The 57,671-nt window shown below is 32.6% G+C and carries 49 protein-coding genes and 1 riboswitch (2 of these 50 cut by a window edge); of the genes, 32 read left to right on the top strand and 17 right to left on the bottom strand.

The window, feature by feature from the left end; translation table 11 throughout:
• Window positions 1-72, bottom strand: a riboswitch (TPP riboswitch); it reaches 38 nt to the left of the window's first position.
• 347 nt (window positions 73-419) lie between these two features.
• The 14 genes from HMPREF2578_RS09330 (at window position 420) to HMPREF2578_RS09265 (ending at window position 16,332) form a co-directional block, all read left to right on the top strand.
• Window positions 420-1,700 (top strand): pyruvate MFS transporter, encoded by a 1,281-nt coding sequence (locus HMPREF2578_RS09330; RefSeq protein ID WP_048679550.1) that lies wholly within the window; start codon window positions 420-422, stop codon window positions 1,698-1,700.
• Between the two features lie 177 nt (window positions 1,701-1,877).
• The gene (locus tag HMPREF2578_RS09325; RefSeq protein ID WP_002448351.1) at window positions 1,878-2,162 is read left to right on the top strand and encodes a putative quinol monooxygenase; all 285 of its coding nucleotides are present in this window, start codon (window positions 1,878-1,880) and stop codon (window positions 2,160-2,162) included.
• Window positions 2,163-2,257: 95 nt separating this feature from the next.
• The gene (locus HMPREF2578_RS09320) at window positions 2,258-4,195 is read left to right on the top strand and encodes an FUSC family protein (protein WP_176743761.1); all 1,938 of its coding nucleotides are present in this window, start codon (window positions 2,258-2,260) and stop codon (window positions 4,193-4,195) included.
• Between the two features lie 72 nt (window positions 4,196-4,267).
• Window positions 4,268-4,681: a DUF2188 domain-containing protein gene (locus HMPREF2578_RS09315; RefSeq protein WP_048683330.1), complete on the top strand. Its 414-nt coding sequence runs from the start codon at window positions 4,268-4,270 to the stop codon at window positions 4,679-4,681.
• 155 nt (window positions 4,682-4,836) lie between these two features.
• On the top strand, window positions 4,837-5,538 hold the full coding sequence (locus HMPREF2578_RS09310; RefSeq protein ID WP_070508418.1) for a GTP pyrophosphokinase: 702 nt from the start codon (window positions 4,837-4,839) through the stop codon (window positions 5,536-5,538).
• Between the two features lie 124 nt (window positions 5,539-5,662).
• Entirely contained in the window at window positions 5,663-6,538 is an 876-nt protein-coding gene (locus tag HMPREF2578_RS09305; protein WP_048680193.1) for an alpha/beta fold hydrolase, read from the top strand.
• 93 nt (window positions 6,539-6,631) lie between these two features.
• The gene (locus HMPREF2578_RS09300; RefSeq protein WP_019834980.1) at window positions 6,632-7,354 is read left to right on the top strand and encodes a MerR family transcriptional regulator; all 723 of its coding nucleotides are present in this window, start codon (window positions 6,632-6,634) and stop codon (window positions 7,352-7,354) included.
• A 117-nt stretch (window positions 7,355-7,471) separates the two neighbouring features.
• Window positions 7,472-8,152, top strand: a complete 681-nt coding sequence (locus HMPREF2578_RS09295) for a GntR family transcriptional regulator (protein ID WP_061544296.1) — start codon at window positions 7,472-7,474, stop codon at window positions 8,150-8,152.
• A 22-nt stretch (window positions 8,153-8,174) separates the two neighbouring features.
• Window positions 8,175-9,713 carry a gluconokinase gene (gntK, locus tag HMPREF2578_RS09290; RefSeq protein ID WP_054105871.1) on the top strand — a complete coding sequence of 513 codons (1,539 nt, stop codon included), beginning with the start codon at window positions 8,175-8,177 and terminating at the stop codon, window positions 9,711-9,713.
• Between the two features lie 43 nt (window positions 9,714-9,756).
• Window positions 9,757-11,112 carry a gluconate:H+ symporter gene (locus HMPREF2578_RS09285; RefSeq protein WP_054105870.1) on the top strand — a complete coding sequence of 452 codons (1,356 nt, stop codon included), beginning with the start codon at window positions 9,757-9,759 and terminating at the stop codon, window positions 11,110-11,112.
• Window positions 11,113-11,269: 157 nt separating this feature from the next.
• Window positions 11,270-12,136, top strand: a complete 867-nt coding sequence (gene galU / locus HMPREF2578_RS09280) for a UTP--glucose-1-phosphate uridylyltransferase GalU (protein WP_048680479.1) — start codon at window positions 11,270-11,272, stop codon at window positions 12,134-12,136.
• 443 nt (window positions 12,137-12,579) lie between these two features.
• Complete coding sequence (locus HMPREF2578_RS09275) at window positions 12,580-12,975, top strand: (deoxy)nucleoside triphosphate pyrophosphohydrolase (protein WP_048762213.1); 396 nt, start codon at window positions 12,580-12,582, stop codon at window positions 12,973-12,975.
• Window positions 12,975-15,806, top strand: coding sequence for a DEAD/DEAH box helicase (locus HMPREF2578_RS09270; protein ID WP_070508417.1), 2,832 nt, complete (start codon window positions 12,975-12,977; stop codon window positions 15,804-15,806). The genes HMPREF2578_RS09275 and HMPREF2578_RS09270 overlap by 1 nt, the downstream gene beginning before the upstream one ends.
• 334 nt (window positions 15,807-16,140) lie before the next feature.
• Window positions 16,141-16,332 (top strand): hypothetical protein, encoded by a 192-nt coding sequence (locus HMPREF2578_RS09265; RefSeq protein WP_002448449.1) that lies wholly within the window; start codon window positions 16,141-16,143, stop codon window positions 16,330-16,332.
• A gap of 155 nt (window positions 16,333-16,487) precedes the next feature.
• On the opposite strand, the gene HMPREF2578_RS09260 is transcribed toward HMPREF2578_RS09265, so the two are convergent.
• Window positions 16,488-16,769, bottom strand: a complete 282-nt coding sequence (locus HMPREF2578_RS09260) for a DUF1413 domain-containing protein (RefSeq protein WP_070508416.1) — start codon at window positions 16,767-16,769, stop codon at window positions 16,488-16,490.
• Window positions 16,770-16,925: 156 nt separating this feature from the next.
• Between HMPREF2578_RS09260 and HMPREF2578_RS09255 the strand changes: the two genes are divergently transcribed.
• Window positions 16,926-17,621 (top strand): SDR family oxidoreductase, encoded by a 696-nt coding sequence (locus HMPREF2578_RS09255; RefSeq protein ID WP_048680978.1) that lies wholly within the window; start codon window positions 16,926-16,928, stop codon window positions 17,619-17,621.
• Between the two features lie 124 nt (window positions 17,622-17,745).
• Window positions 17,746-18,978 carry an acetylornithine deacetylase gene (locus tag HMPREF2578_RS09250; RefSeq protein WP_017175013.1) on the top strand — a complete coding sequence of 411 codons (1,233 nt, stop codon included), beginning with the start codon at window positions 17,746-17,748 and terminating at the stop codon, window positions 18,976-18,978.
• Window positions 18,979-19,034: 56 nt separating this feature from the next.
• Here the strand turns inward: HMPREF2578_RS09250 and HMPREF2578_RS09245 are convergent, their stop codons facing one another.
• Together HMPREF2578_RS09245 and ppx are read right to left on the bottom strand one after the other, a co-directional pair.
• On the bottom strand, window positions 19,035-21,200 hold the full coding sequence (locus tag HMPREF2578_RS09245; RefSeq protein ID WP_019834995.1) for an RNA degradosome polyphosphate kinase: 2,166 nt from the start codon (window positions 21,198-21,200) through the stop codon (window positions 19,035-19,037).
• 102 nt (window positions 21,201-21,302) lie between these two features.
• The gene (gene ppx / locus HMPREF2578_RS09240; RefSeq protein WP_049379302.1) at window positions 21,303-22,844 is read right to left on the bottom strand and encodes an exopolyphosphatase; all 1,542 of its coding nucleotides are present in this window, start codon (window positions 22,842-22,844) and stop codon (window positions 21,303-21,305) included.
• Window positions 22,845-23,059: 215 nt separating this feature from the next.
• Between ppx and HMPREF2578_RS09235 the strand changes: the two genes are divergently transcribed.
• A complete protein-coding gene (locus tag HMPREF2578_RS09235; protein WP_070508415.1) occupies window positions 23,060-23,878 on the top strand; it encodes an SDR family oxidoreductase in 819 nt (272 codons plus the stop codon).
• 224 nt (window positions 23,879-24,102) lie between these two features.
• Here HMPREF2578_RS09235 and HMPREF2578_RS09230 read toward each other — a convergent pair whose 3' ends face one another.
• Window positions 24,103-25,179: a M42 family metallopeptidase gene (locus tag HMPREF2578_RS09230; RefSeq protein WP_070508414.1), complete on the bottom strand. Its 1,077-nt coding sequence runs from the start codon at window positions 25,177-25,179 to the stop codon at window positions 24,103-24,105.
• 164 nt (window positions 25,180-25,343) lie between these two features.
• Here HMPREF2578_RS09230 and HMPREF2578_RS09225 point away from each other — a divergent pair, with 164 nt between their 5' ends.
• Window positions 25,344-25,802: a DUF1307 domain-containing protein gene (locus tag HMPREF2578_RS09225; RefSeq protein WP_064617396.1), complete on the top strand. Its 459-nt coding sequence runs from the start codon at window positions 25,344-25,346 to the stop codon at window positions 25,800-25,802.
• A 53-nt stretch (window positions 25,803-25,855) separates the two neighbouring features.
• On the opposite strand, the gene HMPREF2578_RS09220 is transcribed toward HMPREF2578_RS09225, so the two are convergent.
• Entirely contained in the window at window positions 25,856-27,436 is a 1,581-nt protein-coding gene (locus HMPREF2578_RS09220; protein WP_070508413.1) for an FMN-binding glutamate synthase family protein, read from the bottom strand.
• Between the two features lie 183 nt (window positions 27,437-27,619).
• Between HMPREF2578_RS09220 and lnsB the strand changes: the two genes are divergently transcribed.
• The 5 genes from lnsB (at window position 27,620) to HMPREF2578_RS09195 (ending at window position 32,102) form a co-directional block, all read left to right on the top strand.
• Window positions 27,620-28,402 (top strand): CPBP family lipoprotein N-acylation protein LnsB, encoded by a 783-nt coding sequence (gene lnsB, locus HMPREF2578_RS09215; RefSeq protein ID WP_048762200.1) that lies wholly within the window; start codon window positions 27,620-27,622, stop codon window positions 28,400-28,402.
• A 22-nt stretch (window positions 28,403-28,424) separates the two neighbouring features.
• Window positions 28,425-29,234, top strand: coding sequence for a CPBP family intramembrane glutamic endopeptidase (locus tag HMPREF2578_RS09210; protein WP_019835002.1), 810 nt, complete (start codon window positions 28,425-28,427; stop codon window positions 29,232-29,234).
• Between the two features lie 129 nt (window positions 29,235-29,363).
• Entirely contained in the window at window positions 29,364-30,026 is a 663-nt protein-coding gene (locus HMPREF2578_RS09205; RefSeq protein ID WP_070508412.1) for an ABC transporter ATP-binding protein, read from the top strand.
• Entirely contained in the window at window positions 30,019-30,795 is a 777-nt protein-coding gene (gene fetB, locus HMPREF2578_RS09200; RefSeq protein WP_070508411.1) for an ABC transporter permease, read from the top strand. Before HMPREF2578_RS09205 ends, fetB begins: the two co-directional genes overlap by 8 nt.
• Window positions 30,796-30,926: 131 nt before the next feature.
• Window positions 30,927-32,102 carry an MFS transporter gene (locus tag HMPREF2578_RS09195; RefSeq protein ID WP_070508410.1) on the top strand — a complete coding sequence of 392 codons (1,176 nt, stop codon included), beginning with the start codon at window positions 30,927-30,929 and terminating at the stop codon, window positions 32,100-32,102.
• Window positions 32,103-32,150: 48 nt separating this feature from the next.
• Here HMPREF2578_RS09195 and HMPREF2578_RS09190 read toward each other — a convergent pair whose 3' ends face one another.
• From HMPREF2578_RS09190 to HMPREF2578_RS09180, 3 genes are all read right to left on the bottom strand, one after another.
• Window positions 32,151-33,500, bottom strand: a complete 1,350-nt coding sequence (locus HMPREF2578_RS09190; protein ID WP_070508409.1) for a carboxylesterase family protein — start codon at window positions 33,498-33,500, stop codon at window positions 32,151-32,153.
• Window positions 33,501-33,601: 101 nt separating this feature from the next.
• On the bottom strand, window positions 33,602-35,245 hold the full coding sequence (locus HMPREF2578_RS09185; protein WP_070508408.1) for an APC family permease: 1,644 nt from the start codon (window positions 35,243-35,245) through the stop codon (window positions 33,602-33,604).
• 303 nt (window positions 35,246-35,548) lie between these two features.
• A complete protein-coding gene (locus HMPREF2578_RS09180) occupies window positions 35,549-36,604 on the bottom strand; it encodes a 2,3-butanediol dehydrogenase (protein WP_025987138.1) in 1,056 nt (351 codons plus the stop codon).
• 447 nt (window positions 36,605-37,051) lie between these two features.
• On the opposite strand from HMPREF2578_RS09180, the gene HMPREF2578_RS09175 reads away from it, so the two are divergent.
• The 4 genes from HMPREF2578_RS09175 to HMPREF2578_RS09160 are packed head-to-tail and all read left to right on the top strand — an operon-like array spanning window position 37,052 to window position 40,628.
• The gene (locus HMPREF2578_RS09175; RefSeq protein WP_070508407.1) at window positions 37,052-38,350 is read left to right on the top strand and encodes a betaine/proline/choline family ABC transporter ATP-binding protein; all 1,299 of its coding nucleotides are present in this window, start codon (window positions 37,052-37,054) and stop codon (window positions 38,348-38,350) included.
• Entirely contained in the window at window positions 38,350-38,985 is a 636-nt protein-coding gene (locus HMPREF2578_RS09170; RefSeq protein WP_017174996.1) for an ABC transporter permease, read from the top strand. Before HMPREF2578_RS09175 ends, HMPREF2578_RS09170 begins: the two co-directional genes overlap by 1 nt.
• A 24-nt stretch (window positions 38,986-39,009) precedes the next feature.
• A complete protein-coding gene (locus HMPREF2578_RS09165) occupies window positions 39,010-39,948 on the top strand; it encodes an osmoprotectant ABC transporter substrate-binding protein (protein ID WP_049382407.1) in 939 nt (312 codons plus the stop codon).
• A 2-nt stretch (window positions 39,949-39,950) separates the two neighbouring features.
• Window positions 39,951-40,628 carry an ABC transporter permease gene (locus HMPREF2578_RS09160; RefSeq protein ID WP_049382406.1) on the top strand — a complete coding sequence of 226 codons (678 nt, stop codon included), beginning with the start codon at window positions 39,951-39,953 and terminating at the stop codon, window positions 40,626-40,628.
• A gap of 63 nt (window positions 40,629-40,691) precedes the next feature.
• Here the strand turns inward: HMPREF2578_RS09160 and lrgB are convergent, their stop codons facing one another.
• The 4 genes from lrgB to HMPREF2578_RS09140 form a co-directional block, all read right to left on the bottom strand.
• Window positions 40,692-41,393, bottom strand: a complete 702-nt coding sequence (lrgB, locus tag HMPREF2578_RS09155) for an antiholin-like protein LrgB (RefSeq protein WP_070508406.1) — start codon at window positions 41,391-41,393, stop codon at window positions 40,692-40,694.
• Window positions 41,393-41,848, bottom strand: coding sequence for an antiholin-like murein hydrolase modulator LrgA (gene lrgA, locus HMPREF2578_RS09150; RefSeq protein ID WP_049382404.1), 456 nt, complete (start codon window positions 41,846-41,848; stop codon window positions 41,393-41,395). The genes lrgB and lrgA overlap by 1 nt, the downstream gene beginning before the upstream one ends.
• 235 nt (window positions 41,849-42,083) lie before the next feature.
• Complete coding sequence (locus tag HMPREF2578_RS09145) at window positions 42,084-42,854, bottom strand: response regulator transcription factor LytR (RefSeq protein ID WP_070508405.1); 771 nt, start codon at window positions 42,852-42,854, stop codon at window positions 42,084-42,086.
• Window positions 42,855-44,609: a sensor histidine kinase gene (locus HMPREF2578_RS09140; RefSeq protein ID WP_070508404.1), complete on the bottom strand. Its 1,755-nt coding sequence runs from the start codon at window positions 44,607-44,609 to the stop codon at window positions 42,855-42,857.
• A 264-nt stretch (window positions 44,610-44,873) separates the two neighbouring features.
• Here HMPREF2578_RS09140 and HMPREF2578_RS09135 point away from each other — a divergent pair, with 264 nt between their 5' ends.
• The 3 genes from HMPREF2578_RS09135 to HMPREF2578_RS09125 all read left to right on the top strand — a co-directional run bounded on the left by HMPREF2578_RS09135 (window position 44,874) and on the right by HMPREF2578_RS09125 (window position 48,037).
• On the top strand, window positions 44,874-46,274 hold the full coding sequence (locus HMPREF2578_RS09135) for an MFS transporter (RefSeq protein ID WP_019834809.1): 1,401 nt from the start codon (window positions 44,874-44,876) through the stop codon (window positions 46,272-46,274).
• A gap of 256 nt (window positions 46,275-46,530) precedes the next feature.
• Window positions 46,531-47,463: a 2-dehydropantoate 2-reductase gene (locus HMPREF2578_RS09130; protein WP_049382403.1), complete on the top strand. Its 933-nt coding sequence runs from the start codon at window positions 46,531-46,533 to the stop codon at window positions 47,461-47,463.
• A 100-nt stretch (window positions 47,464-47,563) separates the two neighbouring features.
• Entirely contained in the window at window positions 47,564-48,037 is a 474-nt protein-coding gene (locus tag HMPREF2578_RS09125) for a DUF1440 domain-containing protein (protein WP_017174988.1), read from the top strand.
• Window positions 48,038-48,093: 56 nt separating this feature from the next.
• On the opposite strand, the gene yidC is transcribed toward HMPREF2578_RS09125, so the two are convergent.
• Window positions 48,094-48,936: a membrane protein insertase YidC gene (yidC, locus tag HMPREF2578_RS09120; RefSeq protein ID WP_049382401.1), complete on the bottom strand. Its 843-nt coding sequence runs from the start codon at window positions 48,934-48,936 to the stop codon at window positions 48,094-48,096.
• Between the two features lie 97 nt (window positions 48,937-49,033).
• Window positions 49,034-50,527: a serine hydrolase domain-containing protein gene (locus tag HMPREF2578_RS09115; RefSeq protein WP_049416290.1), complete on the bottom strand. Its 1,494-nt coding sequence runs from the start codon at window positions 50,525-50,527 to the stop codon at window positions 49,034-49,036.
• A gap of 272 nt (window positions 50,528-50,799) precedes the next feature.
• On the opposite strand from HMPREF2578_RS09115, the gene HMPREF2578_RS09110 reads away from it, so the two are divergent.
• Window positions 50,800-52,626, top strand: coding sequence for an APC family permease (locus HMPREF2578_RS09110; RefSeq protein ID WP_048762177.1), 1,827 nt, complete (start codon window positions 50,800-50,802; stop codon window positions 52,624-52,626).
• Window positions 52,627-52,679: 53 nt separating this feature from the next.
• Here HMPREF2578_RS09110 and HMPREF2578_RS09105 read toward each other — a convergent pair whose 3' ends face one another.
• Both HMPREF2578_RS09105 and HMPREF2578_RS09100 read right to left on the bottom strand, forming a co-directional pair.
• On the bottom strand, window positions 52,680-54,776 hold the full coding sequence (locus HMPREF2578_RS09105; protein WP_070508403.1) for a cation:proton antiporter: 2,097 nt from the start codon (window positions 54,774-54,776) through the stop codon (window positions 52,680-52,682).
• Window positions 54,777-54,910: 134 nt separating this feature from the next.
• The gene (locus tag HMPREF2578_RS09100; RefSeq protein WP_070508402.1) at window positions 54,911-56,311 is read right to left on the bottom strand and encodes an amino acid permease; all 1,401 of its coding nucleotides are present in this window, start codon (window positions 56,309-56,311) and stop codon (window positions 54,911-54,913) included.
• Between the two features lie 306 nt (window positions 56,312-56,617).
• Between HMPREF2578_RS09100 and HMPREF2578_RS09095 the strand changes: the two genes are divergently transcribed.
• Window positions 56,618-57,430, top strand: a complete 813-nt coding sequence (locus tag HMPREF2578_RS09095; protein WP_019834814.1) for a metallophosphoesterase — start codon at window positions 56,618-56,620, stop codon at window positions 57,428-57,430.
• Between the two features lie 51 nt (window positions 57,431-57,481).
• Here HMPREF2578_RS09095 and HMPREF2578_RS09090 read toward each other — a convergent pair whose 3' ends face one another.
• Window positions 57,482-57,671: the final stretch of a C39 family peptidase gene (locus HMPREF2578_RS09090; RefSeq protein WP_017174981.1), read on the bottom strand. 422 nt of this gene lie beyond the right edge of the window; only the last 190 of its 612 coding nucleotides appear in the window; its start codon lies beyond the right edge, outside the window — the gene reads right to left on this strand; its stop codon occupies window positions 57,482-57,484.

The raw sequence follows: 57,671 nt of genomic DNA, 5'->3' as shown, positions 1-57,671 counted from the left end.
GATCAGGTTCCAGGAATTATAAAGTTCGTTCTTTACTCTCAGCCTTAAACAAAGGCACTTCCAGTGGATCGTTTATTCAGTTGTGTTTAAAATAAACATCAGCATTTTTGCTTTATTTTTATTCTACAACCTTTTTTAATAGAGTTCAAATGCAAAAACAAATTAGATTTATAGCAATATACTTTTTAATCAGGAAAACACGTTTTACATAGCCATGTATAAATTAAATAAAAAATATTCAAAAAGTAATTGTAAACGTTTACAAAAACTGTTAATATTATAAAAAATATATCAGAAAGCCTATGAGATGAGGCTCGAAAGGCGGTTGGAAACAACAGGGAAAGACGTGATTGGGAGTTTTCATTGTCAACGTATAAGTAGAATCAACACAATTTTAAAGGGAAGCAGGAAAAATAATTATGGTACAAAGACAAAAGAAAAGTAAGGTTCGTTGGTATTTCGCTATCGCATTCTTTATTATTGGGGTTATTGCATATATGGATAGATCTAATATCTCATTTATTGCACCTCAAATGATGGAAGATCTTCACATGACAAAGCAACAATTTGGTTTATTAGCTTCATTCTTCTCACTGGGTTATGCATTGATGCAAGTCCCTTCAGGTATGTTAGCAGAGAAGTTTGGTCCGCGTAAGATGATTTCAATCGCATTATTATGGTGGAGTGCATTTACAATTTTAACGGGAATGATTAAACATCATGGTCTATTATATTTAGTACGTTTCTTATTTGGTATCGGAGAAGCGCCAATGTATCCATCTAATGCAGTATTCAATTCAACTTGGTTTGCTAAAGATGAAAAAGGGAGAGCATCGAGTGCGTTGTTAGCAGGATCATATTTCGGTCCAGTATTAGCACCAGTAGTTACCATCGCAATTGTTAATGTATTTAACTGGCAAGCTGTATTCTATATTTTCGGTGCGGTTGGTATTGTGATTGCAGCACTTTGGGCAATTATTGCAAAAGATTTACCAGAGCAACATCGCATGGTCAATGAAGCAGAAAAACAGTATATCATGCAACATCGTGATTTAGTAGAAACAACTAAATCCGTAGCACCTTGGAATCAATTTTTTAAACGCATGAGTTTCTATGCCATTGCAGGGCAATATTTCGTAGTTCAATTTGTTATTGCTCTATTCTTAATTTGGTTACCTACTTATTTAACTGAGCAATATCATGTACAATTTAAAGATATGACAATTAGTGCTTTACCATGGTTTATTATGTTTATTTTAATTTTATCTGCGGGTGCGATTTCAGATAAAATTTTGCATAGCGGTCAAAGTCGTTTTGTAGCGAGAGGGTTAATTGCAATTGTTGGATTTATCGTATTTGCTATCTCCATCTTCTTTGCAGTTCATACACAAAACTTATATGTGACCATCTTTTGGTTATCACTTGGCTTAGGTGGTATGGGTATTTCAATGGGAATGAGTTGGGCAGCAGCAAATGACATTGGACGTAACTTTGCTGGTACAGTATCGGGTTGGATGAACTTATGGGGAAATATTGGTGCGTTAATCAGTCCGTTTTTAGCAGGTGCATTAGTATCATCACTTGGCTGGACAATGACATTCCAATTATTAATTATTCCAGCGGTGATTGCAGCTGTATTATGGTTCTTCGTGACACCAGACAAACCATTAATTAAAGACGAAAGCAGACATATTAAATAATATTTATACATTATCTACAAAAGTAAAAGCTTGGGACATCATCAGTTGTCTCAGGCATTTTTAATATATTGACTATCGATGACTGAATTGAAAATCAATGCGGCCTTTCTTCTTACTATCGTTTTCTTTTTATAATAGACGGGTAAAACGTTATAATTATATTTGGAAGGTGATTATATGATTATTATTAATGCGAAACTTAAAATTAAAGAAGATGTGCGTAATGACTATTTAGATTTAATGAACAAATTAGTTCAAAGTTCACGTCAAGAACCGGGTAATACATTTTATGCTCATTATGAAGATGTAGCAGAACATAACACATTCGTTGTTGTTGAAAATTATAAAGACCAAGAAGCGGTTCAAGCACATAACCATTCAGATCATTTCAAAGCATTTAGTGAAAATATAGGAAAATATGTCGCTGAAGAACCTGTCATTGATGTAGCAGAAACAAAATAATAACTAAACTTGCCTTGTCTAAGTGATATTTGTGCTTAGGCAAGGCGTTTTTCATGTTATGATAAGATGTATGAAAAATGAAAGGAAAGATAGTAGTGGGACATGTGATTGCTTCATTAATAAGGTTTGATAAGCCTAAAATTAATCTATGGAAAGGTATACGCCAAGGATTATTAATGATTATCCCAACATTGATAGGGTATTTACTAGGACATTTTAGTTTTGGTCTACTCGTAGCAACTGGAACTTTGGCACATACTTATGTATTTAAAGGTTCAGCACAATCCATGTTAAGAACAGTCATTATTTGTACGTTATCCTTTACCATTTGTATGATGCTTGGAACATTAACTGTCAATCAGCCAGTTCTGTACGGCGTATTATTATTAATCGTTACTGTCATTCCATTCTATGTATTTAATGTGTTAAAAATTGCGGGTCCTTCATCCACATTCTTTTTAGTTACATTTTGCTTATCCAGTAACTTACCTGACGCTCCAGAACAAGCACCGATTCGTGGCTTAGCGATTTTTATTGGAGGAATGTTAGCGACATTAGTCGTCATTTTAACTATTGTATTCCAAAAACAAAAAGCTGAAGATCGAGCGATTACCTCTGACTTTCAGACGATTAATAATTTAATGCATCACTTTAATGATGCTGAAAAATTTAAAGACATTTCACAAGACACAGTAACGAAATTTAAAAATTCAGAGAAACTATTGATTACATCGACTACTGCGATGAGTGAAAAGTTAAGTTCTCGCTTTGAAAAGTTATTGCTTCTTCATACATCAGCCCAAGGAATTTATGCCGAGTTACTTGAACTAAATGAAAAAAATATTCGTCCCATCCCTCAAGAACTGATTGAGATGATGGATATGATTACAAGAAATGCCTATAAATTATCTTCAAAACGAGAAAAATGGACGAAAAAAGTCGATGTGGATAAACCATTTGAAAGTCTGATGCAACACATACTTAAAATAGATGAAATTGCGCAATTACAACCGGAACAAATAGAATCTGAAGCGAGTATTCGTAAGCCATTATATAGTAAACGTATCGTTCAAAACTTAACACTCGATTCCATTATTTTCCGTAATGCATTAACGTATGCTGTTATTATGGGCGCGGCTATTTTTGTCTCGTTATTTTTCAATATCCAACGCTCATATTGGATCCCATTATCCGCTCATACAGTATTATTAGGATTAACGACGATTCGGATGTTAGACCGTTCATTAGCACGGGGTCTTGGAACAATTGTAGGGACCTTACTTCTATCAGCCATACTCTTTTTCCAACCTCATTTAATTGTTGCAGTCATTTTAATGGGACTGTCTGCTATGATGACAGAAGGATTTGTCGCAGCAAATTATGCGTTTGCAGTTATTTTTATTACAACGCAAGTCATCCTGTTAAATGGTCTAGCCTCTGGTAATTTATCCATTGATATTGCCTATACACGAATTGTTGACGTATTGATTGGGATTGTGATTGCGGTCATTGGTGTTTTAATCATTAATCGAAAAAATGCTTCAACCATGTTACCTACTGTGATTGCAGAAGTGGTACGTAAAGAAGCGGTTATTTTCCAATATTTATTTTCAGAAAATAAATATCAAGATACAGCACGTGATAGAACAGAAAGTTTATCATTATCTGTAAAAATGAATAACATGACACAAGTGTACAATTCAGCCAATGGTGAATTATTCTCAAGTAAAGAGGCCATTCGTTATTATTATCCAAGTATTTTTGCCTTAGAAGAAATTAGCTTTATGTTAATGCGTGCAATGCAAGACAAACAACGTCAACGCATTTCAGATAAACAAATGGGAGAATATCTTGTCACATTTGAAAATGTAGCAAAACACTTTGAATTGCGCGGTAGTCTTAATGAAAAAGAATTGACGGATTTACCACAGTATAATTATTTAAAATCGGCCTTAATGAAGTTACAAGATAATTGTGTAGCAACACGTAAAGACGTTGATCATACAAATCATCAGAAAACGGTGGACGCTTAATATCAATGTATGACGTTTCATTATAGCGTAGGGTGGTAAAGCTTACTAAACACTATAGAGGAGCGTGACATCATGCCTTGGACAATGAATGATTATCCACAAACTTGGAAACATTTAGATGAATTAGAGCGTAAAAAAGCAATTGATATTGCAAATGCGATGTTAAAAGACGGCTACAAAGAGGGAGACGCTATTCCTATTGCAACAAAACAAGCAGAAGAATGGTACAAAGATGCCAGTAAAGAAGAATTAGAAGAATTAAAACATAAACATATTACTCAACATCAAAAAGATCCATCAGCACGACCTGAACTTAATGATGAAGATGTTCATGTATATTATGAAGATCATGAATGGAAAGTCAAAACAGAAGATGCAAAACAAGCGTCTGATACATTTAGTACTAAAAAAGAAGCAAAACAACGTGCTAAAGAAATTGCTGATAATCGTGATACACAAGTGATTGAACATAAAAAAGATGAATAATGTATAAAGTCCGAATAGCAATTAAACCTGCTATTCGGCTTTTTTTATGACTAAATGACTCAGACTAAATGAGTAGCGTAAAGTCTAGGTTATCATTTTTAGTTCACTTAAGAGTTAGATATAATATACAGTGATGATTAAAGGAGGCAACAAATATGTACGTAGAGAGAAAACCATCATTGTACATTGAAGAGTTACGCAGTGAATTCAAAGAAAATATTAATAAGTTTAAGAATGGAGATGAAGCATTCGATAAACTCGTGGGTTTCGTAGAACTCGATCATTTATACTCTTCTGCATTAAAAGAGATTAGTACAAAATTAGATATTTTAGATGACAATTTTAATCATATTTACAAACATAATCCAATTCATCATATGGAACGTCGCGTCAAAGAAATGACGAGTTTAGTTAAAAAATTGCAACGTAAAGGTTTAACTATAGATGCAGAAACAGCGAAAGCCAATATTTTAGATATCGCTGGTATCCGTGTGGTGTGTAATTATCTTGAAGATATTTATGTGATTGAGAAGTTATTATTAAAACAAGAGGACGTTAAATTACTTAAACGTAAAGATTATATTGAACATCCAAAAGAAAATGGTTATCGCAGTCTTCATATAGTCGTGTCGATTCCAGTTTTTCTAGCCGATAGAGTAGAGGCTACACCAGTAGAAATTCAAATTCGAACAATAGGTATGGACATGTGGGCAAGTTTAGAACATAAAATTCGTTATAAAAATAATACCAATACTGAGGACTATAAAGATAAACTTAAAGAATGTGCAGTAGAAATCTCAGATGTCGAAGAAAAAATGCAAACCATTCACTCAGACATTCAAGATAAAGATAAATAGTTTAGTAATATAGCGAAACGATAGAAACGTATAGCTATTGTTTCGCTTTTTTATGTAAGATAAAATGATATATTTTTATGATAAAATAAATGAATAGTAATATATATTTTTTTGGAGTTTTAAAATGATTGAGCAGAATTTTAAGTCACAACGATATGAACTAAAACAATTTAAGGGTGAACACATTGAAGTCGCATTTGCCGGAAATAAGGATGCAGATAAAACCATCGTATTTATACATGGAGCAATGATGACATATCGCATTATGTTGTTGTTTGAACCTTATTTTAGAGACAACAACCTGATTTTTGTTAACTGTCCAAGTAGAGGCGAAAGCTCTAACATTGTAAGAGAACAACATACGTTAGATGATTATTCTGAGCGTATCAATGATGTGCTTTCACAAGTTATAGAAACATACGGTATTAAAAATTTAGTTATCATAGGTTATTCTATGGGAGGGATGATTGGCACACGCTTATTAAAATTTAATACTTTACCTATTTCACATCTGGTTTATTTAAATAGCGCCGCACGTATTACACCAAATCAAAGCATGTTGTCACGTTTATTTACTTCAAATAGTAAAAGAGATCATTTTAAAGATGAGATGATTGCTTTTAAAAATTTACCACAATATATCTTGAAAAAATCTTTTCATAACAAAAATAATAGCATTCGTAATTTATTTTCATATATTGCACCAATTAAAACGATTATTACAGATATCATTTATTCTACAAACGCAGATTACCTTCCAGATATAGAAGAAATAGAACAATTTCCTAAACTGTTATTTATTTCAGGTGAAGATGACGAAATCATTCCTTACACGGATTCACAAGAAACAATGAAAATGTATAAAAAATATGGCGGTGAAGTAAATGAGGTCGTATATTCTGGTATCGGACATATCGACTTTCCTGCTGTCTTGGATAATTTGCCTAATGGAACCATAGGTATTATTGACCACATTAAACAGTGGATTCAAGAAGAATAAGACGAGACCGGCAGACTTAATAAGCAAATGTTAAAATCATACTTGCTTATGACGTAGCGTCATTAGCTATGTTAACAGTAGGAGGTGAATGATATGTCACACTATACGATTGGAGAATTGGCAAAACAGAGTAAAGTCACGATTCGAACACTACAATATTACGATCGAAGAGGATTACTTATAGCTCATCGACAAACTGACTCTAATCGCAGATATTATACTGACGAACATGTAAAGCAGCTTGAACTGATTTTAGTATTAAAACAATTAGGATGTACGTTAGATGAAATAAAGACATTACTTGATGAAGATACAAATATGAACACGTTTAAAACATTACTTTCATTGAGAAAAGATGCGTTACATTCAAAAGTAGAGATGTACAGTCATACATTAAATCAAATTGAAAAGGTCGAAACATACATTTCTGAACAGTCAAGTGCGCCTATAAACCATCTTACTGATATTGATGATGCTATGAAACAAGAATATAAAATAACATACTTTAGAAAAAAGATTTGGATAAGTGTTGGCATCTTAGGGATCATACAATATAGTGGTTTACTATTAAGTCTATTAAGACGTTCAATTAAGCCATTGATTGTTATATTACCCATCTTAATCACATATGCCATTGTGCTGACAGCAATATATTTAAAAAAGGTGTTATATCTGTGTCCGAATTGTCACCATACATTTAAACCTACATTAGGTGCTTTCGTAAAAGCGAAACATACACCTAAAACAAGACAATTAACATGTCCTAACTGCCATCAAACACATTATTGTATCGAAGTATACCAAAACGAATCGTAATAAACACCTGGCTTATAATGAGCTAGGTGTTTTAAATTACAAAAAAGTAAGCGTTTGCAAAATTTGAAATGGTGTATTACTATACTTGTATACAAGTTAACGTATTGAGGTGAAAAGATGGAACAACATTATCCGAAACAATGGAAAAACAGAATGACTACAGGGGAAAGTATCGCTGCGGAACTTAGGTTTCAGATTGTTAATAGTACGCTTGAACCCGATACATTACTAACTGAAAATCAAGTGGCTAAACAATTCGATGTCAGTCGCTCTCCAGTTAGAGATGCATTTAAATTGCTGCAAACGAATCAACTCATTCACCTCGAACGTATGGGTGCAAGGGTTCTTGAATTTGGTGAACAAGAAAAGAAAGAATTATATGATTTGAGATTAATGCTTGAATCCTTTGCATTTTCAAAATTAAAGTATATTGATAGAAAAAAAGTGATTAAAGAAATGAAAAAACATTTAGAAATGATGAAAGTCGCTGTTCAATTTGAAGATGCTGAATCCTTTACGCAACATGATCTTCAATTTCATGAAGCATTGATTCACGCCTCTCGACATCACTACCTTCAAACATTTTGGAATCATTTGAAACCCATTGTAGAAGTACTTGTATTATGTTCAATGAGAGAGCGAATGAGAACAAATAAAGAAGATTTTGACAGAATACACCGTAATCATTCGATATTTATAGAAGCGGTAGAACGTTATGATACGGATACGTTAAGAGAAGCGTTTCATTTAAACTTTGACGATGTAGGTAAGGATATTGAAAGCTTTTGGTTACAATAAATAGAAGGAAGAAGGAATACATATGAAATACATGATTGGAGTAGATATTGGAACAACAAGTACGAAGTCAGTACTTTATGATGAACAAGGTCAATTTATTACAAAGCATCATATTGGCTATCCTTTACATACGCCAAATGTTGATGTTTCAGAAGAAAATCCTGACGAATTATTCGATGCCGTATTAATGACAGTCAAACATGTGATTCGCGAATCTGGGGTGCATAAAGAAGATATTAAACTCATTTCTTTTAGTGCGCAAATGCATAGCTTAATTGCATTAGATAGCCAACACGAGCGCTTAACTGAAAGCATGATTTGGGCGGATAATCGTGCGAATCAATATGCTGACTTGATAAATGAGCAATATGGGGGACATGACATTTATAAACGCACAGGTACACCCATTCATCCTATGTCACCACTCTCTAAAATCTTTTGGATGAAACATGAACAACCAGATATTTATCAAAATACTGCAATGTTTGCGGATATTAAAACATATATTTTCTATCAACTTTATGGAGAATACGTGATTGATCACTCTATGGCTTCAGCAACAGGTATGTTTAACTTACAGCAATTAGACTGGGATCAAGAAGCACTTGAATTACTCGGTATTTCAGCCTCTCAATTGCCTCAACTTGTACCAACGACCCATATTTTAAAAGGGATGAAAAAACGTTATGCCACATTGATGGGCATCGATGAAAATACGCCGGTTGTAGTTGGCGCAAGTGATGGCGTGTTATCAAATTTAGGCGTCAATAGTTATAAAAAAGGGGAAGTTGCAGTCACAATTGGGACATCAGGTGCGATTCGTACAGTTATTGATAAGCCGCGTACAGATTATAAAGGTCGCATTTTCTGTTATGTCTTAGATGAAGACCATTATGTGATTGGTGGACCGGTCAACAACGGGGGTGTCATTCTTCGATGGTTAAGAGATGAATTACTCGCCAGTGAAGTTGAAACAGCTAAACGCTTGGGAGTGGATCCTTACGATGTGCTTACTAAAATAGCGAGTCGTGTTAAGCCAGGTGCAGATGGCTTAATTTTCCATCCGTATCTTGCAGGAGAACGTGCACCCTTATGGAATGCGAATGCGCGTGGTTCATTCTTTGGCTTAACATTGTCACATCAAAAAGAACACATGATACGCGCTGCACTTGAAGGGGTGTTGTATAACCTTTATACCGTTTATTTAGCACTTATCGAAGTAATGAATGAAACACCAAATACGATTAAAGCAACAGGTGGCTTTGCGAAAAGTGAAGTATGGCGTCAAATGATGGCAGATATTTTTGATACGGATGTCATCGTACCAGAAAGTTATGAAAGTTCTTGTCTAGGTGCGTGTGTCCTTGGTTTAAAAGCATTGGGAGATATTGAAGATTATTCAATTATCGAAAATATGGTTGGTACGACTTATGCACATCAACCGAACCAAGATACAGTAAATATGTATCAACAACTTGTAACGATATTCATAAACTTAAGCCGTACACTCGAAGATCGCTATGAAGAAATTGCAGATTTTCAACGTAAACATATGAATTAATCGACGTATTTAAATAAATGAAACATTAAAGGGGAGAAGACAAATGGGAACAATATGGACACTAGCAAGTGTGGTTATTGGAATCGTATTACTATTAACATTGATTATTTTCTTAAAACTCAACACATTTATTTCATTAATTATTACATCTATTGTAACGGCCATCTTATTAGGTATGCCTTTAAATAAAGTAATGGAAACGATAGAAGCAGGTATGGGCGGCACCCTAGGTCATATTGCACTCATTTTTGGATTAGGCGCAATACTTGGTAAATTACTGGCAGATGGTGGAGGCGCCAACCGTATTGCGGATACACTGATTGATAAATTTGGACCAAAACATGTTCAATGGGCAATGTTGATTGCAGCTTTCATCGTTGGTATTGCATTATTCTTTGAAGTAGGGTTAGTATTACTCATTCCACTTGTTTTTACAATTGCTAAACGTGCGAAAGTGTCACCACTGAAACTAGGATTACCTATGGTAACAGCATTATCTGTGACACATGGTTTTTTACCACCACATCCTGGTCCAGTAGTTATAGCAAAAGAATTAAAAGCGAATATTGGACATGTGTTACTATATGGGATTATTATTGCCATTCCAGTGACACTCATTGCAGGTCCGATTTTTAATAAATTTGCACAAAAACTCATCCCATCTGCTTATACACGTGAAGGGGATATTTCAGCACTTGGTTCACAAAAAGAATTTAAAGCATCTGAAATGCCAAGTTTTGGATTAAGTATCCTCACTGCTGTATTACCTGTTATTTTAATGTTATTATCAACGGTTGTTCAATTAGTGACTGGACATGAAACTGCTAAAAATCTATTTGAACAAATCATTTACTTTATCGGTACAGCAGGTACAGCGATGTTAATTTCAGTCATCTTTGCTATGTTTTCAATGGGCTTACATAGAGGAAGAAAAATGGATGACATTATGAAATCTGTAACGAATGCTATTTACCCAATTGGGATGATGATTTTAATTATTGGTGGTGGCGGTACATTTAAACAAGTTCTCATTGATGGCGGTGTAGGGGATACGATTGCTAAGCTATTCGAAGGTTCAACTATGTCACCTATCTTACTAGCATGGATTGTCGCTGCAGTATTACGTATTGCACTAGGTTCAGCAACAGTCGCAGCGATTTCAACAACAGGTATCGTCTTACCATTATTACAACATTCAGATGCCAATGTGGCACTTGTCGTACTTGCTATTGGCGCAGGTAGCGTTATCTTATCCCATGTTAATGATGCTGGATTTTGGATGTTTAAAGAATATTTCGGATTGACCGTTAAAGAAACATTCTTAACTTGGTCATTACTTGAAACCATCATTTCAGTATCGGGCATCATCTTTATCTTATTCATTAGTTTGTTTGTATAACTTATCAAAGAAGTGAGAGAGAAATCATTGAATTTCAATCTTGCTTCTTATTTTTTATATCATGGAAGAATGCAGTCAATCGCTATGAATGACAATAAAAGAATGATAAACTTACTTATAATATAAAAGACAGAATGCGCAAAGGAGATATTCGAGTTTGAAACAGATAAAGAAAGCCATCATACCTGCGGCTGGTTTAGGGACACGTTTTTTACCAGCGACAAAAGCCATGCCTAAGGAAATGCTTCCTATTTTAGATAAGCCAACGATTCAATATATTGTTGAAGAAGCGGCACGTGCGGGCATTGAAGATATTATTATTGTGACTGGTAAACATAAACGTGCGATTGAAGATCACTTCGATAATCAAAAAGAATTAGAAATGGTCCTTGAAGAAAAAGGTAAAACAGACTTATTAGAAAAAGTACATTATTCTACAGATTTAGCGAATATCTTCTATGTACGCCAAAAAGAACAAAAAGGATTAGGACATGCCATTTATACTGCACGTCAATTCATTGGTAACGAACCGTTTGCAGTATTATTAGGTGATGATATCGTAGAATCTGAAGAGCCAGCAATTAAACAATTAATGAATGTATATGAAGAAACAGGACATTCTGTTATTGGGGTGCAAGAAGTGCCTGAAAATGTGACTCACCGTTATGGCATTATTGATCCATTAGAGAAACAAGGTCGCCGCTATGAGGTGAAACAATTTGTTGAAAAGCCTGAACAAGGTACAGCACCTTCTAATTTAGCGATTATGGGACGTTATATTTTAACGCCAGAAATTTTCGATTATTTAAAAACACAAAAAGAAGGCGCCGGTAATGAGATTCAATTAACCGACGCAATTGAACGTATGAATAGTGCGGTTCCAGTGTATGCATATGACTTTGATGGTGATCGTTATGATGTTGGAGAAAAATTAGGATTCGTTAAAACGACAATAGAATATGCGTTAAAAGATCCTAAAATGAAAGAAGAACTTGTAACTTTTATTAAACATTTAGGATTATAATAATTAAAGTGCCTAAGACATTGAAGAACAAGTGGTTATTCTTCAATCTTCTTAGACACTTCAATCTCATCAAAACTAAACCTAAAAACAGGACACACCCTATTTTCCGCTAAGGCGTGCCCTGATTAGAGAAGATATAAATTGTCGACAAACACTTCTCTAATCATAAATCCTCAACATCCCAGAAAATTTTTTTCTGAGAAACTTTTCCTCAGCGTCTTAGGACTTCTCCTAAGACATTTTTATTATATAATATAAAATTTGAATATCATAGATGTTGCAATAGCAATAATTCGACTAATAATATCACTTTTCGAGAAAATTAAGATTTTCTTGGATAAGTGATATTTTATTTTTAAAGAAACTCAATTCTAGTAGATTATTGATGAAAAAGCGAAGTTTGATAAAATTATAATAAATAAACTAAAACAGAGGTGTTATTTATGAAAAAAAATATTAACGTTGTTGGTGCAGTCATTTATTCAGAAAATAAAATCCTATGTGCACAACGTAATGAAAATATGAGTTTACCTCTAAAATGGGAATTTCCAGGGGGAAAAATAGAAAAGGGAGAAACAGAAGAAGAAGCTTTAATTAGAGAAATAAACGAAGAAATGAAATGCGATTTAACTGTAGAAAATAAAATAATAGCAGCTGAATATGAATATGACTTTGGGATTGTTAACCTTACAACTTATAAATGTACATTAAATAATGAAATGCCAACTTTAACAGAACATAAAGAAATAAAATGGTTAGAACCCGATGAACTTGCTAAATTAGATTGGGCGCCTGCTGATATCCCAACTGTAGAAATAATCGTTAAAGGTAAAAATTAATGGAAGACAAACTAATATTAAATCTAAATCAGTCCTTAAAAAAAGGATTTATTGATAAAAACCTGACAAATGAAAGTAATTTAACTCCTAAGTTACTTGTAAATAATAAAAATCAAAACGTGCTTACTTCTATTATTAATGAATTAGAAAAATGTTATTCTTTTTTTATATCTGTAGCATTTATAACAGAAAGTGGTTTGGCAAGTTTAAAAACTATATTCAATGATTTAAATCGTAAAGGGATCAAAGGTAAGTTAATCACTTCTAATTATTTAGGTTTTAATACACCTAAAATGTATAGAGAATTATTAAAACTAGAAAATATAGAAGTTCGATTAACTGATGTAGAAGGCTTTCACGCTAAAGGATACATATTTGACCATAAAGATTACTCTTCAATGATTATAGGAAGTTCCAATTTAACATCGACTGCTATGAAAATAAATTATGAACATAATATTTTATTATCTACTCATAAAAATGGAGAGTTAATTTATAATTTAAAAAATCAATTTGAAGTGCTTTGGGAAAATAGTATAAGTCTAAATTCTCAATGGGTTAATGATTATGAAGAAACATTTGAGTCTAAATTATATAAAGATTTTCTGAAAATAAATAGAGAACAAAATCATCTGGTTAATCGTTTTAAAAAATCTAATGAAATCCAACCTAACATTATGCAAGAAGAAGCATTAATGTCTTTAAAAAAACTTAGAAAATCTGGAGAGAAGAAAGGATTAGTAATTTCAGCAACTGGAACAGGTAAAACGATTTTATGTGCCTTAGATGTTAGAAACTATAATCCTCAAAAATTTTTATTTATTGTTCATAATGAAGGTATTTTGAAAAAGGCAATGAAAGAATTTAAAAAAGTTTTTCCGTTTAATCAAGAAACAGATTTTGGTTTTTATACTGGTAAATATAAAGATATCGAAGCAAAATATCTTTTTGCAACAATTCAAACATTGTCTAACAATAATAATTATGAGATTTTTGATAAAAAAGAATTTGATTATATTGTTTTTGATGAAGCTCATAGAACAGATGCGTCGACCTATCAGATTATAATGAATTATTTCCGACCTAATTTTATGCTTGGTATGACTGCTACACCTGAAAGAACTGATGAGGGAAATATTTTTGAGTTATTTGATAATAACGTTGCTTATGAAATTAGGCTACCTAAAGCTTTAGAAAGTGATATTTTATGTCCATTTCATTATTTTGGAGTAACTGATTACATTCATAATGGTGTAACAAGTGATGATTATACTGAATTAAAAGATTTGACTTCAGATAAAAGAATAAAACATATTATTGAAAAAACAAATTATTATGGATACTCAGGTAGTCAGTTAAAAGGACTTATTTTTGTAAGTCGAAAAGAAGAAGCGATTGAAATAGCTGAAAAATTATCTCTTAATAATATTCCGAGTAAAGCTTTAATAGGTTCAGATACTCAGAATAAGAGAACAAAAGTAATAAATGAATTGATTAATGGAAAAATCAATTATATTGTCACTGTTAATTTATTTAATGAAGGAATAGACATTCCAGAAGTTAATCAAATAGTGATGCTAAGAAGTACTCAATCCAGCATTATATTTACTCAACAACTTGGAAGAGGCTTAAGAAAAAGTTCGGAAAAAGAGTTTGTAACGATTATCGACTTTATTGGAAATTATGAAAATAATTATTTAATTCCTATTGCTTTATCAGATAATCAATCTCATAACAAAGATGACTATCGAAAATTTCTGACTGAACCTAATGAATTAAGTGGTGTGTCAACTATTAACTTTGAGGAAATAGCTAAAAAGAAAATTTTCAAATCAATTGATCATGCTAATTTAAATAGTATTAAAATAATAAAAGAAGCATTTGAAAACGTAAAAGAAAGAATAGGTAGAAGACCTATGCTTATGGATTTCATTACTCAAAATTCTATTGATCCGAAAGTCATTATATCTAAATTTAATAATTATTATTTATTTTTGAAAAAGTATAATTATATTGGGAAAATTTTTAGGAAAGATGCTGTAAAAAATCTAACTTTTTTATCAAAAGAATTACTACCAGGCTTGAAAAAATCTGATTATGAAGTCTTAGAGAATATGATAAAAGGAAATGATTATTCGCTAAAATCTGAGGATGATATGAAAACTTCTTTAAATATTTTGTCGTTAAATTACTTTGGTAAAAATGAAAAAGAAAGGTATGGAAGTCCAATTGTAGATCCTAATACAAAAAGACTAAGTAAAACTTTTTCTGAATATCTTAAAGACAAAGATTATCGATCATTTGTTTTTGATATTTTAAATTTGGCAAAATATTATAATGAAAAAATTCAAAATTCAGGGAATGACTTAATTTTATATAATCAATATACGCGCTTAGACTTTCTTAAATTAGTCAATTGGAGAAACGATAAAAAAAACATGGCAAATAATATATATGGATATAGAGTGCTTGATGAATATATACCATTATTTATTACTTATCATAAATCAGAAGATATAGATGATAGTATAAAATATGAAGATCATTTCTTAAATCAAGAAGAGTTGGCTTGGGTTTCAAGAAAAAATGTATCTTTAAAGAATAAAGAAATAAATCAAATTATTAATCATAAAGAGGATGGAAAGACAATATATATTTTTGTTAAGAAAAATGACTCTGAAGGCTCGCAGCACTATTACTTAGGAGAAGCTGAGTATATGAAAGGTAGCGCAAATGAGACAACTAATGTCACAGAAGATAAGATTGTAACTATGAATTTTATAATGAAAACTCCAATTAGGGATGATATTTATAGATATTTAGTAAATTAAATAGCGATTTATCGTTAGTTTTAATTAAATTAAATAAATTGAGTGAACATGTATTTAAACTTATTTTATCACTAAATATTTTTTAGAAAAGAAGCATAAGATTTAATGATTTTATGCTTCTTTTTTTAATTAATTAGCAAAGAATTTGAAAGAATTGAAATTTCTTCTATTCCCTAACATACTTATCATTTAAATTCAACTTACATGTGAAAAAATGAACAAACAGATTTTCAAATTATTGAACTATTTGTGAAAACTATCACATACCCCTTTTAAAATAAAAAAAAGCGTGTATGATAAGAATTGTAAGGAATAAGTAATTGGAGTGATACTAATGAGAAAAGTAATAGAAGGCGTTATTTTTTCTGAAGAAGGCAGCTACGATATTTATTTAAAAACAGGCGTAAACCAAGGATTAATTAGTGATATAAAAGATGGATATATGACAATTGATTCAATGTCTTATTTAGATGCTGAACGTTTATACTTCTATGGTCTCGAACGTAAAACACTAGTTACAAATTAAAATACAGAATTGAATGACCTCCTATAACATTCATGAACGTATAATGTCATGCCCTCGTTGGTGAGCAATCGAGGGCATACCCTAAATATACCCCCAATCATTTTTGGATAATGTGTTAAAACCTACATCTCACTTCCCTTGATGTGGGTTTTTTATTATAAAGATTTAAAGTTGTTCTTCACTTCGTTATATTGATACTCTTGATTATACAATTTGAACTTATAGCCATCTTCACTAGAAAAAGGCATTCGAATATTTGGAATGTGATCCATTCGTACAATAAATTCTCTTTCTTGACGTGTGCGTTCTTTGACACTCATGTTTAACCATTCTTCTTTAGTAAATAAATCTTCGAAACGAAATGAAAAACTTGTGCGGCCTACTTTTTGACGTAATGCTTGAACTAATGGACTAAAATCTTTCGCAATCACAGACATATTCTATTCCCCTTTATTTATAGTCATATATATCTTCACTTTATTACGTTTACTTTTAAATTACAATCTATAATTGAGACTTTAAATTGATACAGACGTTTATTTATAGAGAATTATGGAAATTGAATGAATAAATAACAATAAAGGATGATGAATATGGCTAAATTAACAGATAAAGTTGCGATTATTACAGGTGCGAGTAGTGGAATTGGTGAAGCAACAGCCAAACGACTTGCTGAAGAAGGTGCTAAAGTTGTGCTAGCTGGTCGTAATGATGAGAAGTTACAACGTGTTGCAGAACATTTGAATGAAGGAGACTATCTTATTACGCCAACCAATGTGATGTATCGTGATGATGTGGATGCTCTTGTAGAAAATGCGATTGCTAAATTTGGAAAAGTTGATATCTTTGTCAATTGTGCAGGCATTAACTTATCTTCTAAAATCACAGATTACAAAGTAGACGATTGGGATAAAATGGTTGATACGAATATTAAAGGATTGTTATATGGTCTGAATGCCGTACTTCCTCATTTTGAAGAACAATCTAGTGGTCACATTATCAATATGGCATCTATTTCAGGCTTTGAAGTTAATAAGACGAGTGCATTATACAGTGCAACGAAATCTGCTGTATTACGTATTGTAGAAGCTTTAGAAAAAGAGCTTGCGCGAACGGGTATTAAATCAACAAGTATTTTACCAGGAATGGTAGATACGCCTATGACAGAAGTATATGACTTTGGTGATAGAAAGAAATTAGATCCTGAGAATATAGCGGATGCGGTGATTTATGCAGTGACGCAACCTGCACATGTAAACGTTAATGAAGTCGTCGTTCGTCCAATTTAAATCTAATGAGAATAAGAGCGTTTCGTGCCTATGGTAGGAAACGCTCCTTTTTACCCTTCAATATTAGTGTTGAAATGTTACACTTATATTGAAAGATCATATAACTTAAAAGGGTGATAAAGTGATGGAACAACGTTTATTTGAATTGTTAGATGGATTAGTTAAATATAATACGGAAAGTCCTCCTGGACGTAATACGGATCCTTTACAAGATGACATTGAACAATTATTAAAAACACTAAATTTTGATATTCAACGTGAACATTTATATGAAAATGATAGTGTTATCGTCGCAACATTAAAAGGGGAAGATGAGGATGCACCTAAATTAATTCTCAATGGTCATGTAGATGTGGCGAATGTGGACGATGATTCTAATTGGCACTATCCACCGTTTCAATTAACTGAAAAAGAGGGATGGCTATATGGTCGTGGTGTGAGTGATATGAAAGGCGGTATGGCCTCGCTGTTTTATGTGCTTGAAAAACTACATCAAGAAGGACGACGACCTAAAGGAGATATTGTCGTGCAATCTGTAGTAGGAGAAGAAGTGGGTGAAGCGGGAACAAAACGCGCATGTGAAATCGGTCCTCAAGCAGATTTAGCATTAGTATTAGATACAAGTGAAAATATGGCACTTGGACAAGGCGGGGTCATTACAGGGTGGATTACGGTTAAAAGTAAGAATACCATTCATGATGGTGCACGTAGTCAAACGATTCATGCTGGCGGAGGTTTATTTGGTGCAAGTGCAATTGAAAAAATGACTAAAATCATTCAAGCACTGAATGAACTTGAACAACACTGGGCAGTAATGAAACATAGTCCTGGGATGCCACCAGGTGCGAATACGATTAATCCAGCAGTTATTGAAGGGGGACGTCATCCTGCTTTTATTGCTGATGAATGTCGTTTATGGATTACGGTTCATTATTTACCTAATGAAAGTTATGACGACGTTACAAAAGAGATAGAAGCGTATTTAAATCGTGTTGCAGATGCAGACATTTGGTTGAGAGAGAACCCATTACAGTTCGAATGGGGCGGTGAATCAATGATAGAAGATAAGGGAGAAATTTTCCCAAGTTTTACTATTCCATTAGAACATCCCGGCTTTAAACAATTACAAGATGCGCATTATCACGTTCATCACAGCGAAATGAAACATGGTATGAGTACCACAGTGACAGATGGAGGTTGGACAGCTCATTTTGATATTCCAACCATTTTATATGGTCCAGGTAGTTTAGAAGAAGCCCATAGTGTAGATGAAAAGATAGAAGCACAAGAACTTCAAACTTATAGTGATGTGTTATATACATTCTTAAAACACTGGTATGAACATCCTGAGAAATAAATTAAAAAGCCAAGTCGTGCTTATGAATGACACGACTTGGCTATTTTATATTCATATTATTTTTTTAATGTTTTTCGAAGACGATTGACCCAGCTAGCTCTTCTTTTGGAAACGACGGGCATTCCTGAAGGCTGGGTTGTCTCCTTTTTTAGCTTTTTACCATATTTAACTGCTTCTTTCATCAAGTAAGCTTGTGAATTTAATGGTGATAAATCATTTTGAACGTAATGATAATCACCATATTGATCTTGATAACGTCCTTTTTGATTATCAGATAATTGTAAATTCATAAAGTCTACAAGACGTTTACCGATTTCTTTATCTTCTACAGGGAATAAGATTTCAACACGTTTAATCATGTTACGTGTCATGACGTCTGCAGATGATAAATAAATACGTTCGTCACCATTATTGTAGAAGTAGTAAATACGAGAGTGTTCTAATAGACGACCTACAATACTTACAACTTCAATATTTTCGCTGACCCCTGGAATGCCTGGTTTTAGGCAACAGATACCGCGAATAATGAGTTGAATTTTAACACCTGCTTGAGATGCTTCAAATAATTTTTCAATGATGGCCTTATCAGTTAAGGAATTCATTTTCATCATAATTTTACCGTTACCATGTTGACGATGACTTGCAATTTCTTTATCAATGCGATCAATAAAGACGTCACGAATATCGAATGGTGCGACAATTAGTTTATTATATTCAGGTTTAACTGAGTAACCACTTAAATAGTTAAAGAAATTAATGGCATCTTCAGCAATTAATTTATCTGTCGTAATCACACCCATATCTGTGTATAGTTTTGCAGTTTTATCGTTATAGTTACCTGTACCTAAGTGTACGAATGAAGTTAATTCGCCACCGATACGTTTAACGACAAGAGCAATTTTACTATGGGTTTTTAAATGGGTCATACCATAAATAACGTGACAACCTGCATCTTCTAACATACGTGCCCAATGAACGTTATTTTCTTCGTCGAAACGTGCTTTTAATTCTACAAGTACAGTCACTTGTTTACCATTTTCAGCCGCTTCTTTTAAGCTTTTAATAATGGGTGAATCTTTACTTACACGATAAAGCGTTTGTTTAATCGCAATCGTGTTAGGATCTTCAGCTGCTTCACGAATAAAGTCTACGATAGGCTCAAATGATTCGTACGGGTGATGGAAAAAGACATCACGTTTTAATGCAAGATCATACACATTATTGTTACCTAATGAACGTGGAATTTGTGGTGTATATTTATCATATGTTAAATATTTCAATTTATGGGATAGATGGTCAACTAAGCCAAAGATAAATGTTAAATCTAAAGGTCCATTAAGTAAGTAAACGTCTTGTTCATCTACTTCTAAAGTGTCTGTTAACCATCCTAAATCTTCGATAGACGCTGTACGATTGTCGACTTCTAAGCGTACAGCAGAACCACTTTTACGTTCTTTTAAGAAGCGTTCAATTTCGATAAGTAAGTCTTCAGCACCATCTTCATGAATCGTTAAATCAGCATTTCTAGTAATTCTAAATGTAAAGGTATTTAATACTTCATAGCCTGTAAATAAGTGATTGATGAAGTGTGTAATGACATCTTCTACCATGACTACATATTGTTTTGAACCTTCATTATAAGTTAAAAATCTAGGGATAAGAGATGGAATTTGAACAATCGCTGAGTTAATGGCATCATCTGTATCGATATCTACGAAGATATTTAGACTTTTATTATTTAGTTTTGGGAAAGGATGGTATGCATCTATACCAAGTGGTGTTAACGTTGGTAAAATAGTTAGTTTAAAATCTCTTTCTAACTTGCTTAAAATAGAGTCAGATAAGTTTTCTGGTTTACACATCACAATGTCATAATTGCGTAATTCTTCGATAAGTTCGTTATAGCGTTCATATTGCATATTGACATATTTTTTAGCTTTTTCTTGAATAGCATCTACTTGTTCTTGTGGTGTCATTTGTGTTTTGTTTTCAGGTTTATCGAATCCCATTTTTACTTGGTCTTTTAAACCAGCCACACGCACCATAAAGAATTCATCTAAGTTCGAACTAAAGATAGATACGAAATTTAATTTTTCTAATAGTGGATTGTTGTTATCATAAGCTTCTTGTAATACACGATAGTTGAAATCTAACCAACTGAGTTCGCGATTATTATAGTACTTCGGCAAGCTAATATCATAGTCTCCCAATTGAGTTTGCATATTCAAAATACACCTCGTCATTTCTTCGATTATCAATCTTTCTATTTGTAAAAATATATAGTCTATGACAGAACTATCTACCTATAATATAGCATACAAATTTTAAGATTTTGTAAAGACAATGGATACTGATCCTTTAAGAATCTTTTCGATATGCTTTTTCTGTCTTAATGCTTGATATTTCTCAGCAATCGGTTCGCCTTCAGTATAATGTACGGTCAGTTCATAATCGTCATTGCCTTTTTTCGTTTCTTTTAAAGTCACGTCTTCAACAAAGCTAGTTTGTGAAATATTTAAAGCATTCACAAATTTAATAATGCCACCTAATGCTTGAATTGTTTCAATTTCCTTATTACTGAACCAATCTGTTTCTTTACAATAGAACTTAAGTAAAGATTTATTTTTAAAACTTGCTAAAAGGGCGAGTTTAACGCGATCTTTATGTGTATAACCATTAATCATTGAGTTCGCAATAATATAATACGTATGTGGAGAACTTGAATCTGAATCAATAAATCTACCTAAATAATAAATATAGGTCGCTTCTTCAAAGAGACGTTGCTCTGTGTCATTAATCTTTAAATCACCTAAATCCATTAATTGTTTTAATAAAGATTGCGCTAATTTTAGACGACCTTGTGAACTACGTTCTTCGATGTGATAATCATGTGCTAAGAAATAAATCGATTCTTTACGCACATTATTTTTGTCAAATACATCTGGATAGCGTGAGCGAATTTGTTTAATAATATAGCCTTCACGTAAGCCATTTCTTGAAAATGTGAATTGCTTTGCATCTATTTTTTTATAAAGTGTCTTAAATACTGACACTGCCGGAAGAATAATATCTGCACGATCGCGACTTAACCCATCTAGGTTATTTAACTCATCACGTGAACTTTTACGTATAATATCGTACACTTCATCAATATCTTTATCTGACATTGTATAATTGTGTACACCACTTATAGGATAAGTGTGTTCAGATTGATGGATACGTGCTACGTTACGTGCAGAACCACCGACACCGACTAATGCAACGTCTTGATCTTTAAGCCAATCTAATGTACTAAATTGTTGAGATAAGAATTTCTCCATATCTTTGATCGCGCCTTTATCATTGTGGTCTTTGCCATCAAAGAATTTACGTTTTAACGTTACTACACCGAAAGGAAAACTATGTGATTCAAATAATTCTTTATCCTTAAATAAAGTAACTTCAGTTGAACCACCACCGATGTCTACAGATACACCATTTTCAATTTCAGTAGTATGAGTAATAGCATAGTAACCATAATATGCTTCGTCTTTTTCAGGGATAATTGAAATTTCAATATCAAGTTCATCTTTTACTTTTTTAACAATGTCATCCTTATTCTCAGATTGACGAATCGCTGCTGTTGCGATAGGATGCAATTCTTTTACGTTAAATTTTTCAGATACAGATTTAAAACTGCGTAATGCTTCAATGAGCACTTTAATACCTTCTTGGCTCATTTTATTTTCTTTTGTCAAATATTGACTCAAGCGAGCAGGCGTTTTAATGTTGAGCAATTCATTTAATCCTGCATCTTTGCTAAATCTAAAGATAACTAATCTAATCGTATTCGAGCCAATATCTATTAATCCTATACGTTCTTCCATCATGCCCTCCTAAGTCTTTCAATACTTCCTAATATAGTTTTATTTTACATGAATTTTATTAATAGAAAAAGATACGAATCATATTTACATTTCTTTGGATATAGAAAAGAATTCAAATGTAAAACGATTTCATTTTTAGTATCACGTTTAATCTAAACTGTTTAGTGGAAGAATAAGGTTGTATTAGAAAACATGTTCACTAGGAGTGTGACAAGATGAAACGTTTAGAGAATAAAATTGCAGTCATCACAGGTGCAAGTACAGGTATTGGACAAGCATCAGCAAAAGTGTTAGCGAAAGAAGGAGCGCATGTCTTAGCACTTGATATTTCAGATGAATTAGAAAAAACTGTAGATGACATTAATCAAGAAGGCGGTAAAGCGACAGCTTATAAAGTTGATATCTCTCAAGATCAACAAGTGAAAGATTTTGCTGATAAAGTTAAACAAGACTATGGTCACATTGATATTATCTTCAACAATGCAGGTGTAGATAATGGGGCAGGACGTATTCATGAATATCCAGTTGAAGTATTTGATAAAATTATGTCTGTCGATATGAGAGGTACATTCTTAGTAACGAAATTCTTATTACCATTAATGTTGGATAATGGAGGTTCAATCATTAATACAGCTTCATTCTCAGGACAAGCAGCAGACTTGTATCGTTCTGGTTATAATGCCGCTAAAGGTGGCGTCATTAATTTCACTAAATCGATTGCGATTGAATATGGACGTGAAAATATTCGTGCGAACGCGATTGCACCAGGTACCATTGAAACACCGCTTGTAGATAATTTAGCTGGTACATCTGAAGATGAAGCGGGTAAAACATTCCGCGATAATCAGAAATGGGTCACTCCACTTGGTCGTTTAGGACAACCTGAAGAAGTAGGTAAATTGGTTGCTTTCCTAGCATCAGATGATAGTTCATTTATTACAGGTGAAACGATTCGTATTGATGGTGGTGTGATGGCATACACTTGGCCTGGTGAAATGTTAAGTGAAGATAAATGGAAACATTCTGTAGAATAAATCATAGTGGATATATTAGCGTTTAAGTGTGAGAGATGGTTTCAGTATGAGGCTGTCTCTCACTTTTTATATAGTTAGATAAATTATTCTAATTTATAAAAATGTTATAATGTTGTTGTCGTCTTTCCTTTAGACAGTAGTACGTTTAAAGGAGGTGAAGTTATGACGTTAATACTCGTTAATGTGATATTAACATAAGTAGATGTAACATTTCAATATTCAAATTACCAGTTGATTTGATTATACGTTTGATCATTTAAAGAACGTACAATTTCAGTGATTAATCGTACTGAATTTTCATAATCATCTGTATGGAGAACAGATACATTTGAGTGCATATAGCGTAATGCCACACCAATAGCAATTGTTGGAATACCATCGTTAGCAACATGGATACTACCAGCATCTGTACCACCGCGTGGTGTGGTATCCCATTGAACCGTAATATAATGTTTTTTTGCCACTTCTTTAATATGTTGACGTAAGCCTTGATGTGCCACATTTGAAGCATCCATTAAAATAATTACTGGGCCGTCACCAATGGCTGTATCACTACCATATTGTGCCATTCCAGGTGTATCATATGCGACCGCAACGTCGACTGCGATAGCTAAATCGGGGTTGATTTTATTTGCTGCGACTTTAGCGCCACGTAAACCAACTTCTTCTTGTACAGTGCCACCTGCATATAAATTAATACCGATCGATTCATCTTTAAGATTGTTAAGTACGTCAATAGCAAGTGCACAACCGTATCGATTATCAAATGCTTTGGCAGTTAAATATTTACCATTTGCAAGTTGTTCAAACTCACTATAAGGTGTAATCATATTTCCAATTTCAATACCGTATTGTTCAGCATCTGCTTTACTTCTAACACCAATATCAATAAACATATCTTTGATATCGATAGACTTTTTACGTGCTTCTGGTTCAAGTACATGTGGAGGTTTAGAACCAATAATACCTCGTATTTCTTTACCATCGTCAGTCGTGATGGTTACTTTTTGAGATAACATCACTTGGCTCCACCAACCGCCAATAGGTTGGAATTTAATAAACCCATTATTGTCAATTTTAGTGACGATGAATCCAATTTCATCTAAATGACCAGCTAACATTAATGATTTAGATCCCGTTTTACTTTCCTTTTTACCGAAGATACCACCCAAACCATCTTCGATAATCTCATCACTAATAGGTGTTAAATAGTTTCGCATTTTTTCTTTAACTTGGTACTCATAACCAGCGATACCATTAACATCTGTTAATGTTTTGAGTAATTCGATAGATTCTTTCATACATTGAGTCCTCCTAAAAAATTCGTTAAGTGTATTGTAGCATGGATAAAATGAATTTTATGAACAATAGTTTATCATATCTATGCAAATTAAATGTATCCCATTCATAGTTGGTAAGTGATATAATTTGTTTAAAATTAAATATGGGGAAGTAGATGAGCATAATGAAAAAAGTCTTAACATTATTTGTGTTGTCAGTGTTAAGTGTTTGTATATTAGGGGCTTGTAGTCAATCACGTTCAAAAACATACGAAGGTGATATTGATGGTAAGCATGTTCTTACAACATTAACTTATAAAAAAAATAAAGTGATTAAACAATCAACTGTCAGTACTTTAAAATATGATGATCTGGGAATGTCTAAACAAGAAGGTGAAAAATCTTTTAAAGACTATCGTCCATTAAAAGGGGAAAAGGGTGTAACATATACGCTAAGTAGTAAGCATCAAAAAATAGTTGAAAACATAGATATTGATTATAACAAAGCAAACTTAAAAGATGTTAGTCGTTACTTTGCATTAGCACATTATTCTAAAAACTATAAAAAAGTGACAATGGATGGTACGGTCAAAGAACTTAAAAAAATTGGATTCCAGAAAAAAAGCAATATGAATGAAGAATAATATAAAAGTGAGACAACCATTGGCTTAGATGGATTGTCTCACTTTTTTGTTGACTATTGAATAAGTTTTAATTTATAACTTGCGATATCTTCAATATGTCCATTTTTTCTTTTAATCACAATATGATCTCCTGTAATTTCATTTGGACTTTTAACACCTACTGCAGCTGCAACATTAAATAATCCCTCATGTAAACTCGTCACATAGTTTGTGACACGATATTGCTTTTCTTCAACAATTAAAGCCTTTTCTTTTTTAGGATCCGTTGTTGCGACGCCAACTGGGCAAGTATTTAAATGACATTGTTGGCTCATAATGCAACCAATGCTGATCATCATACCTCTTGCAATATTACATAAATCAGCACCAAGTCCAAGTGCAATGGCTATTTTATCTGGTGTAATAAGTTTTCCAGATGCGAATATCTTCATATATTTGCGTGCATCATAACGTTCTAAAACACCAGTAACGATTGGAAGGGCAGTAAAAAGTGGGAGGCCAACACCATCTTGTAATTCTTGGAAAGTTGCCCCTGTTCCACCTTCACCACCATCAACAGTAATAAAGTTTGGATAAATATCTAGGTTAATCATTTCTTGAACAAGGGCCTCAATTTCATCAACTCTGCTTACCACAATTTTAAATCCCACAGGTTTCTGACCGAGTTTTTGCAACTTAGCTACAAATTCTAATAACTCTTTCGGATTATTAATGAAATCGAAGCGGTTAGGTGAATTGATTGTCTTATAGGGTTCGATATTACGAATTTTAGCAATTTCTTCTGTAACTTTATTGCCCTCCATATGACCACCACGTGTCTTAGCACCTTGTGCAAGCTTAATTTCAAATGCTTTAACTTCTTTATGGTTTGCCACATTTAAGAAAGCTTCTTCACTAAAACCACCGTCTTTATCTCTCACGCCGAATAAACCTGGTCCAATTTGATAAATAATATCGCAGCCACCTTTAAGATGATATTCAGATAATCCGCCTTCTCCTGTATTCATCCATGAGCCAGCACGTGCAAGTCCTTGAGATAATGCAGTAATCGCACGACCACCTAATGAGCCATAACTCATACCAGATTGACCTACTAAACGTTTGACTTTAAAGGGGTGTGCTAATTCTTCGCCTATAATAACTGCATGATCATCTGATAAATAATAAGGATCAATGTTTTTGTTCTCACGATGCTCTTCACGTTTAAACAATCGTTCATTATCGATTGAATAAATAAATGTTGAAATCATTGAATGGTTATCAATTTGAAGTTCTGACTTTTGTAATGGAAACATAGTGTTTCGAATATAAAAACCTTCTTCATAGTTTTTTTCTGTACCAAAACTAGTCATTCTTGAATGATATTTACCTGCTAAAACGATATCAGTATATTGATTTCTTGAAAATGGTTTTCCTTCGGTATCATTTGCAAATAAATATTGACGTAATTCTGGTCCTATTTTCTCTGAAAAGTAACGTACTCTGCCTAATACAGGAAAGTTACGTAACACACTATGTTGTTCTTGTCTTTTATCTTTGAATAAAAGATATAACCCAACCATTAATATAGAAAGTAACACCATAATAATAAGAATATTAACTATAAATTGCATGACAGTAAGTAAAGTTGTCATGCCCATCCCCCCTCAATTCTCTTTATACTGTAAATCTTACATCAAAAAATTTTATTTACAAATATAAATAAATAGATTTAATATTTATCTTTAAATATCAAATTGTGGAAAAGTTAGAATCTCTTATGACAATAATGTTTTTAAATGATAAAGTACTATATGCGTAGATAGTTGAGGTGATATATGAAAAAAGAAAAAGATGTGATCACACAAGTGGTATCAAAAAATCGATGGAGTAGTCCTAAAATAATAAAAAAGGATTTTCTACTCATTCCTTTATTTATCTTTTTCCAAATTTTAACGCCTATTATTATTGTTTTTGGCGTATTAGGTGTGACGGCTATGGTTACCCAACAACCACCGCCATCTTATTTATATAATGTGATGCTAAGTCTAAGTTTTGTGATTGCCCAATTTATTGTGTTAGGATTATTTTTCACATTACATAAGTTTTATATTGCGAATGTTGTACGACGACAATATCGTATTGCGATTCATCAGTATTTGAAATTTATGATCATCATCGTAATGGTTAGTGTGATGTTATATTATGGTTTTAATGCATTGGCACACATATTACCGCATCCTTTTGGCTATGTAGACACACAAGCACAACGTCGTTTAGAAGGATTGTTTATTCATCCAAGTGCACTGATATTCACTTTTATTTCAGTAGTATTATTACGCCCCTTAATTGATGAGTTACTATTTCGTCATCTATTGATTCATGAATTAGGTAAAAAATTTAATCTTTTAGTAATGATGATTGTTAGTGTCTTAATAGAAACTATTGTCCAAGTATATGATTTAATTTCAATATTGGAAGCCATACCTTACATGATTATTTCAATAGGTGCAGTGATTGTATATATGAAAAGTGGGAAAAATTTAGCAGCGTCCTATCTTTATCATAGTACTGTACAACTCATCATATTTATTATTACAATGATTGATAAGCTTGTTTAAATAGAAAGAATAGGAGAGTTATATGACTTCGGAACATAATGATACATACTACCAAACCTCAGAGCAGCGACCGATAAGAAATGAATTTGATTCAAAACGTATTGTTAAACGTGATTTTTGGCTCATACCTACATATTTAGTCATGAATATTGTTTTTCCGTTGATTCTTACATTTATTGTGATGGGAATAATTTCAGGCATCACAGGAGGTCATATATCGGAAAGTAAGTTTACAAAATATTATTTAGGATATGCCCAAGTCTTTACGTTAATTGGTCAATGTCTTGTATTAGTAGTCTTTTATTTAATGCATCGCAAAACCATTATTCCTATTGCCATCTCACGATTCAAAGCTTTAAAAAAACATATTCCACTCATTATCATTGTGATGGTGGCCCTTTATGTGTTGCAAGGCGCATATGGTTATTTAATGGAATTTTTACCGAAACAATATCAGTTTGATGATACAGAAAATAACAAAATGATTATTAAAATGTTTGAAATCAATTGGCTTTGGCCTGTTTTATTTTTAGATATTGTGATTATTACACCTTTTGTAGAAGAATTATTATTTAGACATTTGTTAATTCATGAGTTAGGTAAAAAATTAACGTATGGTGTGATGTATGTCGTGTCAGTGCTCGGGTTTGCAGGATTACATATGACAAGTGCATCATCACCATTTGAAGTTGGCCCTTATTTAATTATGGCTACAGGATTTGTTGTGGCATATCACTTAAGTGGTCGAAATTTAGCGATGACGATTACCCTTCATATGATAAATAATTTTGTTTCTTTTATAGCGATTATTATGAGTATCATTTGGGGTTAAGAGTAAGAGGTAGAGTCATTGAAATTCAAAAAATAGTAACATTGAATTTCATTACTTTGCCTCTTTTTTTGTTATGATAAAAAAGAATATGTCATCCCATTAAAGAGTAAAGATAAGGAGGAAACGCTTGTGTTATTAGAAGTAAAACATCTGACCTACAAAGCAGATCAACGAACGATACTCAATAATATTAATTTTAAATTAGATCAAGGTGAAACCGTTGCAGTAGTTGGTCCTTCTGGAAGCGGAAAAAGTACATTCTTAAAGCAACTCAACAATTTAATTAGTCCGACTGAAGGAGAATTATTATTTAAAGGAAAACCATATGATGAGTATCGTCCTGAAGAATTACGTTCTAAAATTAGTTACATGATGCAACAAAGTGAATTATTTGGAACGACAGTAGGCGACAATATGGCATTCCCAGCATTAACACATCATGATCAATTTGATGAAGATAAGGCGAATGATTTACTTAATAAAGTCGGCTTATCAAATTATAGTCTAGATTCAAAAGTAGAACATATGTCTGGCGGAGAACGTCAACGTATTGCTATTGCACGCCAGTTAATGTATCAACCAGAGATATTACTCCTAGATGAATCAACGAGTGCACTTGATACGCAGAATAAAGAAAAAATTGAAGATATTATCTTTAAATTAGCAGATGAAGGCGTCGCTATATTATGGATTACTCATAGTAATGATCAAAGTATGAGAAATTTCCAAAGAAGAATTACTATCAAAGACGGTCAGATTACAAATGAGGAGGTGTTAAGTCATAATGAGTAATACAGCGCTTTGTTTAACAGCATTATTATTATTAATTCCTATTATTATTTCATATAAAGAAGGCTTACATATTATCAAAGATTTAGTCGTCGCTTCGATTAGAGCGGTGGTTCAATTATTAATTTTAGGATTGATATTAGAATATATTTTTAAAATTGATCAAGTATGGATATTATTGATTGCAGTATTAGTCATTATTATTAACGCTTCTTGGAATACAATTAATCGTGCATCGCCTGTTATGCATCATGTGTTTTGGATTTCTTTTGTTTCTATATTTATATCAACAGCAATTCCATTAGCATGTACAGTGCTTGCTGGCGCCATCGATTTTAAAGCAAATGATGTCATTCCTATTGGTGGTATGCTTGCAAATAATGGTTTAATTGCTATTAATTTGGCATATCAAAATTTAGATCGTGCGTTCGTTCGAGATGTAGATGATATTGAATCTAAGTTAACATTAGCGGCAACGCCAAAGCTTGCATCTAAAGAGGCGATTCGTGAAAGTATTCGTTTGGCGATTGTTCCAACAATTGATTCTGTAAAAACATATGGGTTAGTGTCTATTCCGGGTATGATGACAGGATTAATTATTGGAGGTATGGCACCATTACAAGCCATTAAATTCCAATTACTTGTTGTGTTTATTCATACTACTGCAACGATTATGTCTGCATTGATTGCAACGTATTTAAGTTATGGTCAATTCTTTAATGCACGTCATCAACTTGTAGCACGTACAACGAATATAAAAGACAATAACTAAATCTCAGCGACATATTTTTTCGCACAAAAGTTTAAGAAATTATTATATAATGAAACAGTTACGAATGATAAAGGTTACCATTGCGTAACTGTTTTTTTATGCCAAAATATAGAAAGAAAGGAGTCCTATGCATGTCTGTCATGCGAGTGGCAACCTTCATTATTAGTGTGTTTATCGTCGGTATGGTTGAGATGATGGTTGCAGGAATTATGAATTTAATGAGTGAAGACCTCGGTGTCTCTGAAGCGATTATTGGTCAGCTTGTGACTTTATATGCATTAACATTCGCTATTTGTGGACCCATACTTGTTAAGCTTACGAATCGCTTTGCAGTACGACCGGTCTTATTATGGACACTCGTTGCATTTATCATTGGAAATGCAATGATTGCGATGGCGCCTAACTTTACTATTTTAGTGATTGGACGTATCTTATCTTCAGCAGCCGCTTCACTCATTATCGTTAAAGTCTTAGCTTTAACAGCGATGTTAACGATACCTAAAAATAGAGGGAAAATGATTGGTGTCGTTTATACTGGATTTAGTGGGGCTAATGTATTTGGCGTCCCAATCGGTACGATGATTGGGGATGCAATAGGTTGGAGATTTACGTTCTTATTTATTATTATTGTGAGTGTGATCGCCGGTGTACTGATGATGGTATATTTACCATCAACATCAGAATTAAATCAAGTTCAACGTCAATGGGGTTCAACTTCAAATAAACAGCCAAATACATCTAAAATTTTAAGACCGGTGGAGGTAGTCAAATATTTAGCAATTACTTTTTTAATTTTAGTAGCAAATTCTGTGACGTTTGTTTATATTAATCCTCTTATTTTGAATCATGGTCATCAAATGGGATTTGTATCATTGGCGTTATTAGTGAATGGGATTGCAGGAGTGATTGGTACGTCGTTAGGTGGCATATTAGCAGATAAACTTAGCAGTAAACGTTGGCTAATCATTGCCTTTTCTATTTTTATAGTTATGATGTTGATAATGAATCTTATTTTGCATACTGTTACCCTATTATTAATTGGATTGTTTATATGGAATATTGTACAGTGGAGTACCAACCCAGCAATTCAAAGTGGTATAATTGAACACGTTGAAGGTGATACGAGTCAAGTGATGAGTTGGAATATGTCGAGTCTGAATGCGGGAATAGGATTTGGGGGCATTATTGGAGGACTCGTTGTTTCAAATATCTCTGTTCAAGCAGTCACGATTGTGAGCGCGATGGTTGGAGCTATGGGTCTTATTATTGTCATAAGTTTAAAAAATATGTCTTATATAAAAAATTAAGTAGGAAGTGGAACAGAATTCATTTTGAATTCATTGTTCCGCTTCTTTTTATTTATATATATAACAATAAGGTGTTTGAGGAGAATAAGATGGCCACCGCATAGTGTGGTATGTCGCAAAATAGATTAAATCATCTATCATGTGTTTACTGAGATGACGTTCATGTTCTAATGAGTTCACACCATGCGCTTTTAAAATCTCTAATTTTCCAAACCAAAACACTAAATCTAAAATATGATAAGCAGATTGAAACGGTGATGCATTAGAAAGGCACCAGTCAAAACGTAATTTCCAACAATGGGGATTGTTGTCAAGTTGATTTAAAAATGAAATTGCAGGTGTTTCAAAATAATGCGTTGTCACCATACGGGCTTGGTCTTTACCAGTTTGAGCTTGAGAAATGTGAAGGTGTATATCATTTAATTTCATAACTTCTACAAAGCGTTCAGATGATAGTTTTCTAGATTCATTACGAATATAGATATTGCCTTCCTCTTTCGTAGTACCTATAACAACTGGTTTAGTAAATTGAGAAAGGGGACGAGACATGTTTGACTCTTGAATAGGTGCATAAATCAATTCAAGACCTTTTGATTTCCCACGTGATGCTTCATCATAAGCCATTAATGATAATATATCTAAAGTTGTTAAGTGAGTAATACTTTTTTTAGGAAAATAGGTATCTTTCAGATAGGCAAAATGGGCTGCTTTCTTTTGTCCTAATAAATGAGAATCAAGACGTAGTGTTCCGCTTAATAACATCACTTGATGATAGTATTTGTCTAATTCTGGTCGTTGCATTAATGCCATAATACTCATACTACCAGCAGACTGTCCCATTAATGTTATATTGTTTGAATCTCCATCGAAATATTTAATAAACGTATGTACCCATTTGAGTGCATTAATTTGATCAGACAAACCATTGTTTTTATTATAATCGCTATTGAAGTAAGACCAGTCTAAAAACCCTAAAGCACCTAAACGATAATTAAACGTAACTACAATGACATCATGTCGAGCAACAATATGTTCAGGTGTATAAAGTTCCTGAGAACCATGTCCGTTCACAAAGCCACCACCATAAAAATAGATAATGACAGGCTTATTGTTATATTGATTATTTTGACACCAAATATTTAAATATAAGCAATCTTCATTTTGGTTAAATAATTGAGCATGTGATGAGAAGAAGGTTTCGAGTTTGTTGTGTGGTTGTGGTGGTATAGATTTAAACGATGTTGCTTCAATGGTCTTATCCCAAGTTTTTAAGCATTTCGAGTGTTTAAATCGATGTTCATTGATAGGTTTATCAGCATAAGGAATCCCGAGAAAGTAATTAATTTTCTTTTTAGTATAGCCTTTAATATCTCCGGCATGTGTTTTAATTAAAGTCAATAGTATCATCTCCATACTTATCTTATGTCTAATATAACATTAAAAAAAACGTCTGAAGCAAGTTGAGACAATTCTCTAACTTGTTTCAGACGTTTGAATGATTATTCGTTACCTTTAGCAGCTGCTTCAGCTTCTTCTGGTGAGCCGTCTTTCATTTTTTTATTGATTTTCTTAGCACGTTTGAAGTAAATACTATTGAAGTGACTTGAAGAACCAATTTTATAAAAAATGAGTGACAACACAATAATAGCAATAAAGTCATATGGGTAGTGAATCCAGTTCATACCTTTAAATTCCTTACTACCTACAAATGACATAGCAGCTAATAAAATAAGATAGACAATAATCCATAAGCTACCGCCAATTTGTTTTTTAGTATTTTTCCAATTCATTTTATATTCATAGAAGAAGTAAATTGGTAAACCTAAAATAATAATTAAAATAACTTCTGCTGTAGTAGGCCACATTGCCCAATAAATGGCCAGTGATGCTAATACGAATGATAAAGGTGCCATGATTTTTAATAATTTACCACGGAAGGGACGATGCAATTTAGGTCCCATTTTACGTAACGAAATAACTGTAGTAGGGCCTGTAAGATAGGCTACTAATGTTGCAGTCGAAATAACAGCTGCAAGTACGCCCCAATCACGGAATAACGTTACCATGATCATACTCATGACAGCATTAAATGCAATCGCAACACGTGGAATATTATATTTTGAATTAATTTTTCCTAAGAATTTAGGAATATGACCATTTTTCTCCATAGCGCTTAATACACGACCAGTAATGGCTACAAATGATACGCCAGTACCAAATGGAGATACTACGGCTTCAATATAAAGTAAAATGGCTAACCAATTAATACTTAATAAAATTGCCATGTCTGCAAATGGTGAATTAAAGTTAATACCGTGCCAACCATGTGAATGAATCATTGATTGTGGCATTGAAGTAATAAATGTACTTTGTAAGATAATATATAAAATCGCACTTAATGTTAGTGAAATGCCGATACCACGTGCGATGTTTTTCTCAGGATTTTTAATTTCTGAGCCCATATTAATGATCGTTTGGAATGCATTAAATGAGAAGATAATACCTGATGTTGTTGTTGCTGCAAAGATAGGTGCACTGCCATATGGCATAAATGTATTCAAGGAATGACCATAGTTTCCTGAATCAAACCCTGAGATTGTTAACATAATAATTGTTAAGAGTGGCACCCCTAATTTAAATACAGAAATTAAACTTGTAAATGACGTTAATAATTTTACAGACCAATAATTTAATAATGAAAAGACAATAATGATTATGTAAACAACAAATAATCCAACTGTACTTACAGAACCATTATGCATCAATGCCTGAGTTGGCTTAGCCCAGTCCCAAGGCCAAGAGCTGATATATTGGACTGCAGATACTGCTTCAATTGGAATAATCGTTACGAGTGATACCCAGTTTGCCCATGCGGCAATGAAGCCAAGTAATGAACCATGTGTATATTGAGCATAGTTACTCATTCCACCAGATTGTGGAAACATTGTTCCTATTTCAATATAGTTATAAGAAATCGTTCCAATAACTATGAAACCTATGACCCATGAGATAATGGCTGCTGGTCCAGCTACTGAAGATGCTTCCCATGCGCCAAAGAGCCAACCAGAACCAATTAACGAACCTAAACCGAGTAACACGAGTTGCGTTAGGCTAATTTTATTATCGTTTTTATTCTTTCCCATAAATACTCCTTTTAATTTATTTTATTTTTTATAAAAAAAAACACGATATAATTATACGCTTATCATTTAATTAGTCAAACTAAATATTTAATAGATTTCAAAATATTATTAAAAGGAGTTTATTAAATTTTTTCTATAATATAATGATGATAATGTTATAAAAAAGTATGTAGTGAAACCGATGTAGAAAGGGAATAAATGATAAATAAAAATAGAGATAACAGGCATAGAATCGTATGATTTGAAATAATACAAAAAACCCTGTAAAGCAGTTTTCCTGCTTTACAGGGTTAAAACATTTAATTAATATTTTTGGTCACCATTTAATTTCACTAGGATTTTAGCTTGTGATTTATCATTAACTAATTGATTGAATCCTGATTCAACGATGTCAGCTAATTCAATTTTATCTGTGACAACGCTCTTAACATCTAAGCTACCATTTGCGATTAAATCAATTGTTTGTTGGAATGTAGTTGGTGTATAAGCGATAGTAGACGTTAATTTAACACCAGAGTTTGTCAATAACATTGGATCAAAGTTAACTTCGTGTGCAAAGATTGAAACAATGACAACACTGCCTCTTGGACGTGTTACTTTTACAGATTGTGCTAATGTTACGCCAACACCAGCTACTTCAAAGGTTACATCTACACCGTTTTCAGTATGTTCGTTTACGAATTCTAATGGGTCAGTATTACCAGAGTTTACAACGTGAGTTGCGCCCACTTCTTTAGCTTTAGCTAAACGTTCTTCTGATAAATCGAATACAAAGATTTTACTAGCACCAGCTGCTTTAGCAGCAACGACTGTTAATAAACCAATTGGACCTGCACCAAAGATAGCCACTGTATCACCAAATAATAAGTTACCTTCTTTAACAGCTTGCACTGCTACTGCTGTTGGTTCAACTAATGCACCTTCTTGAGCAGACACATTTTCAGGTAAGTGATACACATTGTCTTCAGGTGCATTAGTAAATTCAGCGAAACCACCATCTGAACCTAATCCAATGAATGTATACCCATCGTATAAATCTACATTTTCTTCTTTTTCACGTGCAGAAACAGTTGGGTTTACAACGACACGGTCGCCTTTTTTATATTTTGTAACGTCTTTCCCCACTTCTTCAACGATACCTGAGAATTCATGTCCTAAAGTTACAGGTGCTTTTTGACCTAAGAATGGATCAGGTTTGTCAGTGGAAATAAATACTGGACCTTCTAAATATTCGTGTAAGTCAGTACCACAAATACCAGCCCAAGATACTTTAACTTTTACTTCGTTATCTTTTAATTCTTTTGGTTCACGATCTTCAACGCGAACATCTTTTTGACCATACCATACTGCTGCTTTCATGATATATAACATCCCTTTCATAATAAAAAACACTTTATAATTATAGATTAATACTAGGAACACAGAAATTCAAATATATATAAATGAATTGTTAAACACTTTAGAAAAATTTGACAATTTTTCGAACTTTAATTGTAGACAATATAAAAAGGTTGGAATGTACTATTTACAAAGAATAGTTGTATATAAGTAATGTTAAATTTAAAAACTTAAAAAAATAATTAGGTAAAAAAATTAATTATTACATATAAATAATGTTTCAAAAAATTATAAAGGGTATATAAGTATAGGTGGTGGAATTTTAACGATTTCTATTAAAATTCAATTTTTTAAAACTTTATTACGTAATGGCCATATGGTTCTTGATTGAGACAATCAAAAATAGAATACTTTGGCTTTTTTGTATTTAAAATATTCCATCATTAATACGATAGAAGGGGACATCCTATGACGCTTAGTATAAAGAACCTTACTAAAATTTATTCTGGAAATAAGAAAGCAGTCGATAATATTTCTTTAAATATTGAAGCTGGAGAATTTGTTGCATTTATTGGAACAAGTGGTAGTGGTAAAACAACAGCATTAAGAATGATTAATCGCATGATTGAACCTACAGAGGGTTCAATTGAAATGAATGGTAAAGATGTACGTAACATGAATCCAGTAGAATTACGTCGTAGTATTGGATACGTGATTCAACAAATTGGATTAATGCCACATATGACTATCAGAGAAAATATTGTGCTCGTTCCAAAACTTTTAAAATGGTCTAAAGAAAAGAAAGATGCTAAAGCAAAAGAGTTGATTAAATTAGTCGATTTACCTGAGGATTACTTAGATCGTTATCCGTCTGAATTGTCGGGTGGACAACAACAACGTATTGGTGTAGTTAGAGCGCTTGCAGCAGAACAAGACATTATTTTGATGGACGAACCGTTCGGTGCATTAGATCCTATAACTAGAGATACATTACAAGATTTAGTTAAAGATTTACAAAAAAAGTTAGGAAAAACATTTATTTTTGTAACTCATGATATGGATGAAGCGATTAAGCTAGCAGACAAAATTTGTATTATGTCGAAAGGCCAAATTGTTCAATATGATACACCGGACAATATTTTAAGATATCCAGCAAATGATTTTGTTAGAGAATTTATTGGACAAAATAGACTGATTCAAGATCGACCAAACATGAGAACGGTTGAAGATGCAATGATCAAACCTATCACTATTCAAGCTGACGATTCTCTTAATGATGCAGTCAATATTATGAGAACCCATCGTATAGACACTATTTTTGTAGTGAATAATAAACATCGTCTTTTAGGTTTTTTAGATATTGAAGATATAAACCAAGGATTACGTCAAGGTAAAGAATTAATTGATACGATGCAGCGTGATGTTTATAAAGTACATATCGATTCAAAACTACAAGATTCAGTACGAACTATTTTAAAGCGTAATGTACGTAATGTGCCTGTAGTAGATGATCATCATACATTAATTGGACTGATTACACGCGCAAACTTAGTAGATATTGTGTATGACTCCATTTGGGGTGAAGATAATGAAACGAGTCACTCTTCTAAAACCTATTCAAATGAAGTTGAGCGAGAGAATGAACGTCAAAATGAAACACAACAACGTTTAACATCGCAAGGTACACAACGTTATCATGAAGATATTATGAACGGAACAGATAGAGAACATACCCATAATACGGATGATACGGGAGTGGATCGTTAATGAGAGACTTTTTTGCACAATACGGAGAAGAACTCGTATCGAAAACGATAGAACATTTCTATATTTCTATTATTTCGTTACTTATTGCTATTGTCGTAGCTGTACCACTTGGTATTTTATTATCAAAAACAAAACGTACGGCGAATGTTGTATTGACTATTGCAGGTGTACTTCAAACGGTACCAACACTTGCCATTTTAGCGCTTATGATTCCAATTTTTGGTGTAGGTAAGACACCAGCAATTGTAGCTTTATTTATCTATGTATTATTACCTATCTTAAATAATACAGTATTAGGCGTTCAAAATATTGATAAAAACATTATTGAAGCTGGAACAAGTATGGGGATGACAAAACTTCAATTAATGAAAGATGTGGAATTACCCCTTGCCTTGCCATTAATTATTAGTGGTATACGTCTTGCAAGTGTATATGTCATTAGCTGGGCTACACTTGCGAGTTATATTGGTGCAGGTGGTCTAGGTGATTTAGTATTTAATGGCTTAACTCTCTATGAACCACCAATGATTATTAGTGCTACAATTTTAGTGACTTGTTTAGCACTAATTGTGGATTTCTTATTATCTTTAGTTGAAAAATGGGCTGTACCTAAAGGTCTTAAAGTATCTAGATAGTTTAAAAGGGAGGAATGAACAGCTATGAAAAATATTAAATATATATTTATCGTTCTTGCATTGTCTCTCATCGTATTATCTGGATGCGGCTTACCCGGTTTAGGTGACAGTAATTCGAAAGACAGTGTGAAAATTACAGCGACTGAAAGTAGTGAAACCAAAATAGTAGCAAATATTGAGAAATTAATGATTGAACATTATACAAATGGAGATATCAAACCAATCATTATTGGAAATTTAGGTTCAAGTATTGTTCAACATAATGCACTTATGCGTGGAGATGCTAATATGTCAGCGGTGCGTTTTACAGGAACAGAGTTAACCAGTGTACTCGATGCACCCCCAACTAGAGATGCGAATAAAGCCATGGATGAGTCACAGCGATTATTTAAAAAGAAATATGATCAAAAATATTATCATTCACTTGGCTTTGAAAACACGTATGCGTTTATGGTAACAAAAGAAACTGCTGATAAATATCACTTAGAAAAAGTATCAGACTTAGAAAAATATAAAGATCAGTTACGCTTGGGTATGGATACTCAATGGATGAATCGTGCCGGAGATGGATACCCAGCTTTCCAAAAAGAGTATGGCTTTAAGTTCAAAAGTGCACGTCCAATGCAAATTGGTTTAGTGTATGATGCACTTAAAAACAAAAAATTAGATATTGCCGTTGGTTACTCCACAGACGGACGTATTGCGGCATATAATTTGAAAATCTTAAAAGATGACCGTAACTTTTTCCCTCCATATGATGGCAGTCCATTAGCCACAGAAGAATTAATTAAAGACCATCCAGAGATTGATAAAGCTTTAACAAAATTAGAAAATACAATAAGTACAAAAGAAATGCAAAAACTGAATTATGAAGCAGATGGAAAAGGAAAAGAACCAGCCGTCATTGCAGAAGAATTTATTAAAAAACATAACTATTTTGAAGATAAGAAAGGTGGTCAATAACAGTGAAAGGGAATTTGTTAAGTTCGCTTTATGAATATTACACTTTGAATTTTGGCTATCTGATGGAACTCTTTTTTAAACATTTATTAATGTCTATATATGGAGTATTGTTTGCATGTATTATTGGCATTCCAATTGGTATTTTAATTGCACGTTATTCAAAAATAGCATGGCCAGTGATTACTATTGCTAATGTTATTCAAACCGTGCCAGCCATTGCAATGCTTGCTATACTGATGTTGGCGTTAGGGCTCGGTCCATCAACAGTTGTATTTGCAGTGTTTTTATATTCCTTGCTACCGATTATTAAAAACACCTACACAGGTATGACAGAGGTTGACTACAATATTAAAGACGCAGGTAAAGGTATGGGAATGACTAATAATCAAGTTATGCGTATGATTGAGCTTCCACTATCGTTATCTGTGATCATCGGTGGTATTCGTATTGCACTTGTTGTAGCAATAGGAATTGTTGCTATTGGTTCGTTTATTGGCGCACCGACGTTAGGAGACATTATTATTCGTGGAACCAATTCTACTGATGGTACAGTCTTTATTCTTGCAGGTGCGATTCCAATTGCATTAATTGCTATTTTAATTGATATTGGTCTACGTTTATTAGAGAAAAAATTAGATCCCACACATCGTTCTAGTAAACAAGTACAAAGTTTAAGATAAATTAAAAGCGTTGCTTAGACGATGACTAAGTTGTTACTTAGTTCGTCAGCAACGCTTTTTTTATTAGAATAATAGTGAAGCAAGTGGTGGTACGATTACAACAATAATCACACCTACAATCACTACTGCAATACTTCCCATTGATTCTTCTGTTTCTCCTAGTTCTTTAGCAGCGGCAACACCAAGTGTGTGTCCACTTGTACCAAGAGCTAAACCACGTGCAATTGGATTTGAAATTTTAAATATTTTTACAATTTTGCCACCTAATGCTGAAATAACGACAGCGTTAAGGATAACTGCTAATGATGTTAATTCTTTTACGCCACCGATACCGTCAGATACTGGTAAGGCAATCGCAGTTGTTGCAGCTTGAGGTAACATAGACGCACTAATTTGATCACCTAAGTGGAATAATGTTGCCACTAAATAGATTAAGATTAAAGCTACTAGTGTACCAACAGCAATACCACCAAAAATTTGTAACCAATACTTTCTAAGTACTTGACGTTTTTTATAAAGTGGAATCGCGAAACTAATTGTTGCAGCTTCTAAGAAGAAGTTGATAATATCTCCACCAATTTTATAGTTATCGTAACTAATACCTGTTACTTTTAAAAAGACAATTCCTGCCACCATCGCTACAAATAAAGGTGCCAGTAGGAAAAAGCCATTTGTTTTTTTATAGAAATATTGTGCAATAATATATGGAATTAATGAGACTAAAATACCAAAATAAGGTGTTGTAATACCTAAGTGATCAACCATTAGTTTTCCTCCTTAAGTCGTGTTTTTTCATTTTGTTCTTCAGTAGGGAATAATGTTTTTGTTACAAATAATTGTGATACATAGCCCACACTGACTAATAATAATAATGTTGAAATAATAATTAATAGAATAATTAAAATTGGATGTTGACTTAAAAGTGGTAACGAATTAATAACTGATACACCGGCTGGTACGAATAAGAAGCCGATATTATTTGTTAGAGCGGTCCCCACACCCTCTACTTGACGTAATTTTATGACTCCTGCACTTAATAAAATAAATAATAATACGAGTCCGATTACCGATGCAGGCATTGGAAACGGAATAAATGATTCAATAATTTTTGAAACAAATAATACAGCAACAATAGTTAATACTTGGATAAAGAAATTGTAAGTTTTACCTGCTTTCTTATTTCCTTGAGTATTAGCGGTAGTTGAATTGTTTTTCGCCATATTGATACTCTCCCTCTTTTTCTTTTCTCTTGATAGTAGTATAAAATGAAAACGCTTTCTTGAGTTGGATTTAGAAGTGAGTTACGAAAATTAATAGGTGAGTTGCAGTATTTCCCAGTTGAAAATCAGAAAGTGTTTATAGAACAACAAATAAGCTATGAGGTCATTAAAAAAGCTTTTAATCTAACACTCGATCATATGAAGCGTTAGGTTAAAAGCTAACTTAGAATAGATATTAAACAAGACCAATTTCTTGTTTGAATGATTTCATAAATGAACGACTAACTTGAAATTTGACATTCGTTGTCATTGTCACTTGATACGTATAATTAAACCAGTGTTCGACACTTTCGATATACTGCTTATTAATAATCGTAGCTCTATGAATTTTTATAAACAATTGCTTAGGTAATTTCTTCTCATAATAATTGAGGGGTTCTGTCGTTTCATATGTTTTTTTTAAAGTCGTAATAGTCGAAATTCCGTTGTTCACAGAAATCGCAACAATATCGTCTAAATTAATGACATAAATACGTTCATCCACTTCGATAGGAAGTACACTTTGATGATTAGTATAAGAAGAAGTACTCGTTTGTGATTGTGGAGAGTGAATAGGGTCAGACAATGTTTGAACCTGTTTTTTAGCGTTTAATAATCGTTTTACTTTTTGAACTGCTTGTTCAATCCGTTCTGATTCAAAAGGTTTTAATATATAATCCACTGCATCTAATTCAAATGCCTTTACTGCAAACGTATCATGTGCCGTAGCAAAAATGATATAAGGGGGGTGTTTCATTTTTCGAATTTTATGAGCTAAATCAATCCCATTCTCATCCATTAAATTAATATCTAAAAATACTAAATCATAGGTATGACAGAGTAGTTTTTCTAAAGTGTCTTCAATATTTTCAGCTTCATCGATTATTTCGAAACTAGATATTTCATTTAATAAGTAATGTAATTCATTACGTGCTAATGGCTCATCGTCAACAATAAGTGTCCTCATTTAACGTTCCTCCTTTATTAAATGGTATGGAATCATACAGGATACTGTTGTTCCATGATTAGATGTATCAAAGTGTAACGTTGCACTAGAACCATATAAACCAGTGAGGCGGCGATTTAAGTTTTCTAATGCACTGCCAGTTCCAGTTTCTGAAGCCACACTGATTTGTCCAAGTGAGGGTAATTTTTCAGGCGCTATACCATGTCCATTATCACTAACTGATAGTTTTAATGAGGCTTCTTTGTATTGAACGTCTACACAAACAATATTATCTTTTCGTCGATGTTTGAATGCGTGTTTAATTGCATTTTCCACCAAAATTTGAATGATGAATGGTGGAATTAATACTTGTTTATAGGCATCATCAATATGATATTTAATTGTAAATCGATCTGGAAAACGTGCTTGTTCTAATGATAAATATGCTTTGACTTGTTGTAATTCTTTTTCTAAAGTAATCGTGCTATTACGCGCACCTTGTAAGTTTGATCTGAAAAATTGACTCAATTGCAAAAGTAACTTGCGTGCTTTTTCACTGTCAATACGTACAAGTGCTGAAATGGTGTTAATCGCATTAAAGAAAAAGTGTGGATTAACTTGAGCTTGTAGAGACTTAATTTCAGCATCTCGTAATAATTTACTTTGCGTTTCGGCCAGTCCCAGTTCTAATTGACTTGAAAAAATATCTGCTAAACCCCGAGCAAGTTGTTTAGTTGATGTCGTAATATGGTTATAGTCTGTAAAATAAAATTTTAAAGTACCTGCGACGTTTCCATTCGTCATTAAGGGCACAACGATAGCTTCTCGAAGCGGACAATTCGGATTATTACATCCAATGTCCTCTTTTGAATTGGCTTCTTTTAATTGGCCTGTACGTATGACTTCTTTAGATAAATTAGTAATGATTTCTTTTTTAGCGACATGATGATCACTACCCGCGCCTACGTGTGTTAAAATATCGGTTTTATTGGTAATTGCCACAGCAGATACTTTCATTAGCCTCAGTATAATTTCAGCTACAGGACGAGCAGATTTTTCATTTAATCCTGAACGAAAATAAGGTAGTGTTTTGTTTGCTAATTCAAGGACGTCATGAGTTTGAATTGCACGTGTTTGCTCTTCTTGTTTTAAAGTAGACAGAATAATAGATAAAAATAACGCAGTTCCAATACTATTAATTAATATCATCGGTAAACCAATAAATTTTACCAATGCCCAAGCATTAGAAACATCATCAGCAAAAATTAAAATACAAGCCATCTGAATACTTTCGTTTATTAATCCAATCATGGCACCTATTAAAACAGTTGGATAGCGATTATGTCTCATGGTGCGATATCCATAAAATCCAGAAATTAATGCAATGATGACTGATGAAAATAGGTAAATATAAGCATTTGCGCCACCAATGAGGATTCGTGATAAGCCCGAGATAATACCAACGATAATCGCTACAAAAGGACCACCAATTAAACCAGACATTCCAATCGTTAATACCCGTGTATTCGCAAGTGACGTTTCATTATTTAGATGATAGTAAATATTACTAGAAATAATTTTGCCATGCTCAATTTCAATTCCAGTAAAGTTAGAAATAATTGCGAATAATGAAAATAAGATGGTGAGTTCTATTTGAGCACGTAATTTTTCACGTGCACTCATAATCGTCTTGAAGTGATTAATATTCATTAAAATGTAAGCAATAATAATAATTAAGCCTACACGTTCAAGTAATAAAATAAATAAATTAAACATTTTTGCACCTATTAAGTATATTAATAAAATTCAAAATTTTTACTACACTTTTTATTATAGTATGGAAAATTTAAAGTTGATAGTTTAAAATGTTTACTTATAAATACTTAGCACTTAATTTATATTAAATGATAATTTATTTTGGAAAATAATATTTAAAAAGAAAAAAAGATTTTTATATCCCATTATAGTAAGCTATGATAAAATTTTAATGTAGTTTAAAATTATATAGTTTTTGGGCAAAGTAGGAGGAATTTTTTTATAATGGAGTCTTCAAAAGAATTTAAGGGAGATAATCGGTTACTCGTTGGAATTATTATTAGTGTATTAACATTTTGGTTGTTTGCGCAATCGTTACTTAATATTGTGCCAACACTACAATCATCATTTAATACCGATTTGGGTACTATTAATATTGCAGTGAGCTTATCTGCCTTATTTTCTGGTTTGTTTATTGTAGGTGCTGGAGATGTTGCTGATAAATTTGGTCGCGTCAAAATGACTTATTTGGGACTAGGCTTAAATATCATTGGTTCATTATTATTGATTATTACACCAGTTCCATGGTTATTACTGATTGGACGTGCTTTGCAAGGTTTATCAGGTGCATTCATTATGCCATCAACTCTTGCGATAATTAATGAATATTACATAGGAAAAGAAAGACAACGTGCATTAAGTTTTTGGTCTATTGGCTCATGGGGCGGAAGTGGAATATGTTCATTGTTCGGTGGATTTATCGCTTCAACAATAGGATGGCAATGGATTTTTATTATTTCTATTGCTTTGTCAATACTTTCATTTTTCTTAATTAAACACACGCCAGAAACAAAAAATGAACCAGATACGGATACAGACAATAGCGGTTCAAAATTTGATTTTATAGGTTTGATTTTATTAGTTATTACATTATTAAGTGTCAATGTGATGGTAACACAAGCTTCTGATCGTGGATTATTATCACCTGTCATTCTATCGTTATTTGTAATATTTTTAATTGCTGGTATATTCTTTGTTCTTCGTGAATTTAAAACTGAGAACCCACTTGTTGATTTTAGTTTATTTAAGAATAAAGGATATAGTGGTGCTACACTTTCAAACTTCATGCTAAATGGAGTAGCAGGTGGTACGCTTATCGTAGTAAATACATATTACCAAAGTCATTTAGGTTTCACTTCATTACAAGCAGGTTTAATCTCTATCACTTATTTAGTAGCAGTGCTTGTAATGATTCGTGTAGGTGAAAAACTATTACAAAAATTAGGTGCTAAAAAGCCATTGCTTATAGGTAGTGGATTTACATTTTTAGGGTTACTACTTTTATCACTAACCTTCTTACCTAATTTGTTTTATATTATTTCAAGTATTATTGGTTACCTACTATTTGGTATTGGGCTTGGTATGTATGCCACACCATCTACAGATACAGCAGTTGATCAAGCGCCAGATGATAAAGTGGGTGTTGCCTCTGGATTGTATAAAATGGCTTCATCACTAGGAAATGCATTTGGTGTAGCTTTATCAAGTACGATTTATGGTGTTTGTGCAGCGAAAATGAATTTAGAACTTGGTGGTTTAGCGGGCGTACTCTTTAATGCCATCATCGTTTTAACTGCTTTCTTTGTCATTTTCTTCTTAATTCCAAATAAAGCTAAACGTGCTTAATTAAAACTGGATATTAATAAAATTTAAATCTGAGGTGCGAATAGAGTACCTCAGATTTTTTATATTGAATAAAAGAATAAATGTAAACATAATAATGAGTCCTTATACAGGGGGATAATGACTTCTACGTCAATTATTGAAAAATAAAAAAAGTTCTAAATTTATCAAATTATTTAGAATATTCTGTTTATATTATTGACGATACTTTATTAAAGTAGTATTTTAAAAATAATATTAAAAGAAGGAGTCGAATATTATGAAAATAGCAATTGCTGGTTCAGGAGCGTTGGGAAGTGGTTTCGGTGCAATGTTATATCGCCAAGGTAATGATGTGACACTCATTGATGGTTGGGAGCCACAAGCAACAGCTGTAAAACATGAAGGTTTACATATTGATATAAATGGAGAAGACTATCATTTAAATATTCCTATGTATCAAGATACAGAAATACCAAGTGATCTTCAATTTGATATTGTATTTTTATTTACAAAAGCTATGCAACTTGAGAGCATGCTAACACATATTCAGCCACATATTCATGATACAACAATTATGGTTTGTACAATGAATGGTCTAAAACATGAAGAACGTATTGTAAATTATGTAGATAAATCACGTATTGTTCGTGGTGTAACTACGTGGACGGCCGGCTTAGAATCACCTGGACATACTCATTTAATGGGTAGTGGTCCAGTAGAGATAGGTTCTCTTGTGCCAGAGGGACAGAATAATGTTGAAGTGATATATAATCTATTAGAACAAGCAAAACTTAATCCACATAAAAGTGAAGACTTGCAACAATCTATTTGGAAGAAGATTTGTGTAAATGGGACAGCAAATGCGCTATGTACCATTTTAGAATGTCGTTTATCAACATTAAATGAAAGTGAATATGCAAGAAAACTTGTATATGACATTACTAAAGAGATAGTAGAAGTTGCTACTGTTGATGGTGTACACTTAAATGCAGATGAAGTCTATCACTATCTTATCGATTTAAATGATAAAGTAGGTCCACATTTCCCATCAATGTATCAAGATTTGATTAATAATAATCGACGTACTGAAATTGATTATATTAACGGAGCAGTGGCTCGCTTAGGTTCAGAACATCATATCGATGCGCCAATTAATCAATTTGTAGCGAATATGGTACATGCCAAAGAAGAGCAACGTCAAGCTAAGTAAATAGAGTGTAAAAGTGAGTTAAAAGTGATTAACTCACTTTTTAATTTTTAATTATTAAGGGTAAATACAATATATAGTGAGATAAGGAGTTGTGAAAATAATGAAACAATCAACGAAAAGAGTTATCATGACAGGCGTTATTGGCGGATTATTAAGTGGTGCAGTTAAAATGGGATGGGAAGCACTCATACCTCCTAGAACGCCACAACGTGAAGAAGAACCACCACCAATGACATTACTGCATAAATTGAATTTACCTGATAATGTTAAACATGCTACGTACCGTTATAACGAGAACGATATACCTATAACTGTCATGGGTATTCATTATGGTTTTTCAATTGCAAATGCTATGGTATATGGATTACTTGCTGAAAAGTGTCCAAAAGTGGCGACATTAAGAGGTACATTCTTCGGTATTTTGATTCATATTGCTTTTCATGAATATATACTGCCTAAATTAAATCTAACACCACAAGTTAAAGATTTACCTAAAGAAGAACGCATTTCAGAATTATTAGGTCATATTGTTTGGATGAATACGATTGATTTAATACGAAATAGTCATCGATAAATAAAAAAGGAAGCGCGTGATAGTCACGCGCTTCCTTTTTGATATAATTGATCTTATCAATGGTTAGAAGTGCTTGAGGATGTTTCTGAAGTAGTTTGACGCTTTGTTTCTATGCGTTGTCTTAATTTTTCTCCCTCAATTTTACCCACTTTCGCATAATGGCTATGAGCAAAATGCATTTGAATAATTAAAAAAGTTGCACTTATAGCCCAATATACACTTAACGCTGATGCTGAATGTAATGATGCATAAGTAATAAATAAAGGGGATAAGACCATCATGACATAATAAGATCGACGTTCATTTTTAGGATAATGAATTGAGTTGACAAGAGGTTGTATAAAATACATCACAGCTGCAATGATGGTCATGATTATGTCAGTATGCATTAAATTAAACCATAAAAAATGAGGATGCTGAGTAATACCACCACTTGTTGGATATTTAATTGATGTGTATAATCCGAGAAGAATTGGAATTTGAATTAAAATTGGAAATGTGCCAATTAAATTTTTAAAAGGATTGATTCCATACTCATTATATTTTTTCATTAATAATTTATTTGCTGCACGTCGTTCTTCAGGCGATTGAGCTTCTTTAATTTTTTCTTGGATTTTATTAATTTCTGGTTTTACGACATCTGTTTTGCCACGAATAACATGAATATTTTTTACTTGAATACACATGAGTGGCATCAGTATTAAACGCAATATAAATACAATGACGATAATAGCTAAACCATAGTTTTCATTGAATGTATGTCCTAAGACATGAAGTAAAGCATCCATCGGTTTTACAAATACAGTATAAAATAGGCCGTGTTGTTCTTCTTTATGAGAATAGTCACAACCTGCAAGCATTATTAAGGCCATCGGTAATAAGAACCATTTCTTTTTCATATTTAAACTCCTATACACTGGTCTTTAATAATCTTAGTCTTAGTGATATAAGCTTAACATAATAATGAAGAAAAGAAGAAATACATGTTTTAATAGATTATATTGGTCGTTTGGATCGCGTTATGATGTTTAGGATAAAATAACTCCATAGACTTGTCAGTAATAAGACGAAGCTAAATAATGTTATTTTCGCTTGTAATGGTAACCATGACATCATAAAACGCCAATCAGAATTTGATAATAAGAGTGTTGGAAGTAAGTGGAGAATCGCTAAAATAAGTGTAAAAGTTAACAGCATCATACTTATTTTGATGAGTAATCCACGAGACATCGTTTTAAAATGAATAGACTTAAATTTAAAAATTAAACGATAGATTATTAGAAAAACACTTGCTACAGCTATTAGCAAAATAATAGTGATGATGATAAATAGGATATTCCACTGATTAATAAGATATTGTAACGTTTTAATATGTTGACCATTACTCATTTGTGTATTGAGATGCTGTGCAAGTTCGGCTACATTTTTTGAATAGCTATTAGCAAGGACTACAATGCCATAATCTTTTTTTGGATTTAAAATAATATATGAAGAATAGTTTTCAAGTGTACCAGGATGATATACAATTGTTTCTGAATGATTATCATCAATAAACCAACCTGTTGCATAGTGAACTTCTTGAGAATTATCTATTGCTTTAACTTTAGGTTGATGTGTTAGTTGAACTAATGATGCTACCTTTTTTGGCGGATTAAGTTGAAACTTCAACCAAGAGGCTAAATCTTTCGTGTTAGTCATCATATAGGCAGCTGGATTATCTCCTAAATTAAATTCAGGACTATCAGCATAAGCTTTTCCTTTTTTGATTACATACCCTTGAGCATCATTGTTCTTTTTCATATTACTTTCCTTTACAGTTGATTGTGTCATATGTAATGGAGTGAAAAGATGTGTGCTTAAGTAAGTCGCATATGATTGATGTGAAGCCTTTTGAACAATCAAACCTAAAATATCATAATTCATATTGGAATATTCAAATTGCTTGCCAGGTTTAGCATCTAAGTTACGTCCTTTGATACTATAAACAAGGCCTTCTAGACTGTTTGTGTCTTTTGTGATTTTGTCATCATTTGTGATGTCTCCTGAAATACCACTTGTTTGAGCAATCAATTGATCTACTGTGATATCTACTTTTTTATGATTATATTTCATATAGAAACCTGGAATATAATGACTGACTTTATCATTGAGATTGATTTTATGTGCCTCAACAAGTTGCATTATTGCATAACCAGTAAATGCTTTGGTATTTGAAGCAATTTCAAAACGCGTATTTGGTGTGACTTTGGATTTCTTTTTAATATTTGAAAAACCATAGCCTTTATTAAGAATCGTCTTATTATTTTTTACAATAAGAATGGACATTCCTGGAATATGATCGTCTTTCATTTTATTAACAATCATGTTATCAATATAACTTTGTGACGATGGACTAAACATTGAATAACTAGGTTTTAATTTAATAGCTATGGAAAGAATAATGATTCCTACTAATAAAATCATCCCAAGCATGATAAAATTTTTTCTCATTTTCCTTTACTTCCTTACTTAATACTCCTTAAAATTAAACCTCTAAAAATAGTATAGCAAGTTTAAACTTAAACCGCTCTATACAAATATTAAATACTGTTGATACCTCTTTATAACTAGTAAAAAAAGATATACTCTAAAAATATAATTGTAAAAAGTTACTTAAAATGTAATTTATACTATATTATTTCCGCAGAAATGTATACTTTTTTACTAAATGGGAGTATATTTTATCCATTAAAAATGAATATAAAAAGAGGTAAGGATGGATTATGTTCACTCAATTTAAAAGACTTATTATTGGTAAGCCAAAAAAAAATAGAGACTTAAAAAATGAAAAAATAAGTAACTTTAAGGCTTTAGCAATTTTATCTTCTGACGCATTATCTTCAGTAGCTTATGGTCCAGAACAGATTTTAATTACTTTATCTATGGTTGGAGCTATTGCATCTTGGTATACATTACCTATTGCGGCTGCTGTTTTAGTGCTACTTGCAGCATTGATTCTATCATATCGTCAAATTATATATGCTTATCCTAAAGGCGGAGGAGCGTATATGGTTTCTAAAACAAATTTAGGAGAAAAATGGGGATTGCTTGCAGGTGGCTCTTTATTAGTAGACTATATTTTAACCGTCGCAGTAAGCATTTCATCAGGTGCGGATGCTTTTGTTGCAGCATTTCCAGCTTTATATCACTATAAAGTATTCATTGCATGTTTATTAGTACTATTTATTCTAATAATGAATTTACGTGGTTTAACAGAGTCAGCAACTGTGCTCTCTTATCCAGTTTATTTATTTATAATTGGATTAATAGTCATGATTGTTATTGGAACATGGCAAGTGGCAACCGGACAAACAGAACCTCATATGCAGGCGACAGTAGGAACTGCAGTGCCAGGTGTCACATTATTTTTATTACTTAAAGCATTTTCTTCAGGTGCATCATCTCTAACAGGTGTAGAAGCCATTTCGAATGCAGTAACAAACTTTAAAGATCCTGGATCTAAAAATGCAGTTAAAACGTTAATTACTATGGGAATGATATTAGCTTTCTTACTTGTAGGTATTGTGGGATTAGCATATTGGTATGGTATTATGCCACAGACTGAAACAACTGTATTATCTCAACTTGCAATGAATATTTTAGGGCATAATGTAGGATATTATTTTGTACAAGTAACGACTGTCATGATTCTTGTCCTTGCAGCTAATACTGGATTCACAGCTTTTCCAATGTTAGCTGCAAGTATGTCAAAAGATAAATATATGCCACGTATGTTTAACGTAAGAGGAGACCGTTTGGGTTATTCAAATTCAATTATTACATTAGGCATTTGTGCAATGTTGCTTATTATCTTTTTCCATGGTAAAACTGAAAATCTTATTCCTTTATATGCAGTAGGTGTGTTTATTCCATTTACACTAGCTCAATATGGAATGGTTTTAAAATGGATTCGTGGTCGTGAAAAAGGATGGTCTACTAAACTTATTGCAAATGCTATAGGGGGTACTATTACTTTTATCGTATTTATGATTTTCTTAATTACGAAATTTAACCAAGTATGGCCAATCTTAATTTTTTTACCGATTGTTGTATATATATTTACGCGTATTAATAGACATTACAAGGATATTGCTGAGCAACTTAGCACAACTAAAATTGTTCAAGATATGCCAGTGGTCGATAAAAATCTAGCGATTGTACCCGTTAATACGATCACTACAGCATTAAATAAATCTATTTATTATGCACATATGATTGCAGATGATGTGATTGCTGTACATGTATCTTTCGGAGATCAAACTGATAATTTATTTATTGAAAAATGGAATAAACAATATCCAGATATTAGACTAGTGACGTTACACTCAGAATATCGCAGTGTCATTCGTCCGATTTCTCGATTTATCGATAAAATTAATAAAAAAGCGAATGATCAAAACTATGTCATCACAGTGGTTGTCACTGAATTTATTCCTAAAAAACCATGGCATAACTTTTTACACAATCAAACGAGTTTGCGATTAAAAATGCATTTATTCTATCAAAAAAATGTTATTTTAGCGACGGTTCCTTATAAATTACAAAAGTAGAAGAAAATAAAAAGAACTCGAGAGATACAGGTCTCTTGAGTTCTTTCTATATATTAATGATTTAATTCCTTGGCAAGTACAATTTCATTATAGTTAATATTTTCACGTAATTGTGTGGCAATTTCATTTGTAACTTTATTTCTAGATATCAAGTCATCTAAAATTTGACGTTGAGTATACAATGCATCTAATTTGGCATCATATTGTTGTTGAGTGTTTAATTCATACATGAATTTATTTTCCTCACGTTGACGTTTTCGATTATGATGTTGTCTTAACGTACGTGATAATGCGTAATATTGGTTGATAATTAAACTGACTTCGAGAACATTTGTGCTATTTTGTTCTTCTTGAAGTCTTAAAGTCACCTGACGATTAACAATACGTATGATGTGTTGTACTTTTTTAAAGTTATGTCTTAATTCTTTTCTGTCAGTATAGCGTTGTTGTTCAAATGATGATTGATTCACACTTTTACGTGAATCTTTTCGCGCTTTAAATCTAAGTATGATTAACTTACTAAAACGATTCAATTTCTCAATAAAAGACATTTCTCTAAATGATTGTGTCAATTCTATTACTTTGCGATAATCACTTAAATCTTTTTTAGTAATACGCTCCTGTTTAATTAACTGTTGAAGCGTCTCAGTTTCAACATCTTCTGCAATGTCTCTTAATCGATGTAATTCTTTCGTATTTTTATCATCACTTTCCATGTCGATTAAAAATGATAATTCATTAAAATATTGATTCAGAATAGGTCGATAATCAATATCTTTGTGTGTATCTGCTTTTTCTTTTAATGTGCGAATAACATGTTGAATCATGAAAATTTTAGCTGATTGATAACTCATACCTTTGAAGTGTGATTGTTGTTCGGATGGCGTAATGAATGGAAGGATCATTTGTGCAAAAATTAAACTGATAAGTACCATCATTGAAGCAATAAAGAGTAAATCATTTCTATGATCAAAGTTTTGATTGCCGTTAATAATGAATGGTAACGTTAACGCCATTGACAATGAAATCGTTCCATGAATACCACACAAGGTCATAATAAATGCATAACGACTCCGTTTTGGTGGTTGTGTTTCTTCTTCTTCATCGAGATATGCTTCAACGTTTTTTGGATAGTAAAAATCTTTGAACCAAACATAGACCCAAATAAATCTAAAGATATAGATGGCAAATGCTATGAGAAATGCCACCACGATTAGAAAAACTAAATTTTGTGGTTCATTACGTACAATTTCTAAAATAACTTCTGGCACAATATATCCTAAAACGACGAAGACAAAGCCATTTAATGCATAACTTAATGTATTCCAAATTTGATTGTAGTTCATTTGTAATTCAGTTTGGGCACGAATGAGACGATCTCGTTCTAAACCATGAATTAACCCAGCTACCACAACTGCAATAATCCCAGAAGCATGGACTTCTTCTGCAATAAAATAAATGACAAAAGGAGTAAGCAATTGGATGAAAGTCAATGTATTACTATCTTTTAAACCTTTATTAGACGTGAGGTAAACACGTAAACTGACGACTAAAGCACCAATTATTGCACCTACTAAAATACCAAGAAATGTTGAGAGTAAAAACTGACCAATTGCATTCATAGCTGAAAAACTACCTGTTACCAGAGCAGTGACTGCAATTTTAAAAGAAATAATACCTGCAGCATCATTTAATAGAGACTCTCCTTCTAAAATTGCCATAGACCCCTTGGGTAATACTTTACCTTTAGTAATGGCTGATACAGCAACTGCATCTGTCGGACATAAAATAGCTGCAATAGCAAAAGCAGCTGGCATCGGTAAATTAGGCCAAATCCAATGAATGAAAAAGCCAACCCCAATCACAGTTGTAAATACTAATCCCATGGCCATAAGCACGACAGGTTTTCGATATTCTAAAAGCTTTTCTCTAGAAACATGTGTCCCTTCCACAAATAAGAGTGGGGCAATGACAGCCATCATAAAAACTTCTGGTTCAAATTTAAAATGTAGTGGAATGGGTAAGATGAATAGCGCTACACCTAAGGCAATTTGAATGAAAGCTGTTGGAATGTTGGGGAAGCGATGATAAATAATAGAACTAATGATAACGGCAAGTATAAATAATAAAAAAGCTTCTAACAATTCCATATGTATTATGACTCCTTTCTTTTTTAAATACTTAATATTTTATCATGATTAAAAAAATAATGAGATATTTTAGTATATGTCATTATTAAGACATAAAAAAGCGAAACTGAATTCAGTTCCGCTTAATAAAATATCTAATGATTGATTGATTCTCGAGGTTGCTGACGTGTTTTTTCAGCTAAATATTCAGCATTTTTCTTATACTTTTTATAGAACAAGAATAAGAATATAAACCAAACTGGTGAAATAAATATGGCTACTCTCGTATCAGCACTAAAGAACAATAACACAAATACAAACAAGAAAAATGCAAGAATAACATAAGCCAGTGCTTTACCGCCTAGAAGTTTAAATTTATTGTGTTTATGTTCTTCAGGATTTTTTCGTACATATATAATATAAGAAATAATAATCATTGCCCAAACAACTATAAATAATACAGTTGAGAGTGTAGTGACATAAATAAATAATTGAATTGCATCTGGAAAGATAAAGTTTAATAATGCGGCTAAAAGTAATGTCCCAGAAGATACAAACATTGATAAGTAAGGCACACTATGATGATTTGTCTTACTTAACATCTTAGGTCCTAATCCTTGTTTAGATAAACCAAATAAAATACGACTATTAGAATAAATACCACTATTCGTTGCAGAAGCGGCTGCTGTTAACACGACAAAGTTAACAAGTCCTGCTGCAAAAGGTAAACCAATCATACTAAATAACATCACAAATGGACTTGCATCAGGGTTAATCTTATTCCAAGGAATCACTGACATGATCACAAGTAAGCCTCCCACATAGAATAATAAAATTCTAACAGGTACATTATTAATTGCTTTTGGAATCACTGTGAGAGGGTCTTTAGTCTCTCCAGCTGTAACACCTATTAGTTCAATACCAATAAATGAGTAGACAGCAATTTGGAATGACATTAAAAATCCAGCTGGTCCATTTGGAAAAATACCACCATGATTTACAAGATTACTAAAAGACGCATGTCCATATGACGTTTTAAATGAAAAGAAAATCATAACTAAGCCAACGATAATCATAGCAATAATAGTAATAATTTTTATAATAGAGAACCAAAATTCTAACTCTCCAAATAATTTTGCACCAAGCATATTAAATGAAATAAGTAAGAGTACGATAAATAATACAGTTAGCCAGTGAGGAACGTTTGGAAACCAAAAACTAAAATATTGTCCCATTGCCGTTAAATCAGACATACTTGAAACAATCCAAGATAACCAATATGTCCAACCAATGACAAAACCACCGAATGGTCCCAAATATTCGTTGGCAATATCTACAAATGAATTGAAACGTGTATTACTAAGTAATAATTCTCCAAGTGCTCTCATGAAAGCAAATAACACTATACCAATAATTAGATAGGTGATTAGTAGGGATGGCCCTGTTAACGAAATCGTTTGTCCAGAACCTAAAAATAATCCTGTGCCAATAGCGCCACCAATTGCAATTAATTGAATGTGTCTATTACTTAATTCTCTTTCTAACTGTCTTGCCATAGACTTCCCCCTCAGAAAGCCACACGATAATTACGTAAGCGCTTTCTTTAAATTTTAAAAACTTGTTTAACAAAGTGGAAAAGAGTGAAGATCAATTTGTAATTAATTAGAATATTCAGATTTTTAAAAGTTTACTTTTTTAAATTTTGTTAAATATGTAACTTTGTTAAAAGTTAATTTTATTATACTCTTAATTTTCAAAAAAACAAATGTGTGTATACAACTATGAAAAACAGAATAATTTATATTTATAATAATCTATGGCATAATAGATAAAATTTAAAAATGTATTAGAGGAGTAGAGGAATGAGAATTGGAGCGATTTCTGATCTACATATAGACAGACATCCTAAACTAAAATCAAATGTATATCTAGAAACATTGATTAAAGTAGTTCAACATAGAGAGATTGACTTACTATTAATTGCAGGAGATATTTCAAATTATTTTAGAGATAGCTATCAATTTATTAAAGATTTAAAAACTGCTTTACATATTCCCGTATTATTTGTTCCAGGAAATCATGATTATTGGAAAGTAGAGGATGGAACGACATCTCAAGATATTTATGATTTTTATAGAACAAAGCCAGAGTGTTTGTTGGATCATCCATATGTAATTAATGATAATTGGGCTATTGTAGGCCATACTGCTTGGTATGATTACAGTTACGCTGATAAAAAGTTTGAAGAAACTCGATTAAAAAAAGGGAAATATTATGGGGCCACTTGGCAAGATAAAGTGAAAATCGATTGGGATGAAGATGATACGATTTTATCCAAAAAGGCGGCTAAGCATGTTAAACAAGAATTGGAGCAACTTCAAGATAAACAAATTATTTTAATGACACATATTGTGACACATTCTAAATTTGTAGTACCTACCCCTCATCGTATTTTTGATTTTTTCAATGCATTTATAGGTACATCAGATTTCGACCGATTATATCAACAGTTTCCGATTAAATACAGTATTATGGGGCATGTTCATTTTCGTAAATCTTTAGTAGAAAATAATATAACCTTTTTATGTCCTTGTTTAGGTTATAAAAGAGAATGGCGAACAGCAGATATATATTCAGAAATGAATCATGCATTAATAGACTTTGTAATAGAATAAAAAAGAGCAAGAAACGACGTTCAGAAGGCAGTCGCTTTTTGCTCTTTTAATTTATGGTTTTACATAGATACATTTTTTACCAGGGGCGTTAAAGCTACGCTCCATGAATTCTTTTTTAATTTTTATAATCTGGAAGCGATTAGGTACTAATGCAGGCACAATTATTTTTCTTAAAAAGTGACTCCATAAAGGATCAATATAATAGTAATGTGTGTCGTCATATCCAATAAGTAATGTAACG

It is taken from the genome of Staphylococcus sp. HMSC072H03, assembly GCF_001809305.1.
In the GTDB taxonomy this organism is placed as follows: Bacteria; Bacillota; Bacilli; order Staphylococcales; family Staphylococcaceae; genus Staphylococcus; species Staphylococcus hominis.
The sequence above is the reverse complement of the archived record's forward strand: the minus strand, read 5'-3'. Positions and strand labels throughout refer to the sequence as shown.

Coding starts and splice junctions, on each gene's coding strand:
- HMPREF2578_RS09130 (WP_049382403.1), top strand. CDS start 46,531: ATGAAAATAGCAATTGCTGGTTCAGGAGCGTTGGGAAGTGGTTTCGGT.
- HMPREF2578_RS09145 (WP_070508405.1), bottom strand. CDS start 42,854: ATGAGGACACTTATTGTTGACGATGAGCCATTAGCACGTAATGAATTA.
- HMPREF2578_RS09170 (WP_017174996.1), top strand. CDS start 38,350: ATGAGAGACTTTTTTGCACAATACGGAGAAGAACTCGTATCGAAAACG.
- HMPREF2578_RS09220 (WP_070508413.1), bottom strand. CDS start 27,436: ATGACAACTTTACTTACTGTCATGCAATTTATAGTTAATATTCTTATT.
- HMPREF2578_RS09135 (WP_019834809.1), top strand. CDS start 44,874: ATGGAGTCTTCAAAAGAATTTAAGGGAGATAATCGGTTACTCGTTGGA.
- HMPREF2578_RS09315 (WP_048683330.1), top strand. CDS start 4,268: ATGCCTTGGACAATGAATGATTATCCACAAACTTGGAAACATTTAGAT.
- HMPREF2578_RS09105 (WP_070508403.1), bottom strand. CDS start 54,776: ATGGAATTGTTAGAAGCTTTTTTATTATTTATACTTGCCGTTATCATT.
- HMPREF2578_RS09125 (WP_017174988.1), top strand. CDS start 47,564: ATGAAACAATCAACGAAAAGAGTTATCATGACAGGCGTTATTGGCGGA.
- HMPREF2578_RS09230 (WP_070508414.1), bottom strand. CDS start 25,179: ATGAAAGAATCTATCGAATTACTCAAAACATTAACAGATGTTAATGGT.
- HMPREF2578_RS09225 (WP_064617396.1), top strand. CDS start 25,344: ATGAAAAAAGTCTTAACATTATTTGTGTTGTCAGTGTTAAGTGTTTGT.
- HMPREF2578_RS09245 (WP_019834995.1), bottom strand. CDS start 21,200: ATGCAAACTCAATTGGGAGACTATGATATTAGCTTGCCGAAGTACTAT.
- HMPREF2578_RS09180 (WP_025987138.1), bottom strand. CDS start 36,604: ATGAAAGCAGCAGTATGGTATGGTCAAAAAGATGTTCGCGTTGAAGAT.
- HMPREF2578_RS09285 (WP_054105870.1), top strand. CDS start 9,757: ATGGGAACAATATGGACACTAGCAAGTGTGGTTATTGGAATCGTATTA.
- HMPREF2578_RS09110 (WP_048762177.1), top strand. CDS start 50,800: ATGTTCACTCAATTTAAAAGACTTATTATTGGTAAGCCAAAAAAAAAT.
- HMPREF2578_RS09275 (WP_048762213.1), top strand. CDS start 12,580: ATGAAAAAAAATATTAACGTTGTTGGTGCAGTCATTTATTCAGAAAAT.
- fetB (WP_070508411.1), top strand. CDS start 30,019: ATGAGTAATACAGCGCTTTGTTTAACAGCATTATTATTATTAATTCCT.
- HMPREF2578_RS09265 (WP_002448449.1), top strand. CDS start 16,141: ATGAGAAAAGTAATAGAAGGCGTTATTTTTTCTGAAGAAGGCAGCTAC.
- HMPREF2578_RS09195 (WP_070508410.1), top strand. CDS start 30,927: ATGTCTGTCATGCGAGTGGCAACCTTCATTATTAGTGTGTTTATCGTC.
- HMPREF2578_RS09295 (WP_061544296.1), top strand. CDS start 7,472: ATGGAACAACATTATCCGAAACAATGGAAAAACAGAATGACTACAGGG.
- HMPREF2578_RS09210 (WP_019835002.1), top strand. CDS start 28,425: ATGACTTCGGAACATAATGATACATACTACCAAACCTCAGAGCAGCGA.
- HMPREF2578_RS09270 (WP_070508417.1), top strand. CDS start 12,975: ATGGAAGACAAACTAATATTAAATCTAAATCAGTCCTTAAAAAAAGGA.
- lnsB (WP_048762200.1), top strand. CDS start 27,620: ATGAAAAAAGAAAAAGATGTGATCACACAAGTGGTATCAAAAAATCGA.
- lrgB (WP_070508406.1), bottom strand. CDS start 41,393: ATGGTTGATCACTTAGGTATTACAACACCTTATTTTGGTATTTTAGTC.
- HMPREF2578_RS09175 (WP_070508407.1), top strand. CDS start 37,052: ATGACGCTTAGTATAAAGAACCTTACTAAAATTTATTCTGGAAATAAG.
- gntK (WP_054105871.1), top strand. CDS start 8,175: ATGAAATACATGATTGGAGTAGATATTGGAACAACAAGTACGAAGTCA.
- HMPREF2578_RS09310 (WP_070508418.1), top strand. CDS start 4,837: ATGTACGTAGAGAGAAAACCATCATTGTACATTGAAGAGTTACGCAGT.
- HMPREF2578_RS09100 (WP_070508402.1), bottom strand. CDS start 56,311: ATGGCAAGACAGTTAGAAAGAGAATTAAGTAATAGACACATTCAATTA.
- HMPREF2578_RS09260 (WP_070508416.1), bottom strand. CDS start 16,769: ATGTCTGTGATTGCGAAAGATTTTAGTCCATTAGTTCAAGCATTACGT.
- HMPREF2578_RS09185 (WP_070508408.1), bottom strand. CDS start 35,245: ATGGGAAAGAATAAAAACGATAATAAAATTAGCCTAACGCAACTCGTG.
- HMPREF2578_RS09250 (WP_017175013.1), top strand. CDS start 17,746: ATGGAACAACGTTTATTTGAATTGTTAGATGGATTAGTTAAATATAAT.
- HMPREF2578_RS09330 (WP_048679550.1), top strand. CDS start 420: ATGGTACAAAGACAAAAGAAAAGTAAGGTTCGTTGGTATTTCGCTATC.
- HMPREF2578_RS09235 (WP_070508415.1), top strand. CDS start 23,060: ATGAAACGTTTAGAGAATAAAATTGCAGTCATCACAGGTGCAAGTACA.
- HMPREF2578_RS09305 (WP_048680193.1), top strand. CDS start 5,663: ATGATTGAGCAGAATTTTAAGTCACAACGATATGAACTAAAACAATTT.
- yidC (WP_049382401.1), bottom strand. CDS start 48,936: ATGAAAAAGAAATGGTTCTTATTACCGATGGCCTTAATAATGCTTGCA.
- HMPREF2578_RS09255 (WP_048680978.1), top strand. CDS start 16,926: ATGGCTAAATTAACAGATAAAGTTGCGATTATTACAGGTGCGAGTAGT.
- HMPREF2578_RS09325 (WP_002448351.1), top strand. CDS start 1,878: ATGATTATTATTAATGCGAAACTTAAAATTAAAGAAGATGTGCGTAAT.
- HMPREF2578_RS09095 (WP_019834814.1), top strand. CDS start 56,618: ATGAGAATTGGAGCGATTTCTGATCTACATATAGACAGACATCCTAAA.
- HMPREF2578_RS09115 (WP_049416290.1), bottom strand. CDS start 50,527: ATGAGAAAAAATTTTATCATGCTTGGGATGATTTTATTAGTAGGAATC.
- HMPREF2578_RS09140 (WP_070508404.1), bottom strand. CDS start 44,609: ATGTTTAATTTATTTATTTTATTACTTGAACGTGTAGGCTTAATTATT.
- lrgA (WP_049382404.1), bottom strand. CDS start 41,848: ATGGCGAAAAACAATTCAACTACCGCTAATACTCAAGGAAATAAGAAA.
- ppx (WP_049379302.1), bottom strand. CDS start 22,844: ATGGAAGAACGTATAGGATTAATAGATATTGGCTCGAATACGATTAGA.
- HMPREF2578_RS09165 (WP_049382407.1), top strand. CDS start 39,010: ATGAAAAATATTAAATATATATTTATCGTTCTTGCATTGTCTCTCATC.
- HMPREF2578_RS09300 (WP_019834980.1), top strand. CDS start 6,632: ATGTCACACTATACGATTGGAGAATTGGCAAAACAGAGTAAAGTCACG.